General features: G+C 30.8%; 56 protein-coding genes (1 of these 56 running past the window's edge). 41 read left to right on the top strand and 15 right to left on the bottom strand.

Features of this window, described 5'->3' with window-relative positions; all coding sequences use genetic code 11:
- Nucleotides 1-42 precede the first annotated feature (42 nt).
- The 29 genes from rfbA to V6624_RS01520 all read left to right on the top strand — a co-directional run bounded on the left by rfbA (nt 43) and on the right by V6624_RS01520 (nt 33,289).
- On the top strand, nt 43-927 hold the full coding sequence (gene rfbA / locus V6624_RS01660) for a glucose-1-phosphate thymidylyltransferase RfbA (RefSeq protein WP_111285085.1): 885 nt from the start codon (nt 43-45) through the stop codon (nt 925-927).
- Between the two features lie 84 nt (nt 928-1,011).
- Nucleotides 1,012-2,979 carry a polysaccharide biosynthesis protein gene (locus tag V6624_RS01655; protein ID WP_111285086.1) on the top strand — a complete coding sequence of 656 codons (1,968 nt, stop codon included), beginning with the start codon at nt 1,012-1,014 and terminating at the stop codon, nt 2,977-2,979.
- Nucleotides 2,980-3,110: 131 nt separating this feature from the next.
- Nucleotides 3,111-3,974 (top strand): ABC transporter permease, encoded by an 864-nt coding sequence (locus V6624_RS01650; RefSeq protein WP_111285087.1) that lies wholly within the window; start codon nt 3,111-3,113, stop codon nt 3,972-3,974.
- On the top strand, nt 3,975-5,273 hold the full coding sequence (locus V6624_RS01645) for an ABC transporter ATP-binding protein (RefSeq protein WP_162614932.1): 1,299 nt from the start codon (nt 3,975-3,977) through the stop codon (nt 5,271-5,273).
- Entirely contained in the window at nt 5,260-6,531 is a 1,272-nt protein-coding gene (locus V6624_RS01640) for a hypothetical protein (RefSeq protein ID WP_111285088.1), read from the top strand. Before V6624_RS01645 ends, V6624_RS01640 begins: the two co-directional genes overlap by 14 nt.
- On the top strand, nt 6,494-7,486 hold the full coding sequence (locus V6624_RS01635) for a glycosyltransferase family 2 protein (protein ID WP_111285089.1): 993 nt from the start codon (nt 6,494-6,496) through the stop codon (nt 7,484-7,486). Before V6624_RS01640 ends, V6624_RS01635 begins: the two co-directional genes overlap by 38 nt.
- Nucleotides 7,483-8,430, top strand: a complete 948-nt coding sequence (locus V6624_RS01630; protein ID WP_111285090.1) for a glycosyltransferase family 2 protein — start codon at nt 7,483-7,485, stop codon at nt 8,428-8,430. Before V6624_RS01635 ends, V6624_RS01630 begins: the two co-directional genes overlap by 4 nt.
- A 7-nt stretch (nt 8,431-8,437) precedes the next feature.
- Nucleotides 8,438-9,214, top strand: a complete 777-nt coding sequence (locus V6624_RS01625) for a glycosyltransferase (RefSeq protein ID WP_111285091.1) — start codon at nt 8,438-8,440, stop codon at nt 9,212-9,214.
- Nucleotides 9,211-9,984 (top strand): glycosyltransferase family 2 protein, encoded by a 774-nt coding sequence (locus V6624_RS01620; RefSeq protein WP_111285092.1) that lies wholly within the window; start codon nt 9,211-9,213, stop codon nt 9,982-9,984. The genes V6624_RS01625 and V6624_RS01620 overlap by 4 nt, the downstream gene beginning before the upstream one ends.
- A 67-nt stretch (nt 9,985-10,051) precedes the next feature.
- Nucleotides 10,052-11,125, top strand: a complete 1,074-nt coding sequence (locus V6624_RS01615) for a glycosyltransferase family 2 protein (protein ID WP_111285093.1) — start codon at nt 10,052-10,054, stop codon at nt 11,123-11,125.
- Complete coding sequence (locus tag V6624_RS01610) at nt 11,125-12,255, top strand: glycosyltransferase (RefSeq protein ID WP_338840686.1); 1,131 nt, start codon at nt 11,125-11,127, stop codon at nt 12,253-12,255. Before V6624_RS01615 ends, V6624_RS01610 begins: the two co-directional genes overlap by 1 nt.
- A gap of 41 nt (nt 12,256-12,296) precedes the next feature.
- Nucleotides 12,297-13,772 carry a hypothetical protein gene (locus V6624_RS01605; protein ID WP_338840684.1) on the top strand — a complete coding sequence of 492 codons (1,476 nt, stop codon included), beginning with the start codon at nt 12,297-12,299 and terminating at the stop codon, nt 13,770-13,772.
- Nucleotides 13,773-13,838: 66 nt separating this feature from the next.
- Nucleotides 13,839-15,005, top strand: a complete 1,167-nt coding sequence (locus V6624_RS01600) for an acylneuraminate cytidylyltransferase (protein ID WP_111285096.1) — start codon at nt 13,839-13,841, stop codon at nt 15,003-15,005.
- Nucleotides 14,992-15,867: an N-acetylneuraminate synthase family protein gene (locus tag V6624_RS01595; RefSeq protein ID WP_111285097.1), complete on the top strand. Its 876-nt coding sequence runs from the start codon at nt 14,992-14,994 to the stop codon at nt 15,865-15,867. The genes V6624_RS01600 and V6624_RS01595 overlap by 14 nt, the downstream gene beginning before the upstream one ends.
- Before the next feature lie 5 nt (nt 15,868-15,872).
- Nucleotides 15,873-16,691: a polysaccharide pyruvyl transferase family protein gene (locus V6624_RS01590; RefSeq protein WP_111285098.1), complete on the top strand. Its 819-nt coding sequence runs from the start codon at nt 15,873-15,875 to the stop codon at nt 16,689-16,691.
- 38 nt (nt 16,692-16,729) lie between these two features.
- The gene (locus V6624_RS01585; RefSeq protein WP_111285099.1) at nt 16,730-18,127 is read left to right on the top strand and encodes a UDP-glycosyltransferase; all 1,398 of its coding nucleotides are present in this window, start codon (nt 16,730-16,732) and stop codon (nt 18,125-18,127) included.
- A 6-nt stretch (nt 18,128-18,133) separates the two neighbouring features.
- Nucleotides 18,134-19,567 carry an MBOAT family O-acyltransferase gene (locus V6624_RS01580; protein WP_111285100.1) on the top strand — a complete coding sequence of 478 codons (1,434 nt, stop codon included), beginning with the start codon at nt 18,134-18,136 and terminating at the stop codon, nt 19,565-19,567.
- Complete coding sequence (locus V6624_RS01575) at nt 19,567-20,448, top strand: hypothetical protein (RefSeq protein ID WP_111285101.1); 882 nt, start codon at nt 19,567-19,569, stop codon at nt 20,446-20,448. Before V6624_RS01580 ends, V6624_RS01575 begins: the two co-directional genes overlap by 1 nt.
- A complete protein-coding gene (locus tag V6624_RS01570) occupies nt 20,445-21,545 on the top strand; it encodes an acyltransferase family protein (RefSeq protein WP_111285102.1) in 1,101 nt (366 codons plus the stop codon). The genes V6624_RS01575 and V6624_RS01570 overlap by 4 nt, the downstream gene beginning before the upstream one ends.
- A gap of 33 nt (nt 21,546-21,578) precedes the next feature.
- Nucleotides 21,579-22,733 carry a glycosyltransferase family 4 protein gene (locus V6624_RS01565; protein WP_111285103.1) on the top strand — a complete coding sequence of 385 codons (1,155 nt, stop codon included), beginning with the start codon at nt 21,579-21,581 and terminating at the stop codon, nt 22,731-22,733.
- Nucleotides 22,734-22,831: 98 nt separating this feature from the next.
- Nucleotides 22,832-24,262, top strand: a complete 1,431-nt coding sequence (locus V6624_RS01560) for a glycosyltransferase family 2 protein (RefSeq protein ID WP_239455611.1) — start codon at nt 22,832-22,834, stop codon at nt 24,260-24,262.
- 51 nt (nt 24,263-24,313) lie between these two features.
- Nucleotides 24,314-25,261 carry a hypothetical protein gene (locus V6624_RS01555; RefSeq protein ID WP_111285105.1) on the top strand — a complete coding sequence of 316 codons (948 nt, stop codon included), beginning with the start codon at nt 24,314-24,316 and terminating at the stop codon, nt 25,259-25,261.
- 45 nt (nt 25,262-25,306) lie between these two features.
- Complete coding sequence (locus tag V6624_RS01550) at nt 25,307-26,293, top strand: exostosin domain-containing protein (protein WP_162614933.1); 987 nt, start codon at nt 25,307-25,309, stop codon at nt 26,291-26,293.
- Nucleotides 26,290-27,285: a glycosyltransferase family 2 protein gene (locus tag V6624_RS01545; RefSeq protein ID WP_111285108.1), complete on the top strand. Its 996-nt coding sequence runs from the start codon at nt 26,290-26,292 to the stop codon at nt 27,283-27,285. Before V6624_RS01550 ends, V6624_RS01545 begins: the two co-directional genes overlap by 4 nt.
- 1 nt (nt 27,286) lies before the next feature.
- Entirely contained in the window at nt 27,287-28,267 is a 981-nt protein-coding gene (locus V6624_RS01540; protein ID WP_111285110.1) for a hypothetical protein, read from the top strand.
- 1 nt (nt 28,268) lies between these two features.
- Nucleotides 28,269-29,387 carry a glycosyltransferase gene (locus V6624_RS01535; RefSeq protein ID WP_111285112.1) on the top strand — a complete coding sequence of 373 codons (1,119 nt, stop codon included), beginning with the start codon at nt 28,269-28,271 and terminating at the stop codon, nt 29,385-29,387.
- On the top strand, nt 29,384-30,472 hold the full coding sequence (locus V6624_RS01530; protein ID WP_338840677.1) for a glycosyltransferase family 4 protein: 1,089 nt from the start codon (nt 29,384-29,386) through the stop codon (nt 30,470-30,472). Before V6624_RS01535 ends, V6624_RS01530 begins: the two co-directional genes overlap by 4 nt.
- Before the next feature lie 14 nt (nt 30,473-30,486).
- Nucleotides 30,487-31,827, top strand: a complete 1,341-nt coding sequence (locus tag V6624_RS01525) for an O-antigen ligase family protein (protein ID WP_338840676.1) — start codon at nt 30,487-30,489, stop codon at nt 31,825-31,827.
- Nucleotides 31,828-31,894: 67 nt separating this feature from the next.
- Nucleotides 31,895-33,289 carry a sugar transferase gene (locus V6624_RS01520; protein ID WP_338840673.1) on the top strand — a complete coding sequence of 465 codons (1,395 nt, stop codon included), beginning with the start codon at nt 31,895-31,897 and terminating at the stop codon, nt 33,287-33,289.
- A 4-nt stretch (nt 33,290-33,293) separates the two neighbouring features.
- On the opposite strand, the gene V6624_RS01515 is transcribed toward V6624_RS01520, so the two are convergent.
- Nucleotides 33,294-34,430: a DUF4105 domain-containing protein gene (locus V6624_RS01515; RefSeq protein WP_338840672.1), complete on the bottom strand. Its 1,137-nt coding sequence runs from the start codon at nt 34,428-34,430 to the stop codon at nt 33,294-33,296.
- Between the two features lie 33 nt (nt 34,431-34,463).
- Nucleotides 34,464-35,447, bottom strand: a complete 984-nt coding sequence (locus tag V6624_RS01510; protein WP_338841900.1) for a PorV/PorQ family protein — start codon at nt 35,445-35,447, stop codon at nt 34,464-34,466.
- 274 nt (nt 35,448-35,721) lie between these two features.
- Here V6624_RS01510 and V6624_RS01505 point away from each other — a divergent pair, with 274 nt between their 5' ends.
- Both V6624_RS01505 and V6624_RS01500 read left to right on the top strand, forming a co-directional pair.
- Entirely contained in the window at nt 35,722-36,432 is a 711-nt protein-coding gene (locus V6624_RS01505; RefSeq protein WP_111285123.1) for a CDP-alcohol phosphatidyltransferase family protein, read from the top strand.
- Nucleotides 36,433-36,441: 9 nt separating this feature from the next.
- Nucleotides 36,442-37,296 carry a glycoside hydrolase family 25 protein gene (locus V6624_RS01500; RefSeq protein ID WP_111285125.1) on the top strand — a complete coding sequence of 285 codons (855 nt, stop codon included), beginning with the start codon at nt 36,442-36,444 and terminating at the stop codon, nt 37,294-37,296.
- A 68-nt stretch (nt 37,297-37,364) separates the two neighbouring features.
- On the opposite strand, the gene lptB is transcribed toward V6624_RS01500, so the two are convergent.
- The 4 genes from lptB to V6624_RS01480 all read right to left on the bottom strand — a co-directional run bounded on the left by lptB (nt 37,365) and on the right by V6624_RS01480 (nt 40,319).
- Nucleotides 37,365-38,105, bottom strand: a complete 741-nt coding sequence (lptB, locus tag V6624_RS01495) for an LPS export ABC transporter ATP-binding protein (RefSeq protein WP_111285127.1) — start codon at nt 38,103-38,105, stop codon at nt 37,365-37,367.
- A gap of 90 nt (nt 38,106-38,195) precedes the next feature.
- Nucleotides 38,196-38,546, bottom strand: coding sequence for a carboxymuconolactone decarboxylase family protein (locus V6624_RS01490; protein ID WP_111285129.1), 351 nt, complete (start codon nt 38,544-38,546; stop codon nt 38,196-38,198).
- Nucleotides 38,539-39,354, bottom strand: a complete 816-nt coding sequence (gene tatC / locus V6624_RS01485; protein ID WP_111285131.1) for a twin-arginine translocase subunit TatC — start codon at nt 39,352-39,354, stop codon at nt 38,539-38,541. The genes V6624_RS01490 and tatC overlap by 8 nt, the downstream gene beginning before the upstream one ends.
- Nucleotides 39,354-40,319: a KpsF/GutQ family sugar-phosphate isomerase gene (locus V6624_RS01480; RefSeq protein ID WP_162614934.1), complete on the bottom strand. Its 966-nt coding sequence runs from the start codon at nt 40,317-40,319 to the stop codon at nt 39,354-39,356. Before V6624_RS01480 ends, tatC begins: the two co-directional genes overlap by 1 nt.
- Before the next feature lie 86 nt (nt 40,320-40,405).
- On the opposite strand from V6624_RS01480, the gene V6624_RS01475 reads away from it, so the two are divergent.
- Nucleotides 40,406-42,601 carry a RecQ family ATP-dependent DNA helicase gene (locus V6624_RS01475; RefSeq protein ID WP_111285133.1) on the top strand — a complete coding sequence of 732 codons (2,196 nt, stop codon included), beginning with the start codon at nt 40,406-40,408 and terminating at the stop codon, nt 42,599-42,601.
- Between the two features lie 93 nt (nt 42,602-42,694).
- On the opposite strand, the gene V6624_RS01470 is transcribed toward V6624_RS01475, so the two are convergent.
- On the bottom strand, nt 42,695-42,931 hold the full coding sequence (locus V6624_RS01470) for a hypothetical protein (RefSeq protein WP_111285135.1): 237 nt from the start codon (nt 42,929-42,931) through the stop codon (nt 42,695-42,697).
- Nucleotides 42,932-43,209: 278 nt separating this feature from the next.
- Here V6624_RS01470 and V6624_RS01465 point away from each other — a divergent pair, with 278 nt between their 5' ends.
- The 4 genes from V6624_RS01465 to V6624_RS01450 all read left to right on the top strand — a co-directional run bounded on the left by V6624_RS01465 (nt 43,210) and on the right by V6624_RS01450 (nt 47,452).
- Nucleotides 43,210-44,769 carry an NAD(P)/FAD-dependent oxidoreductase gene (locus V6624_RS01465; RefSeq protein WP_111285137.1) on the top strand — a complete coding sequence of 520 codons (1,560 nt, stop codon included), beginning with the start codon at nt 43,210-43,212 and terminating at the stop codon, nt 44,767-44,769.
- Between the two features lie 65 nt (nt 44,770-44,834).
- Entirely contained in the window at nt 44,835-45,533 is a 699-nt protein-coding gene (locus V6624_RS01460) for an SMI1/KNR4 family protein (protein ID WP_111285139.1), read from the top strand.
- A gap of 109 nt (nt 45,534-45,642) precedes the next feature.
- Nucleotides 45,643-46,344 carry an SMI1/KNR4 family protein gene (locus V6624_RS01455; RefSeq protein ID WP_111285141.1) on the top strand — a complete coding sequence of 234 codons (702 nt, stop codon included), beginning with the start codon at nt 45,643-45,645 and terminating at the stop codon, nt 46,342-46,344.
- A 22-nt stretch (nt 46,345-46,366) separates the two neighbouring features.
- Nucleotides 46,367-47,452: a DUF6630 family protein gene (locus tag V6624_RS01450; protein ID WP_111285143.1), complete on the top strand. Its 1,086-nt coding sequence runs from the start codon at nt 46,367-46,369 to the stop codon at nt 47,450-47,452.
- A 133-nt stretch (nt 47,453-47,585) separates the two neighbouring features.
- Here the strand turns inward: V6624_RS01450 and V6624_RS01445 are convergent, their stop codons facing one another.
- From V6624_RS01445 to V6624_RS01435, 3 genes are all read right to left on the bottom strand, one after another.
- Nucleotides 47,586-48,545: a quinone oxidoreductase gene (locus V6624_RS01445; protein ID WP_338840667.1), complete on the bottom strand. Its 960-nt coding sequence runs from the start codon at nt 48,543-48,545 to the stop codon at nt 47,586-47,588.
- 143 nt (nt 48,546-48,688) lie between these two features.
- Nucleotides 48,689-49,072, bottom strand: coding sequence for a cupin domain-containing protein (locus V6624_RS01440; protein ID WP_338840666.1), 384 nt, complete (start codon nt 49,070-49,072; stop codon nt 48,689-48,691).
- Nucleotides 49,073-49,597: 525 nt separating this feature from the next.
- On the bottom strand, nt 49,598-51,001 hold the full coding sequence (locus V6624_RS01435) for an aminopeptidase P N-terminal domain-containing protein (protein WP_338840664.1): 1,404 nt from the start codon (nt 50,999-51,001) through the stop codon (nt 49,598-49,600).
- Nucleotides 51,002-51,252: 251 nt separating this feature from the next.
- Here V6624_RS01435 and V6624_RS01430 point away from each other — a divergent pair, with 251 nt between their 5' ends.
- Nucleotides 51,253-51,690, top strand: coding sequence for an META domain-containing protein (locus V6624_RS01430; protein WP_338840663.1), 438 nt, complete (start codon nt 51,253-51,255; stop codon nt 51,688-51,690).
- A 71-nt stretch (nt 51,691-51,761) separates the two neighbouring features.
- Here the strand turns inward: V6624_RS01430 and V6624_RS01425 are convergent, their stop codons facing one another.
- From V6624_RS01425 to msrB, 5 genes are all read right to left on the bottom strand, one after another.
- Nucleotides 51,762-52,994, bottom strand: a complete 1,233-nt coding sequence (locus V6624_RS01425; RefSeq protein WP_338840662.1) for an RNA polymerase sigma factor — start codon at nt 52,992-52,994, stop codon at nt 51,762-51,764.
- Between the two features lie 61 nt (nt 52,995-53,055).
- Nucleotides 53,056-53,391, bottom strand: coding sequence for a YciI family protein (locus V6624_RS01420; RefSeq protein WP_338840661.1), 336 nt, complete (start codon nt 53,389-53,391; stop codon nt 53,056-53,058).
- An 80-nt stretch (nt 53,392-53,471) separates the two neighbouring features.
- Nucleotides 53,472-53,924 carry a carboxymuconolactone decarboxylase family protein gene (locus V6624_RS01415; RefSeq protein ID WP_111285156.1) on the bottom strand — a complete coding sequence of 151 codons (453 nt, stop codon included), beginning with the start codon at nt 53,922-53,924 and terminating at the stop codon, nt 53,472-53,474.
- A 169-nt stretch (nt 53,925-54,093) separates the two neighbouring features.
- A complete protein-coding gene (gene msrA / locus V6624_RS01410) occupies nt 54,094-54,702 on the bottom strand; it encodes a peptide-methionine (S)-S-oxide reductase MsrA (RefSeq protein ID WP_338840660.1) in 609 nt (202 codons plus the stop codon).
- 7 nt (nt 54,703-54,709) lie between these two features.
- Nucleotides 54,710-55,261 carry a peptide-methionine (R)-S-oxide reductase MsrB gene (gene msrB / locus V6624_RS01405; protein WP_338840659.1) on the bottom strand — a complete coding sequence of 184 codons (552 nt, stop codon included), beginning with the start codon at nt 55,259-55,261 and terminating at the stop codon, nt 54,710-54,712.
- A 333-nt stretch (nt 55,262-55,594) separates the two neighbouring features.
- On the opposite strand from msrB, the gene idi reads away from it, so the two are divergent.
- The 4 genes in view from idi to V6624_RS01385 are tightly spaced (at most 56 nt apart) and all read left to right on the top strand, a layout consistent with a single transcriptional unit that may run on beyond the window.
- Complete coding sequence (gene idi / locus V6624_RS01400; RefSeq protein WP_111285160.1) at nt 55,595-56,122, top strand: isopentenyl-diphosphate Delta-isomerase; 528 nt, start codon at nt 55,595-55,597, stop codon at nt 56,120-56,122.
- Between the two features lie 23 nt (nt 56,123-56,145).
- Nucleotides 56,146-56,556 (top strand): 6-carboxytetrahydropterin synthase, encoded by a 411-nt coding sequence (locus V6624_RS01395; protein ID WP_111285162.1) that lies wholly within the window; start codon nt 56,146-56,148, stop codon nt 56,554-56,556.
- Nucleotides 56,557-56,559: 3 nt separating this feature from the next.
- Nucleotides 56,560-57,018 (top strand): peroxiredoxin, encoded by a 459-nt coding sequence (locus V6624_RS01390; RefSeq protein WP_111285164.1) that lies wholly within the window; start codon nt 56,560-56,562, stop codon nt 57,016-57,018.
- A 56-nt stretch (nt 57,019-57,074) separates the two neighbouring features.
- Nucleotides 57,075-57,671, top strand: the 5' portion of a protein-coding gene (locus V6624_RS01385) for a type I phosphomannose isomerase catalytic subunit (protein ID WP_338840657.1). Its footprint extends 372 nt past the window's final position; 597 of the gene's 969 nt are visible here — the first part of the coding sequence; it begins with the start codon at nt 57,075-57,077; its stop codon lies off the right edge, out of view.

Here is a 57,671-nt window from a genome sequence, read left to right as displayed (position 1 = left end):
CATTCTGTCTAGACTCTGTGTTTTTGAAAATAAAAATAAATTATGAAAGGAATTATATTAGCTGGAGGTTCTGGTACTAGATTACACCCCCTAACGTTAGCAGTCAGTAAACAGCTAATGCCCGTTTATGATAAGCCAATGATTTATTATCCTCTTTCAACTTTAATGATGGCAGGGATCAATGAAATTTTAATAATTTCAACACCACATGATTTACCTCATTTTAGAAGACTTTTGGGAGATGGCAGTACAATTGGTTGTAAATTTAGTTATGCAGAACAAGCTAATCCGAATGGATTAGCTCAGGCATTTGTAATTGGCGAAGAGTTTATTGGAAAAGATAAAGTAGCTCTGGTTCTTGGGGATAATATTTTCTTCGGAACAAATATGCAGCAACTTTTGAAAAATAATTCTAATCCAGATGGAGGTGTTGTTTTTGCCTATCACGTTGCAGATCCAGAAAGATATGGAGTAGTTGAATTTGACGAAAACAAAAATGCAATTTCAATAGAAGAAAAACCTTTGGAGCCAAAATCTAATTATGCTGTTCCGGGTTTATATTTCTATGATAATTCAGTAGTAGAGATTGCTAAAAATATTAAACCAAGTGCTCGTGGCGAATATGAGATAACAGATGTAAATAAAGTCTATCTGGAAAAAGGACAGTTAAAAGTTGGAATATTAAGTAGAGGAACAGCTTGGCTAGACACAGGAACATTTAATAGCTTGATGCAGGCAGGACAATTTGTTCAAGTTATTGAAGAAAGACAAGGTCTAAAAGTAGGATGTATTGAAGAAATTGCTTGGCGACAAGGCTTTATTAATGATGAACAACTTGAGAAATTAGCGCAACCACTATTAAAATCAGGATATGGAACGTATTTAATCGAATTTCTAAGACAAAAGGAAAAAAGTGTTAAAATTTAATTTGTATCTTTAACTAATTATTTAAAACCTTTAATTTGTATTTTTGTACAAAGTTCGAATTACAGGTACTTAAAAAAAGCTCAATTGAATACAGACAAGCTAAATAATATAACCTCTTTGTTATATAACACTTTCTCGCCAAGAAATCTTCGGGCAAATATTAATAATCTAAGTTATTTGCCTAGATGGATTATTGTTGCGATAGATGTAATGGTTCTGGTTTTTTCTTTTTCTCTTACCTATTTGCTTTTTGAAGGTACGGCAATTGGATATATTATTACTTCTCATGATTTTTATTTCGTTGGAAGTTTAATTATTGTTAATGTGTTTTTTTTCTGGCTTTTCAGAACTTATTCAGGAATTATTAGACACTCTTCTTATATAGATGCAATAAAATTATTGTTTTCTCAAATGTCTGTTCTTGTATTTTTCTTATTCATAAATTTAGTATTTGAATTATACTCGGGACATAAAGCTTTTTTAAATACAGCACTTTTTATCAATCTAGTTTTGTCTTTTTGCGGACTATTTTTATACCGTGTTGTAGTAAAGCAAACATTTGAAATGTATTTTTCGGAAAAGTCTACAAGTAAATTAATTCGAACTGTAATTTATGGAACAGATGCTAATGCAATTTCTGTAGCTAATGCGTTAAAATTCGAAAGCCCTTCTCGTTTTAAAATAGTTGGTTTTGTAGATAAGAATAACCAGAATGCTTCTAAGCGTATGCTAGATCTTCCGATTCTTATTTTAAGAAAAAAACTTCCTGCCTTAATGCGTTCTGTAGCAGCAGAAGGTGTAATTATCGCAGATAAGAGCTTAAGCAAAGACGAACAGCTTATTATAGTTGATCAATGTTTGGAATTTAACTACAGAGTATATACAGTTCCACTTATTTCGGATTGGGAAAATCAAAAGGAAATTTCTCAAAAAGTAAAGAATATTCAAATTGAGGATTTATTAGAAAGAAAACCTATAGTTCTTGATAGTAGATCTATTTCAAAACAATTAAAAGATAAGACAATACTAATTACCGGAGCTGCTGGTTCAATCGGTAGTGAAATTGTAAGACAGGTTTTAAACTTTAATCCAAAAAATGTAATTGTTTTGGATCATGCCGAAACACCGTTACACAATTTGTGCTTGGAGACTCAGGCTATGGATTTTAGCACTAAAATCGTAGCCGTAATTGCAGATGTAAGAAGTAAAAAAGCATTAGAGAAGGTTTTTAAAAATTATAATCCGCATGTCGTTTTTCACGCTGCTGCATATAAGCATGTACCTTTAATGGAAGAAAACCCGTCGCAGGCTATTCAAACGAATATTAAAGGAACAAAAAACCTAGCAGATTTAGCTTGTAAATATCGTGTAAAGAAATTTGTAATGGTTTCTACTGATAAAGCGGTTAATCCTAGCAACGTAATGGGAGCCAGTAAACGTATTGCAGAAAAGTATGTACAATCTCTGTTCTTAAAAAATCAAAGAGAAAAAGTAGAAGGCGGCACAAAATTCATTACGACTCGTTTTGGAAATGTTTTAGGTTCAAACGGTTCAGTTGTTCCTTTGTTTACTAAGCAGATTGCAGAAGGAGGGCCGGTAACCATAACGCATCAAGATATTATTCGTTATTTTATGACAATTCCAGAAGCATGCCAACTTGTATTAGAAGCAGGAGCAATGGGGAATGGAGGAGAAATTTATATTTTTGATATGGGAAAACCAGTGAGAATTATTGACTTGGCAAAGAAAATGATTAAGTTAGCTGGTTTTATACCTGACAAAGAAATAAAAATTAAAATTGTAGGTTTAAGACCTGGTGAGAAGCTTTACGAAGAATTATTAAATGATACGGCTAAGACATTGCCAACATATCATAATAAAATCATGATTGCTCAGGAAATTCAAGATGAGTATGAGACTCTACATAATGATGTTGATGAACTCATTGGAATTGCCGATTTTTATGAAAATGATGATATCGTTGCAAAGATGAAAAAAATTGTCCCAGAATTTAAGAGTATGAATTCTACTTTCGAAATTTTAGATAAATAATTAGAGATAAAAATATAAATCAAATATAGGCAAAAGGTGTTTTTTAAAACGCCTTTTGGCATTTTTAAACAAAATTTAAATGTTAAAAATCTTGTTAAAATTTAAAAATCAAGGTTTTTATATTCTTTCCAATGGATTCTAAAAATACAAACGATTGGCTGTTTGAGATAACACCAAAAAATAAATTTTTTACGCTTAATTTCAAGGAAATTTGGCATTATCGAGATTTATTAATGCTTTTTGTAAAAAGAGATATTATTACAGTTTACAAGCAAACTGTTTTAGGGCCTCTTTGGTACTTAATACAGCCTTTATTTACTTCTATTACTTTTACCATTATATTCAATAACGTTGCTGGTATTAAAACAGGATCGATTCCGCCATTTCTATTTAATCTAGCAGGAATTATGGTATGGAATTATTTTACATCCTGTTTAAATGGAACTTCAGATACTTTTAAGTCTAATGCGGCAATATTTGGTAAAGTTTATTTTCCAAGAATTATAACTCCACTATCAATAGTAATTTCAAATTTGATCAAATTTGGAATCCAGTTTTTCATATTTGTTGTTTTTTACATTTTCTTTTACTGGCAGGGAGCAGATTTAAGCTTGAATGGATCTTTACTATTCTTTCCTATATTAATTGCTTTTATGGGAATTTTGGGACTTGGTTTAGGAATGATGATTTCATCAATGGTTACGAAATATAGGGATTTAAATAATTTAGTTGGTTTTGGAATACAATTACTTATGTACATCTCTGCGGTAATGTATCCAATGGATTTAATTAAAGAGAAATTGCCTAAACTAGGATGGGTAGTAGAATATAATCCGTTAGCTTATGTTATTGAAACTTCTCGTTATATGCTTTTGAATATAGGCAGTATATCAATTTTAGGATTAGGATATACAATGACACTTACAATAGCTGTTTTTTTTGTTGGATTATTGGTTTTTAATAGAACAGAAAAAAGCTTTATAGATACCGTATAAATGAAAGAAATCATATTAAAAGCCGAAAATATTTCTAAACAATATCGTTTAGGTCAAGTTGGAACAGGAACTTTAAGTCATGATATAAACAGATGGTGGCATAAAATTCTGGGAAAAGAAAATCCATATTTGAAAATAGGAGATGTAAATGATCGCTCGACCAAAGGAACTTCAGATTATGTTTGGGCATTACAAGATATTAATTTTGAAGTTGAAAGAGGTGAAGTCTTAGGAATAATTGGTAAAAATGGAGCTGGAAAGTCAACACTTTTAAAAATTCTTTCAAAAGTAACAGCTCCTACAACTGGAAGTATTAAATCTCGTGGCCGCATTGCTTCTCTATTAGAGGTTGGAACTGGTTTTAATGGAGAAATGACTGGACGAGAAAATATTTTCCTTAATGGTGCCATTTTAGGAATGACCAAAAAAGAAATTACTTCAAAACTAGATGAAATTATTGAATTTTCAGGATGCGAACGTTATATAGACACGCCGGTTAAAAGATATAGTTCAGGAATGACAGTTCGTTTGGCATTTGCTGTCGCTGCTTTTTTGGAACCTGAAATTTTAGTTGTAGATGAGGTTTTGGCTGTCGGAGATGCAGAGTTTCAGAAAAAAGCTATCGGCAAAATGCAGGATATTTCACGTAGCGGAGGACGTACAGTTTTGTTTGTCAGTCATAATATGGCAGCGGTTAAACAATTATGTACTCGTGGAATCGTATTAGAATACGGGAAAGTAGTTTTTAATGATACAAGTCATAATGCAGTTGACTTCTATTTGTCTCAAAATTCAGAAAAAAGCGAACAATTATTAGAAGAAAGAACTGATAGAAGGGGGTCTGGTAAAATTAAAATTAAAGACCTTTACTTTGTTGACAATAAAAAGAATGAAGTAAGCCAAGTTATATCAGGAGAGGCATTAAATATTTGTTTAGAAATTGATAAATTGATAGATATTGATTTTAATAAATTGCGTGTTGGTATAAATTTTATAGACCAAAATGAAAATATTTGTTTATCATTCTTAAGTGATGAAATGAATACAAATTTTTCATTTTTAGAAAAGTCAAATATTTTTATGTTAGAAATTCCAAATTTATATTTGCGAGCCGAAACATATAATATTAGAGTTCTTTTAGCTGAAATTGATTTTGATGAAAATAATTTTTTAGATGTTATAGAGAATGTAAAATCTTTAGAAGTTCTACAAGGTTATATTTGGGAGAATGGTAAATTTAATCGTAAAGGCAATTATGCAATATTGCCAGGTAATTTTTTGCCATATGGAAAAGAATAAAAAAAAGATACTGGTTCTTGGTATTGGGCAGTCTAATTTCTTAAATCAACTTTATGGTGAAATTTTAAAGATTAATAATGACTTCAGTTTTCATATTGATACTTATACACATTTGCCAAATGATAAGTATAATGAAAGTAATAATGTTTTTAAAGAAAATTTAGATTTTGAGCAGCACTATAAAAGCATTTCAAAATGGAGGAGAGCATTGATTTTTTTAAAATCATTTAAAAAAAAATTCTATAAGGAAACTTTCCTATTTGAATTAAATCAAAAAAAGGCAATCCGAAAAGCATTAAAAGTGTGCATGAAATATGCGTTGAAAGAGTATGTTTACGAAAATTATATTCAAACAAAAAAATTTGACGTGCTTCATTTTCATTTTTGCTCATTTTATAATTTAGAATATCTTCACTTTGTTGAAAAAGAAACTAAAGTGATATGTAGTTTCTGGGGCTCAGATTTATTTAGAATGGGGAATGTATATAATGACTACTATGTTGGAAGAGCTTTAAACAAAGCCACTTTAATAACAGTGCAATCACCTGAAATGGCTTTAGTAATTAAAGCTAAGTATGGTATGCATCTAAGCGATAAAATTAAAGATGTAAGATTTACTATTAGTACTGAAATTTACAATGCAATTAATCTAAATAGAAGCAATAGACAATTATTAGCAAAGTTTAAAGAAAAGTATAAAATAAAGGATTATTTGGTTGCATTGGGGCATAATGCTTTTAAAGAGAATAATCACTTGAAGATGATTCAGGTTTTAAATAGCTTACCTGATGAATATAAAAATAAGATAAGCTTTGTTTTGCATTTGGGCTACGGAGGAGAACTGCAATATCTTAAAGAATTGAAAATTGCAATTCAGCAATATAATAGTTTAGATATTATAATTATTAATGATTTCCTTATACCTGAAGAAATTTCTAAATTGCGTTTAATTACAAATGTTATGATTCAGGCACCTGAAAGCGATGCATTGAGTGGAGCAATGACTGAAGTGCTATATGCTGGGAATAATGTAATAGCTGGTGGTTGGTTACCATATGGAATATTAAGACGAAACAATATTCATTTTGAGGAAATTGACAAATTTGAGGAATTACCTCTAAAACTTAAAAAATTAATAGATAATTTAGAATCTAATTTAAATACAGGAATAACTAATATGCAAAGTATTGAAGCTTTTTTATTTCCTGAAAGAACATCTAATGATTGGATTAATTTATTTAGTTTTATTTGTGAATAATCCCTTAGTTTCCATAATTATACCAACATATAATCGAGCGCATCTTATAGAAGAGACACTCGATTCAATCTTAATACAAACATATCAAAATTGGGAGTGTATTATTGTTGATGATGGATCAACCGATAATACAGTTGAAGTCATTAATAAATTTATAAAAAAAGATAGTCGTTTTCAGTTACACCATCGTCCATTAGATAGAAAACCAGGCGGGAATGCTTCAAGAAATTATGGATTTGAATTAAGTAAAGGAGAGTTTATTAACTGGTTTGACGATGATGATGTAATGATGGATGCTTTTCTTAGTGAAAAGCTCGAATTGTTTTCTGAAGAGATTGATTTAGTTATTTGTTCAGGTACTTATACCGATCAAAATTTGACAGCATTGAAAAATATCGATTTGGAAATAAAATCTTATTTATTTAAAGATTATGTTTTATGGAAACTGCAAATACTTACTCCATCAATTCTTTTTAGGAAAAGTTTTTTAAAGAATAAAGAATTATTCAATGTTAATATTGCAAGAGGCCAAGAAGCTGAACTTTTTTCGAGATTATTTTACAATTTGAGCCCAAATAAATATATAATTTTGAATAAATCATTGTTCTTATATCGTCAGCATGAAAAGACGAAAACTTTTACAAACTTTAAGTACATAAAATTATTTGAGGAATCTAAAACGATAATTGCAATTGAAAATTTAAAGAAAAGTATTCAATTAAATGATTTAGAGTTAGTCGGTCAATATTATTTCAATATTGTAAATTCATTTTATAGAGGATTAGAACAAAAACATTTTAAAAACTGTTTTTTTATTACTCGAAAAGCTAGTTCTCAATTCTATTTGATAAATAAAAAAATAGGAATTGAATTTTTTTTAAGTGCATGCTTTTTTATGTTAATTAACAGAGGAAGTTATAAAGCTGAAAAATATTTCAAAAAATTCTATTCATGATTAATCCTGTTATTTCGATAATAATTCCAACCTACAATAGAGCTCATTTAATTAATGAAACACTCGAAAGTATATTAATACAAACTTATAAAAACTGGGAATGTATAATTGTAGATGATGGATCTACAGATAATACTGCCGAAATTGTGTCTCAATATATTGAAAAAGATGAGAGATTTCAATATCATCAAAGGCCTCAAGAAAAAATAAAAGGACCAAATTCTTGTAGAAATTACGGTTTTGAGAAAAGCAAAGGTTTATGGATAAATTGGTTTGATAGTGATGATTCTTATAATGAAACAGCTTTAGAAACTTTTGTTGAGAACTTAGAACCAGAGATAAATGTTGCTGTTGGTAAATTAGTGAAAATTGATTCTGTAACTAAAGAAATTATTGGGTACAATAGAATTTTTTCTGAAAATTTAATTGAAAAATATTTTACCGGATTTCTTAGTTTTTATGTTTGCGGACCTCTGTGGAGTAGAGATTTTTTAAATAATCAAGAAGAATTGTTCGACGAAAATATTCGATATCTAGATGATTGGGATTTTAACTTGCGAATGCTTTATCAAAAACCGAAAATTAAATTTATTGATAAAATCTTGTTTAAATATAATATCAATTTGAATTCATTGTCCAATCAGATTTATAGTCTTAATTCGGTAGAAATTAATTCAGAGATAACAGCACGAGAAAAACAATTGAAAATAATTAAGAAAAATAAATCATTAGATTATTTAGCTTGCTTAAAATATGTTAGAGAAAGATATAAGATTATTTTAAGAGATATTCTGACTTCTAATGAGAAACATATTGATAAAAAGAAATTATTCTTTATGATATTGAAAAAGGATATGCAAACTAAAAACCCTTTATTTTATAAAATAATTTTAGGTTACTTTTCTTTTCTAATCTTTAAAAAGGGATATTTTTTCTTCAAATAATTAATAGATGATACCTAAAATTATACATTACTGTTGGTTTGGAGGAGCTGATCATTCAGATATTCAAAAAATGTGTATAGATTCGTGGAGGAAACATTTACCAGATTATGAAATTATTTTATGGAATGAAAGTAATTCTGATATGGCACATCCTTTTGTTAAGTTTGCTTATGAAAGTAAAAAGTATGCATTTGTAGCAGATTATGTTAGACTAAAAGCAGTGCGTGATTATGGAGGAATTTATTTAGATACAGATATGTTTGTTTTAAAAACATTTGACGATCTATTAAATGACTCTTTTTTTATAGGCGCAGAAGATAAAAAATTAATAAGTGCAGGAATTTTTGGTGGCGAAAAAGATTCAGAATACATAAAAGAGTGCTTAAAGTATTATGAAAATCTTAATCCTCAGAATTGGCAATTAAAATTGGCTATACCAAGAGTTTTGACTAGATCATTTGAAACTTATAGCGGTAAAAAACTTCATGTTTTTGATAATATAATATGCGAAAGGGATGTAAAGGTTTACACGCCAGATTTTTTTTATCCACTACCTTTTGATGTAAACAAACCTTTCCAAAAAGATTTTTTGAAATACGCAACCTCAAATACTATTGCAATTCATTTGTGGGAAGGATCTTGGATCGATTTTGATTTTTTTCAATTAATTAGGCGAAGAGATTATTTTCTTGCAATAAAAAAAATAGATTTAAAAAAAAGACCGACTTATAATTTTTTTAAAAAAACATTAAAAACATTAATCTACTCTTGCAAAACTAAATGATTTCCATTGTCATAAGAAACAAAAATGAAGCTCAAGCCTTAGAATCTATTTTAAGTATTTTAAGGAAAGTATATATTGAAGATATTGATGAAATTATTGTTGTAGACAATAATTCAACTGATAGAAGTGTTCAAGTTGCTGAAAAGTATAATTGTAAGATTGTAACTATTGAAAATTTCACATACGGAAAAGCAATTAATTTAGGGATAGAAAATGCGAGAAACAACTTGATTTTATTGTTAAGTTCCCATGCTGTCCCTGTAGGCAATTCTTTTTTTAAAAACTCAGTAATAGAGTTTAATGAAAATCCAAACTTGGCAGGTATGCGATATATTAATTCTTATTCAAACTATATTCGGGCAAACAATAATAATTTTTTTGTAAATGATGGATTAACTTTCGGACTTATGGCAGGTTGTGCAATGGTAAATAAAGAAGTTTGGAGTAAATTCAAGTTTGATGAAAAACTTGTATTTAGTGAGGATAAAGAATGGTCAGATCGCGTTATGAAATCCGGTTTTTTAATTAAAGATTTTAATGAAACTTTCTTTTATCATATTAAACGTGACGAAAAAGGTAGTTTAAATCGATGGAAAAATGAAACAACAGCCTATTATCAAATACATAAATTAAAGTACCCTTCTTATGTTAAAATTATCGGTTCATTTATAAAAAATATCTTTAACATCTTAATAAAAGAAAGTTTTAAAAAGATTTCCCGTGAAATTAAATTACTTATTTTAAAAATAAAAGTGAAAAGATCTTTATAAACCAAAAGATTATTCTGAAAAATAAAGTTTCTGATATGAAGTTAGATCAAGTTTTAAAAAACTATAAATGATATCGATAGTTCTAACCAATCGTAATCGGGATCTAAGTATTGTGAAAAAATGCTTGGATTCTTTAGCGCAACAATCGCGAAATGATTTCGAATTGTTTTTTATGGATTATGGCTCTAATAGAGAATACCTTTTAAATTTAGAACAATTAATTTTAAAATATCCTAAAATACAATTTGTTTCTTGCCCAGTTTCATATCAATTATGGAACAAAGCTAGAGCGATCAATATCGCTTTAAAGAAATGTAAAACAGAATTTTTCTTTGTCGCTGATATTGATATGATTTTTCATAATGACTTTGTGAAAAGACTTTATCAGCTTAAAAATGAAAACGTTATAACTTATTTTCAAGTTGGCTTTTTAAGCCAAGAAGAAACTAAACAGAATAAGGATTTTGACAATTCTAATATTGAATTTGTTTCAGGAATTGAAGCGACTGGAATGACATTGTATCCAACTAGTTTACTAAAGGAAATTAATGGTTACGATGAATTTTATCATGGTTGGGGAGCCGAAGATACTGATACGCATATTCGACTACGTAATTTGGGTATTGAGGTGGTTTTCTTTAACAAAGAGACTCTTTTGAAGCATCAATGGCATCCCAAATATTATAGAACCAACCAAAGCAAAGATCCTTATCATTTTAATTTAGAAAAAATTAACCACTCTTATATTCATTTTACTGATGAAATAAAAGTAATAAAAGCAAATATAAATAATGAGTGGGGAGTTATGCCAGTAGAAGATTTCTATTTAAAATTGTCAAATGCACCAGATTATACCATTGAAATTGATTCTGAAAAAATAAAGCTCAATGCGCTATTGTCTCAGTTTCCTAATTTTACTCATAAAGTGATTTGGATAAAAATTAAAGATGTATCATTTAAAAGTAAAATAGTGGAATTGACAAAGAAGACTTTGAGAAAAAAATATAAGACTTTTTGGACAATGAAAGCAATTAATGATATGATTTTGTTGGAGATCATTAAAGACTATAAAAATAATCCTTACGAATACATTTTTGATCAAAATCAGAATACAATAAACTTAAAAATTTACTTTCCATAATGAAAATTTTAATGGTTTCCATTCCATCTCTGCATTTTTTTAGATGGGTAAATCAACTTCAAGATTCGGGTCATGAAGTATATTGGTTTGACATAACAGGAATGGGAGGAAAAAATAAAAAATTAAGTTGGATTGATCAAAAGTCAAATTGGAAAGTTAGATGGGATTTTCCTGGGAGGATACAGCTAAAAAGTAAGTTTCCATTAATTTACAGGCAGATTCAAAGAATAAATGAAAAAGAAACGGCAAAAAAATTTGAAGAATATTTATTACAAATACAACCAGATGTAGTACATAGTTTTGCTTTATATTTATCGTGTGCGCCTATTATTTCGATAATGGAAAAATACAATAGTCAAAAATGGATATATTCTTCTTGGGGCAGTGATTTGTTTTATTTTCAAAATGAACCTAATTATTTAAAAGACATTAAAAGAATATTGCCGAGAGTTAATTTTCTTTTTACAGATTGTTATAGGGATTTTCAAATCGCACAAAGACACGGTTTTAATGGTAAGCTTTTAGGGGTGTTCCCTGGACCAGGTGGAATTGATCTCGAAGAGATAGAGAAATTTAAAATGCCTAAATATGAAAGAAATACAATTCTCATTAAGGGTTTTCAAGGAAGATCGGGAAGAGTCATTCCAGTACTTAAAGCATTAGAAAAGTTAGAAAATAAACTTAAGAATTTTAAAATAATCGTTTTTGGATCAGATATTGAAACATTTGATTATTTGAATAAATCTCCCTTGAAAAAATGGAATAACTTTAAAGCGATTGGTAAAATAAATCACGAAGAGGTTTTTAAATTAATGGGGGAATCCTTATTATATATTGGTAACAGTAATTCTGATGGAATGCCAAACACATTATTGGAAGCAATTTCTATGGAGGTTTATCCTATTCAATCAAATCCAGGAAAGGCAACTCAAGAAATCATACAAAATGAAATGCAAGGTCTTTTAATAGAAAATTGCGAAGATATTGATGAGATCAAAACAAAAGTAGAAGATGGAATTTTATTTGTATCAAAAAACAATTATAACCCTAAAGAACTTTTGAAAGGATTAGAATATCATTACGTAAAAAATAAGGTTTTGGAGCAATATAATAGCATTATATTTCCTTAAAAATGAGCAAATTTTTTTGCATTTAAATATTTCGAACTATAATGAATGAAAATATTAAATCTCAAGAAGAGATTAAAAAAATAATTATTGACATTGAACAGAAATGGCCTGTCGATAGATGGATAGTAAATGGAATACACATTTGGCCACTTGTTCGGATTAAAATTTATACACACTATTTAAGTAAATTGCTTTCTGTTGCAAATGGAAATAATTCTAATAATGTTGCATCAGCTAAAAAAAATGCATGGACAGAAAAAATTAAAAAGAGTTATAGTATAATTTCGTTTCTTTATTTTTTAATGTTTTTTTTCTTGCGATTAAAAAAGAAAAAAATTGTTTTTTTTGGTGCTCACTTTCACCGTGTTCTTCAAAACGGAGTATATTTTAATCGTTTTTATGACTCAATGATAGAAGCGCATAATTTGAAAGAAGATGTGTATGTAATAGAATATAGAAAAGTAAATCCTTTAAATTTTAATCAGCAGGCAATTATTGATCTAGAAAAATACCTAGGAGCGTACAGATTGATTATAAAAATGCTTAACAAATTTAAAAGCAAAGAAAATGTTTATGCTCTAGAAGGGTATAAAGAGTTTTATGATTATTTAGATTTGAAAATGCTTGGAATTGAACTTGAGAGTTTAATAAACTGGAGTTTGAAGATTAATTCTTTAAAAAGATTTTTTAATATTTTGTTTAAAAAGATCGAACCTCAAAAAATTGTGTTTTTAGGTTATTATGGTTTGGATGATTTAACAGCTGCAGTTGTTTCTGCAAACGAGATGCAAATTAAAACTGTAGATTTACAGCATGGCACCCAAATAAATAACATGGCTTTTAATTCGTGGACAAAGTTTCCTGAAAGTGGATTTAATACCGTTGTAAAAGAATTCTGGACTTGGGATGAAGAATCAAAAAAAGCTATAGACTTATGGGCAAGTAAAACTAGCAATACTACAGCAAAAACAATAGGCCAGCCTTACGTCTCTTATTGGTTGAATAAAAGAAAAGAAGACTTTTCGAAACCAAATAAAATTCTTTATACATTACATCTTTCTAAAATTGAGGAAATGTTAGGTTCAGATTTAATTTTTGTAATAAAAAATATAAATTATCAATGGATACTTAGATTGCATCCTCGAAATTCTATTGCTAAAGAAGATTTAGAAAATTTCCTTGAAATTAACAAAATAAAAGACAAAGTAATTATTCAAAGCCCTATTGAAATGCCTTTGCCTAAAGTGTTAAGTGAATCGGTTCTTCATGTAACAAATTATTCAGGCGCATTAATTGAAGCTAGAATGATGAATATACCATCGGTAATTATTAATAAACTTGGATTAGAGATTTATGAGCAATATATAGATAATGAGCTTGTTCATTTTATAGATAATGAATCTTTAGATTTTTGTACCTCTTTTCAAACTTTAATCAGAAAAATAGAAACGAGAAAATCAGTAGATGGTACATATAAAGTGTTTAATCCTTTGCTCAATGATTTTAATATTATTTAAAAATCTTATCCTATTAGACAATCGCATAAATTTTAATCGCTTAATTTTGAACATTAAATATTCTATATGAAAAAAACCGCCATAATTCCACTTCGTAAGAACTCAAAAGGAATTCCAGGAAAGAATAAAAAAAAGATGCTCGGACGCCCACTTTTTTCATGGGTTCTGACTGAAGCAATTTTTTCTGAGCTTGATGAGGTATACGTTTTTACAGACGATCAGGAAATTATAGATTATATTAAAAGAGAATATTTTTGGACTTCAAAAGTAAAGACACTTTTAAGAAATGATGAAAATGCTTCTGATACTGCATCAACAGAAAGTGCTATGCTTGAATTTGCAGAGCTTGTAAAGAATGATTTTGACTTGTTATGTTTATTGCAAGCAACTTCTCCAATGACAAAAGCTCAGGATATTAATGCAGCGCTAAATGAAGTTCTTGTTAATAAAAAAGAATCAGCATTAACGGTCGTAAATACACATCGCTTTATCTGGAACGCAGATGGAACTCCAAGTAATTATGATGTTTTTAAAAGACCGAGACGCCAAGATTTTGAAGGATTGCTTATTGAAAACGGAGCAGTATATGTTACTACAAAAGAAGCTTTTTTAAACTCAAAAAACAGAGTAAGCGGTTCAATTGGTTTAGTAAAAATGCCAGAGGAATCTTTGGTAGAAATAGATAGTTTGTCAGATTGGGATATTCTGGAAAAACTGTTAGGAGATCGTCAGAAGAAAAAGAAAGTGCATCAACGTATAGATTATTTAGTTTTAGATGTAGATGGCGTTTTCACCGATGGATGTGTTTATTATGATGAGGATGGAGAAATGGCTAAAAAATTTGATATGCGTGACGGGATGGGATTGGAAATTTTAAGGCAAAATAACGTTGAAGTGATCGTAATGACCTCAGAAAATTCTGAATTAGTTGCGCAGAGAATGAAGAAATTGCAGATTAAACACACTTTTTTAGGAGTAAAAGATAAATTTTCCTTTTTAACACATTTTCTTTCAGAGAGAAATAGTAGTTTTGGCGCCGTTTCGTATGTGGGCGATGACGTAAATGATTTAGCTAATATTTGCAGTGTTGGTTGGTCATTTACTCCTGCAGATGCGACAGATATTGTTAAGGCAAATACAGATTATGTTTTAACTCATAAATCAGGAGCCGGAGCAATACGAGAAACTTGTGAAATTTTATTAAAGTACAATAAACGTTATGAAGGAATTTAAAAAACCTTACGTGATTGCCGAAATTGGATGCAATCATAAAGGTGAAATGGAAATAGCAAAAGAATTAATTAAGATTGCAAAAATCTTCGGAAACGCAGATGCAGTAAAATTCCAAAAACGTAATAATAAAGAGCTTCTTACAGAAGAGCAATATAATGCGCCACACCCAAATTTTTCTAATTCATATGGAGAGACTTATGGTGCGCACAGAGAGTTTTTAGAATTCAATGTTGAACAGCATAAAGAACTAAAAGCGTATTGCGATGAAATCGGAATTACTTATTCAACATCTGTTTGGGATACGACTTCAGCAAAAGAGATTGCGTCCTTAAATCCAGATTTTATTAAAATTCCTTCTGCTTGTAATAATAACTTCGAAATGCTAGAATGGCTTAGCGAAAATTATTCAGGAGAAATTCATATTTCGACAGGAATGACAACTAAAGATGAAACAGATACTCTGGTTGATTTTTTCACTAAAAAAGGGAGAAACCAAGATTTAGTTTTATATAACTGTACATCTGGTTATCCAGTTCCTTTTGAAGATGTTTGTCTTTTGGATATTAATATTTTAAGACAAAAATACGGTCACTTGGTAAAACACATCGGTTTTTCAGGACATCACTTAGGAATTGCTGTAGATATGGCTGCTTATACTTTAGGAGCTAATATTATTGAAAGGCATTACACTATTGACAGAACTTGGAAAGGTACCGATCATGCGGCTTCTTTAGAGCCTATGGGTTTACGTAAACTTACAAGAGATTTAAATGCAGTTTATCAAGCTTTAACTTTTAAATCTGCTGATATTTTGCCAATCGAACAAGTTCAAAGAGATAAACTAAAAAATAAAAAGGTTTAAATTATATGTTTTTCTCAAACACAATTAGACTTTTTTGGTGGAATGAAAAGATCATTCAAGGAAAAAATAACGAAAATTATGGGGATCTTCTCGGGAAATATCTTGTAGAGAAAATATCTTCGAAAAAAGTGGTTTTTGCTTGGCCAAAAAAGTTTTCCATTTTAGATTGGTTTGCTCCAATTTATGTCACTGCGGGAAGTATTTTAGCAAATGTAAATTATAAATGTATTGTTTGGGGGAGTGGAATAATTGACCAAAAAAGTAAAGTAAATAATGCAGTTTTTCTTGCCGTTCGCGGGCCACAGACTAGAAAATATCTTTTAGATCTTTCTTTTGAAGTTCCAGAAGTTTATGGAGACCCTGCATTATTATTACCAAGGTATTTTAATCCAAAAATTGATAAAAAATACAAGTATGGTTTTGTACCTCATTATAATGATTTCAAGCTAGTTCAAGATTGGTTTAAAGATAATCCAGAAGTACTTTTAATTGATATGATGACCAATGATATTGAAACAAAAACGGTAGAGTTTCTTCAATGCGAAAAAATTATTTCATCTTCACTTCACGGAGTTATTATTGCTCATACGTATAATATTCCAGCAGTTTGGCAGAAGTTTTCAGATAAGGTATTTGGGGATGATGTAAAGTATCAAGATTATTTTGAATCTGTTGAAATGCCATTTTTTAAACCAGAAATTAGGCTTGAAAAATACTCTAGTTCAGAACTAGAAAACCTTTTTGGAGAACTTCCAAATCTTCCAGAAAGAAAGATTATAGATCAATTATGCGACGGATTATTGAATGTCTGTCCCTTCAAATAAAAGCTTATTAGCTAGAATATTTTAGACTTTTGTTTTCAATGAAAAAAAACATATTTATCTTTTTACCTGACGGAGTTGGACTTCGAAATTTTGCCTTAACCTCTTTTAAAGAAATTGGAAAAAAAAATAATTTTGATATTACATATTGGAATAATACGCCATTTTCTATTACTGAGAAATTAGGTTTTAAAGAATTAAAGATTCAGGAAAAATCAGTGCATCCATTAACTATAGTTTATAGTCGTGCGCGTAAAAGAATGGAGCTAAATTTTTTTGATAAGAAGTTTAATGAAGAAGTTTACAACACTTATAATTTTCCGCAATCTTATAAAGGGATAAATAATGCTGTAAAAAGTATAATGGTTGATGTTCTAACGACTTTTGGTTCTAACGATAAAGGTATAAAGTTTGTCCGTGAGCAGATAAAAAAAGGAGAACGTACAACAAGTAAATACAAGGAAAGCAAAAAACAGTTGGAAGAACACAAACCTGATTTCGTTTTCTGCACCAATCAGCGCCCAACTCAAGCGATTGCTTCTATTTTGGCTGCACAGGATTTAGGAATTCCAACAGGGACTTTTATTTTTTCGTGGGATAATCTTCCGAAAGCAACAACCTTAGTAGAAACAGATTACTATTTTGTGTGGAGTGACCACATGAAAAAAGAGGTTTTAATGTACTGTCCGTATGTAAAAGAGGAACAGATTTTTGTTACTGGAACCCCTCAATTTGAAAGCCATTTTGATAAAACTCTTTTACAATCAAAAGAAGAGTTTTTTGCAACACATAATCTAGATCTTAACACAAAATACATTTGTTATTCTGGAGATGATATCGTGACTTCTCCTTTAGATCAATATTATTTAGAAGATTTAGCATTATCGGTAAGAGAGTTAAACCAAAACGGATATTCTTTAGGAATCATTTATAGAAAATGCCCTGTAGATTTTACTGATCGTTACGATGAGGTTTTAAATAAATACAAGGATGTAATTGTGAACATAGATCCATTATGGAGTCCTGTTGGGCAAAGCTGGAATGAAATTATGCCAACAAAAGAAGATTTTGCATTACAGACAAATATTTGTGAATACACAGAATTTGTAGGTAACATTGCTTCTTCTATGGTCTTTGACTTTTCTGCTCATGATAAATCTTGTCTGTTTTTTGATTACGAACAACCACAATTAAAAAAAGGAATTCGTGATATTGGACAAAATTATAAATACATCCATTTTAGATCGAAACCTTCTGAAGAGGCCGCTTTGTGGGTAAGAAACAAAAAGGATTTAACAGCTATTGTTAAAGACATTATTGACGGAAAAACTTCAAGTGTAAAAGAGAGTAAAAAATGGTTCGAGATTATTGTTGGGCCAAATCCTACTAAAGCATCTGAAAAAATCTGGGAAAGTATAAATAGTCTTTTAAAGAAATAATTATTTATGTTTTTTAACTCTTTGGCATTTGCCATCTTTTTGCCAATTGTTTTTTTTCTGTATTGGTTTGTTTTTAATAAAACCAAGAGCACACAAAATGCTTTATTAATTCTAGCAAGTTATTATTTCTATTCTTGTTGGGATTGGAGATTTTTATTTCTGTTAGTTTTCTCAACATTTCTAGATTATTTTACAGGAATTCAAATCGAAAAAAGTAACTCCGAAAAAGGAAGAAAGTTTTGGTTCTGGCTTAGTATTTCAGTCAACTTAGGCTTTTTAGGAATTTTTAAATACTATAATTTCTTTGCATCTTCATTTGCAGAAATGTTCACTTCTTTTGGATTCAAAGTAAGCCCATTTTTGCTAAATGTGATTCTTCCAGTTGGGATTTCATTCTATACTTTCCATGGATTATCTTATGTAATTGATATTTATTATAAAAGAATAAAAGCCGAATATAACTTTATTGATTATTCTCTGTTTGTGAGCTATTTTCCACTTTTAGTTGCAGGACCAATAGAAAGAGCGACACATTTACTGCCAGAACTAAAAGAAAAACGCGAATTTAATCTTGAAAAAGCAAAAGAGGGAGTTTATCAAATTGTTTGGGGATTGGTAAAAAAAGTAGTGATTGCAGATACTTGTGCAGTATATGCTAATGCTATTTTTGATCATTACCCTTCAATGAATTCTTTTTCATTAATTATGGGGGCAATTTATTTTGCTTTTCAGATTTATGGCGATTTTTCAGGTTATTCAGATATTGCGCTTGGAGTATCTAAATTATTTGGTTTAGATTTATTACGAAATTTCAATTACCCATATTTTTCAAGAGATATAGCCGAGTTTTGGCGTCGCTGGCATATTTCGCTTTCATCTTGGTTTAGAGATTATTTATATATTCCTCTCGGTGGAAGCAAAGGAGGACTTTGGATAAAAATCCGAAATACCTTCATCATTTTTATCGTTAGTGGGTTTTGGCATGGTGCCAACTGGACATACATTGTTTGGGGATTCATAAATGCTGTTTATTTTCTTCCGTTATTACTTTCAAATAGTAATAGAAATAATATGGATTCCATAATTCTAAAATGGAATCTAGATTCTGTAAAAGTATTATTTAGTATTCTAACCACATTTTTATTGACCTGTATTGCTTGGGTGTTTTTTAGAGCAAGAACTATTACAGATGCTATTTTATATTTAAAAAGAATATTTACTAATGGCGAGTTTAGCCCTCAGTATTTAGATAATGAACGATATAATTATGAATTATTATTGATGATTAGTCTGTTTGTTTTAGTAGAATGGAATAATAAAACTAAAGTAGAACCAATTTCAGGAAAAAAAAGTTGGTTGAAAATGGCACTGGCAATTATGGCAATTATTGCTTTCGGAACTTATTCTGATTATAAAGAATTTATTTATTTCCAGTTTTAATGAAGAAGTTTTTATTATACATATTAGGAGTTTTTCTTTTAACAGTTTTGATAGCGGTTCTCTTGGACGGATTGTATACTTATTCTTTTATACAGTCCAAAAACCGTGGAAAAATAGAAACTGTTTTCAATTCTACAGCAAAGAAGTATGATGTGGTTATTTTAGGTTCTTCAAGAGCTAATAACCATTTTGTTTCTCAAATGTTTGAAGATAAAGGATTAAAAACGTTTAATTACGGAATGAGTGGCGGACATTTATTTGAAGCATCTTTAATGTTGAAATTGATGATAGAAAGAAAATATGAAATCAAAAATATAATTCTCGAAGCAGATTTAAATCTTTCAAATGACCAAGAATCCGAAGGAGTTGCAACAAAATTTCTGCCGTATATTCATTGCTCAAAAGTTATAAAAGATCATTTTTCGACAGAAGAAAACTTTAACGAATTGTATTATATTCCTTTTTATAGATATGTAAAGTTTGATTCTAAAATTGGTTTTAGAGAAATTTACAAAATAGCAGTAAATGAAAAAACAAATGCTTTGGATAACTTAGGATATTATCCATTGGAAAAACACAAAAATGGCAATATGAAAAACAATATTGTCAATCTAAATCCTTTGCCACGCAATAAATATTATGAAGAGATAAAAAATATTTGTAAAAAGAACAACATCAATTTTATTGCTGTTATGACTCCAATGTGTGAAAATGTAGTTGGAATGAATTATTTTGACAAAGTAAAAAAAGCATATCCAGAAATTCACAATTATGAAAATACAGTTATAGAAAATAAATATTTTTCGTCTTGCGGACATATGACAGATGAAGGAGCTAAAAGGTTTACAGCAAAAATTTTAAGTGATTTTTTCAGTTTATGAATGTAATTAAGTTAGAAAAGTTAGATTATATTGATGTTATTAGAGGAATAGCTATTTTAATGGTTGTAGTTACTCATACTGCTCAGCAAGGATTGGTTAAATTGCCTCATCTGTTATCTGTATCTCTGAGTTTTGGAGCAAGAGGTGTACAGCTTTTCTTTATTGCTAGTGCTTTTACTTTGTTTCGATCTTATAAGAAAAGAAATAAAATTGAAAAAAATCCAGTTAAAAACTTCTTCATCAGACGATTTTTTAGAATTGCTCCAATTTATTATTTAGGCATTATATATTATATATTTAGGATAATGTACAATCTTCCTTATTGGCAGGCAAGTCAACCTCATATTACTATTGGCAATGTGATTTCTAACTTTTTTTATTGTCATGGTTTAAGTCCTTATTGGATTAATAGTCTTGTTCCAGGTGGATGGTCCATAACAGTCGAAATGTTTTTTTATATTTTGTTTCCTTTCTTGTTTAAAAGAATAGAAAACATCAATTCTGTGTTTATATTTTTAAACTTTACTTTATTAGCCAAATTGGTTTTACAGGAGCTTTTCCAGCATGTAAGTTTTATTTCAGATTCCTATTTGTGGAGAGAATTCATTTTTTATTATTTTCCAAGTCAATTACCAATTTTCGCATTAGGTATAATTTTATATTTTCTAATTGAAAATCCTGATAACATAAAATTGGTTAAGATTAAAAATCTTGCCTTTTTTTTCATTTTGCTTCCTTTACAAATTGGATCAAAATTCGATTTTCTATATTTAAATCATATAATCTTCGGTATAATCTTCGTAGTTTTTGCTCTTCTTTTGAGTAAAGGAAAACTTAATTTTTTATCTAAATCATTTATACGATATATTGGTAAAATAAGTTTTAGTATTTACATAATACATTTTATAGTTATAGCATGGTTAGCTAAGTTTCATTTAATTGATTTCTGCAATAACGGCTTAATTAATTTACTCTTACGATTTATATTAATCTTGTTTTTTTCAGTTCTTATTTCAACTTTAACTTATCGTTTAATTGAAATCCCGTTTCAGAATTTGGCTAAAAGAATTATTCTAAAGACAGAAAATGATAATTAAAATAAAAAACTGTTTTTTCAAAAACAATTAAATATGCATATAGCTTTTTTAACGCCTGAATTTCCTCATCCTCAAGTTGCTTATGCAGCTGGAATAGGAACTAGTATAAAAAATCTTACTACAGCATTAGGTAATGAAAATATTAAAGTTACCGTTTTTGTTTATGGTCAGAAAAAACAAGAGATTTTGGAAGAAAATGGGGTTACGATTCATTTAATTCAAAATAAAAATTATAAACTTTTTAGTTGGTTTTTTCATCGAAAATATATTCAGAATTATGTCAATTCAGTTATTAAAAAAGAGAAAGTTGAATTACTAGAAGCTCCTGACTGGACTGGAATTACTGCTTTTATGAATTTAGATGTGCCTCTAGTAATTCGTTTTCACGGAAGTGATACTTATTTTTGTCATTTGGAAAATAGAAAGCAGAAACGTAAAAATTTTTGGTTTGAAAAATTAGCCATAAATCAAGCAAAAGCTTTTATTTCACCAACGAAATTTACAGGAGAGATTTCAAAAAAACTTTTTAATATAAAAGAAAAAGAAATCATAACCATTCATAACGGTCTGGATCTTGATAATTTTGAAAACCAAACCCCTAAAGAATTCGAAAAAAATCTGATTCTATATATTGGAACTCTGATTAGAAAGAAAGGAGTTTTAGAACTACCTGAAATTTTTAGAAAAGTTCGGAATGATAGTCCTGAAGCGAAATTAGTTTTAATTGGTACAGATTCGTTCGATATAAAAACAGGTTCAAAATCAACATGGGAACTAATGAAAGATTTGTTCACTGAAGAAGACTTGAAGAATGTAAACTATTTGGGCAAAATTCCTTACAATGAAATTCAAACTTATATAAAGAAAGCAAATATATGTGTGTTTCCAACTTTTGCAGAAACCTTAGGAATGGTAACTATAGAATCAATGGCCATGAAAAAAGCGGTTGTAAACAGTAATATTGGTTGGGCACAAGAGATTATTGTAGATGAAGAAAGCGGTTATTTGGTTTATCCTTCAAATCATGATCTTTATTCAAATCGAATTATTCAGTTACTTAAAAACAATTCACTTTGTCAGGAAATTGGAGAAAAAGCTAGAATTAGGGTAGAATCTCAGTTTGATAGCAATAAACTGGTGAAAGAAAATGTAGAATTTTATAAAAAGATAATCAATAAGAAAATCTAATGGTAGTTGTTTGTCATCAAAATAATAAAGTCGTAAAAGTTTACAGGGATGGAAAAGTAATTCCATTTGAAAGATCTTTAAATATCGCTTCGACTTTAATGATATTAGCGAAAAAATTTCCAGTAGATAGATTAATTTGGATCCATATTACTATGGAATCCAACATAAATTGGGAGGCACTAGATTCAATTTTTCATCATGACAAAATCATGGCATCTTTCAATAAAGATAGTGAAGAATATTTTTCTGATGGTATTGGATATATTGATGAATCTATATTTTTAAATGTTAACAAAAATGTTAGTTATCCAACTTGGTTGACTAGTAGTGCCGTTGGAGGAATTAGTTCGAAAGTACTCTTGCAATTTGAAGATAAAATTAAGCTAAAAAAAGACTTTGATTATTTTTTGCATAGTTTAGCAAAAATGGGAGCCATAAAAGGATTATTTTGCTATTCGGAACCAAGGCTCGTTATAGATAAAACGATTTCAGTTCCAAGTGAAAAGGCAAATATTTATACCTTATTTCAGTTTGCAAAACAGCATTATCGTACACGCTGGATATTCATACTTTTTTTTAATCTCTTAATTTTTGAGAAACGATTTCCCTTAGCTGCTTTGTTGTATTCTTTACCATTTAAAAAACGAAATAAGGGAAATATTGATTTGTCTACAATACCTGTTCAATCAAAATTGATCGTTTTAGATTCGAAGACTATCGACGTTGTTATTCCAACAATTGGCAGAAAAACGTATTTATATGATGTTCTTAAAGATCTTTCTCAGCAGACTCATTTGCCTAATAATGTAATTATTGTAGAACAAAACCCAATTCAGGGGAGTATAAGTGAATTAGATTATCTAACTAAAGAAGAATGGCCGTTTGGTATAAAACATATATTTACTCATCAATCAGGAGCTTGTAATGCTCGAAATCTGGCTATGAGTCAAATTTCTAGTGAATGGGTATTTCTAAGTGATGATGACATAAGATGCGACAAAAATTTGATAAAAGATATTTTTTGTAAAATAGAGCAGTATGGAATTTCAGTAGTAACAACTTCTTGTTTGCAAAAACATGAAAAATTAGTTTATAAAGATATTCATCAAACCAGTATTTTTGGTTCGGGATATAGTTTTGTAAAATCAAGCTGTTTAATTAATGTCTCTTTTACAATGGCTTTAGAATTTGGCTATGGAGAAGATTTTGATTTCGGAATGCAATTACGACAAGAAGGATTTGATGTAATCTATTTCCCTGATCCAGCTATTCTACATTTAAAAGCTCCATTTGGAGGATTTAGAATTAAACTTCAGTTTCCTTGGGCAAATGAAAAATATCAGCCAAAACCATCTCCAACAATTATGTATACAAAACAGAAATATTTGAGTCCAAAACAAATTAAGGGTTATAAATTAAGACTGTTTATAAAATCAATCAAAAAAGAATCTCTTTTTAATTGGGTTGAATTTTATACTACATTTAAACAAAGATGGAATGTTAGTTTAGATTGGAGTAAAAAAATATAAGAATGCAAAGTTTTTTATTAAACAAAGGAATTTAAAGAAGTTAACAATTATATGAAGTTAATAAGAAAGCAAATTGCACGCTTTTACAAACATCTCGTTTTACTAAAATATTATTCTAAAAAAATAGATTTTTCTAGTAAACCAAAAAAAACAAAAATTATTATTTGTTTCGACGGTAATTTACCACATGGAGGACTTGTAGATCGATTAAAAGGAATAATATCTTTATATGAAATTTCCAAAATTTTGGATTTTGAGTTTAAAATTTTTTTCACGCACCCATTTGAATTAACAAACTTTTTAGAACCAAACTTAGTTGATTGGATTATAAAAGAAGAAGAACTTAAATATAATGTTTTCACTTCTAAGATTGTCTATTTAATTAATGATTTTACTGCACCTCTTCATATTTTTGAGAGATCAAAAGCAAAAACATTTTTTGTGTATTGCAACGTTGATTATTTAGCGGGATTATACCCTACTAAAAATGAAAGTGAGATAAAAGCTATTTGGAAAAATAATTATAGCAATTTATTTAAAACCTCAAACTATCTGCAGGAGAAGTTAAATGTTCTTAGTTCTGAATCTAGGATAGCATTTCATACTAGATTTACTACGCTTATGGGAGATTTTTCAGATTCAACAAAAAAGATTCTGAGTGAAAAGGAAAAATTTGATTTAACACAAAAAGTTATAAAAGCTATTAATAATAGGACAAGCCAATATCCTGACAAGGTAATATATGTGTTTTCTGATAGTGATTTTTTTTTAAATTATGTTAGAACTAATACTAGTTATAAGACTTTGGCCGGAGTACCAAAACATATAGAAAATAACAATTCTGATCTTGATTATCATTCTAAAACATTTCTTGATTTTTACTATTTAGCAGGTAGTGAGCTTGTATTTTTAGTGGCAATTGATCAAATGTATTACAGTAGTTTTTCAAAATATGCTGCTATAATTGGAGAGGGCGAATTTAAAAGCATAACGAATTAAAATATCTGCTAGAGTATGGTGAAGATATATACAGAACATCTTTTCTTGACAGAAGATAACAGAAAAATAATATTTCCATTATTATTTGATATGGTATACCTGCCAAATAATCACACAAGGTCAAATTTTATTTTTGCAGATTCTCTTTCTGAAGCTGACGTTGCCATTTTTCCTGTAGATATTGTTTCTTTTTTAAGAAAAGATAAGACTAATTTCTTCCATAATTGGATTGAAAAAGTTTCACAAAATAAAATGCCAATTTGGATTTATGCAGGTGGCGATTTTGGATTTGCCCTTAAAAATGAAAATGTTTTAACTTTTAGGTTGGGAGGTTTTAATTCAAAACTGGCTGCTAACACATGTATATTGCCATGTTTTATAAATGATCCATATGATAAAATTTTAAAAAATGATTTTTTTGTACTTCCAAAGAAAGAAAAACCAAATATTGGTTTTGTAGGAAATGCAAATGGATCGTATTTTAAATTTATTAAAGAATTATTACTTTATATCCAAAAGAACGTATCTAATTTAGGCTTAAAATACCCAGAAGATTATCATTCTTTTTATCCAGTAGGAAAAAAAAGGCATCAACTGCTTTATAAAATTCAAAAAGAAAAAAAAATCCAAAGCAATTTTATTTTTAGAGATAGATATAGAGCAAGAAATGAAAATAAAGAAAAAACAACAATTGAGTTTTTTAAAAATATTCAGGATAATTTATATACTTTTTGTCTGCGCGGAAATGGAAATTTTTCTGTTAGATTTTATGAAGCATTGATAATGGGAAGGATTCCAGTTTTAATCGATACAGATGTTAGATTGCCTCTATCTGATAAAATTAATTGGACAAAACATTGTTTAATAGTTTCTGAAGATTCTATTATTCAAGATTTGATTCTTTTTCATACGACTAAAACAGAGATGGAACTTAAGCAAATACAAGAAAATAATAGAAAACTAGTACTAGAAAAACTGAATAGAATAGATTATTTTATTCAGATTGCAAATGAAAAATTTAAAAATAAATGAAGTTCTCTTTAATTATCTGCACTTACATGCGTCCAAAATCATTATTGGAACTTTTACTTTCAATTAAACTTCAGAGTGTTTATCCAAACGAAATTTTGATTGTCGATGGATCATTGGACAAAGAAACAGCTAAAATTCTAAGTGAACATAATTTTAAGAATTTGGAATATTTTTCAGTTTCAGATGAGCATCGTGGGCTTACACGACAAAGAAATTTTGGTATCTCTAAAACTGCTCTTGATTCTGAAATTGTCTGTTTTTTAGATGATGATACAGTTTTAGAATCTAATTATTTTGCGGAAGTTATAAAAACATTTCAATCAAATCATGAAATTATTGGAGTAGGTGGAGTTGCAATTAACGAGAATAAATGGCAACCACAAGAAATCAATGTTTCATACAATAAAAGGAAATACTATTTGTTTGAAAAATATGCCTATAAAGAAGGATTACGAAATGTTGCTCGAAATTATCTGAGACTTAGCTCTAATCTAGGTCCAGGAAAAATGCCCAATTATTCGCATGGAAGAACTTGTGGATTTCCTTTGACGGGAAAAACATACGAAGTTGATTTATTGATAGGAATGTCAATGGCATTTCGGAAAAGTGTTTTGGATAAAATTAAATTTTCAAAATTTTTTGAGGGTTACGGTCTTTACGAAGACGCAGATTTTAGCTTGAGAGCTTTACAGTTTGGAAAAAACATGGTAAATACAAACGCACGATTATCACATTTTCATGCACCGTCTGGGCGACCAAATAAATATAAATATGGTAAAATGGTAGTAAGAAATGGATGGTATGTTTGGCGAGTAAAAAATCCTAATCCGATTTTGAATGATCGTTTGAAATGGAATGCTATCACATTTTTATTGATTTTGATACGATTTACAAATGCGATTAAAGGAAATGAAAAAAAAGACGCTTTTGGAGAAGCAATAGGACGAGTTGTTGGATGCTTTATTTTAATTTTTAATAAACCAAAAAAGTAAAATGAAAACAAAAATTTACATTTATGGACTTTGTAATATATTCTATGATGCATATTATATTCAAGGACTAAATGAAATTTATAAGAATTTTGAGTTTAATGTGTCAAAGTTTCCAGCATTTAGCCAAGGTACTTTTGCTATAATTATTGAAGAAGGAAATCAATCAAAAAAAATAATTATAGACTCAAGAGATTCTAGTGAAATTGGCACTGCAGAACTTGAATGGTGCGATGTTTACGGAAAAATAAATTATAACACTAAGGAACTGCCAGTTAATCATAATAAAAAAGTTGTTCCTATTGGTCCAAGTTTTGGGGTTAAAATCTGGAATTTAAGTGAAACATTGTATTTTTTAAGTCTCAATTTTTTTAAGTTTAGAAAGAACATTAAAAATAAAAAAGAGTTTGTAGCAAATTATTGGAGGCAATATAAAAGGCTGGACCTGAAAAAATATCAACATGTAAAATCTTCTTCGAATGAAATCTTTTTTATGAATTCAATTTGGAAAAAGGAAAATGAAACAAATGAGAATAGGGCTTTATTTATTGAAACATGTAAAAACAATTCGGATCTTAATTTTGAAGGAGGATTTGCTGCTAGAACTAATGGAGATAATTTAGGTTTTGATAAATTAGTATATTCAAAAAAAATTCCACTTAATATTTATATCGAAAAAATTAAAAACTCTGCATTTGTATTCAATACACCAGCTGTTCTTTCTTGCCATGGCTGGAAGTTAGGAGAATTTTTAGCTCTTGGGAAAGCAATTATCACAACTCATCATTATAATGAGTTACCTGCAGATTTAGAGAATGAAAAGCATGTTTTGTATATTGGAAATAAAGACGATTTGCAAAAAAATATTAAGAAATTGATAGACGATCCAAACTTTAAAAAAAGCTTAGAATTGGAAAGTCGAAATTATTTTGACAAATATTTAGCGCCTCAAAAAGTTATTTTAAGATTAGTAGAAAGAAACTAGAATGAATTTTTTAATAATAACACATGTCAATCATATTCATAAAGACAATCAATATTTTGGTTATGGACCATATATTGGAGAAATGAATATTTGGTTGAAATATGTTAATAAAGTAACAATTGTTGCTCCATTAAAAAATGGAAATATTTTGCCTATTGATCTATCTTATCAGTGCAATAATATAGATTTTAAAAATGTTCCAGATTTTAGTTTTACATCTCTAAAAAGCAGAATAGCATCAATTTTTAAATTACCTATTATTTTCTGGAATATATATCTGGCAATGAAAAAAGCAGATCATATTCATTTAAGATGTCCAGGGAATATGGGATTAGTCGCTTGTTTTGTTCAAATTCTATTTCCAAATAAAATAAAAACTGCTAAATATGCTGGTAATTGGGATCCAAATAGCAAACAACCCTGGACATATAGATTACAGAAGTATTTGCTAAAAAATACTTTCTTGACTAAAAATATGAAAGTTTTAGTTTACGGTGATTGGAAAAATCAATCAAAAAATATCAAATCCTTTTTTACAGCTACTTACTCTGATTCAGAAAAAGAGATAATCGATAAAAGCAACGCTAATTTTTACTTTAAGTTTCTTTTTGTTGGAAGTTTAGTGGATGGAAAAAGACCTTTGTATGCAATAAAATTGATTGAAGGATTAATTGAAAAAGGCTATAATGTTACATTAGATTTATATGGAGATGGTGTAGAAAGAAATTCTCTTGAAAACTATATTCGGACTAACAATTTAGATAAATATATTTTCTTAAAGGGAAATCAAAATAGAGAAACTTTAAAAAAGGCATATAAAGAAAGTCATTTCGTTGTATTGCCATCAAAAAGTGAAGGTTGGCCTAAAGCAATTGCCGAGGGAATGTTTTGGGAATGTTTCCCTATTGCGACTAAAGTTTCTTGCGTTCCTTCGATGTTGGATTTTGGGACTAGAGGAATTATGTTAGAAATGAACTTAGAGAAAGATTTAAATGAAATTGCGAAAATAATTGAAAATGAAGAAGCGTTTACGAATAAAAGTAAATTAGCTTCAATCTGGTCGCAAAAATATACAACTGACATTTTCGAAAAAGAAATTAAAGCATTGTTACAAGTATGAGAATCGTACAGATAATAGATTCCTTAGAAACTGGAGGAGCAGAAAGAATGGCCGTAAATTATGCCAATGCACTTTCGGAAAAAGTTGAATTTTCGGGCCTAATAACAACTCGTAAAGAAGGTTTGCTTTTAGATTATTTAGATGAAAAAGTGTCATATTTATTTTTGAAAAAAAAATCAAGTATTGATCCAAAAGCTCTTTCTAGACTGATTAGCTATCTAAAAAGAAATAAAGTAGAAATAATTCATACACATAGTTCTTCATTTTTTATTGCGGCTCTAGCCAAAACTTTTATTCCAAAGATTAAAATTATATGGCATGATCATTTCGGTATTTCTCAAGATTTAGATTCTAGAAAAAACTTAATATTGAAAATAGCGTCATTTTTATTTTTAGGAATTATTTCAGTAAACGATTATCTGAAAAAATGGGCTTTAGATTATTTACATTGCTCGAATGTCTCTTATTTCCCTAATTTTATACACGAATCGGTAGATTCTTCAAGTAATTTTAAACTAAAAGGAATTGATGGCAAAAGAATAATTTGCGTTGCCAATTTGCGCCCACAAAAGAATCATGAACTATTGATAAATGGAGCAGAAATACTTCATCAAAAATTCCCAGAATGGTCATTCCATTTAATTGGTAAAGATTTTCATGATGATTATAGTAAAAATCTTGTAGAAAAAGTAAAAGACCTTGAGCTTACTGAAACAGTATTTTTTTATGGAGAGATGAATAACACAGAAAATTTACTTAAACAATCTGAAATTGCTGTTTTGACCTCTCACTCAGAAGGACTTCCTTTGGCTGTTTTGGAATATGGATTGTCAAGCTTACCAGTTGTTGCAACAGATGTTGGAGAAGTAAAAAAAATTATACGATCTCAGCAAGAGGGCTTATTGATAGAATCAAATAATTTGGAACAATTTGTAAGATCTGTCGAAAATTTGATCGAACATGAAGAAACGCGAAAAATAATGGGTGAAAAGTTATTTTCTTTAGTTGAAGAGAATTTTAGTGAAAAATCAATTTTAAGCAGATACATCGCATGGCTGAAGTCTTTGACTACTTTTGCAAAATAAAGCTATTTATATAAATGAAAAATATAAAATTTACTTATACATCATTAATCATCCTGCATATTATAATAGCATTTGCCGTTTTTGTACTTCCTTTTTTGTCTAAAATTTATGCTTTTCTAATTCCAGTTATAGGTGCTTTTTTTGTTTTTAAAAATAAAAACAAAAACAATGAAGTATTGTATGTAAGTGCTTATCTAGTAGGAGCTGAGGTTTTTTTACGTATGACAGGTGGAAATTTCAACAATGAGTATGTGAAGTATTTAGTCGTCTTTTTTATGCTTTGCGGTATGGTTTTTAACAACTTTTCTAAAAGCGCATTCATATTCTCATTTTTTTTAATACTACTATTACCTGCTGTTTTAATTACCACAGAAACAGCCAGTTTTGATATTGATATTAGAAAAATTCTAGTTTTTAATTTATCTGGCCCTTTTTGTTTAGCTATATGCGCAACTTATATGATTAATAGAAAAGTTGTCTTTAATGAGCTTCAGAATATATTAAAGGCAATTGGCTTTCCTGTAATAGCAACTACCGTTTATTTGTTTTTATATACGCCAAGTATAAAAGAGGTTGTAACAGGAACTCAATCAAATTTTGCAACTTCGGGAGGGTTTGGTCCTAATCAAGTTTCTACAATACTGGGATTAGGCATATTTGTCTTTTTCACTCAATTGGTTCTGTTCTCAAAATCTAAAAAAGACATTTTTATTAATGGAAGTTTACTCATATTCATAAGTTATAGAGGTATTGTTACTTTTTCTCGAGGAGGGATTTTTACAGCAATAGCAATGATTATTTGTCTGTTTGCTGTTGTGTATTATTTTTCTAATGCTAAAGGGAAAAGCAAATTTGTTTTAGTTTTTTTCTTAACAGGATTAATATCTATTGGAATATGGACCTATACTTCCTTTCAAACCCATGGACTTATCGAAAAACGATATGCTAATAAAGATGCTCGTGGGAGGGAGAAAAAAGATCGTTTAGGAGGGAGAGAAGAAGTTATGAATGCAGAGATAAATTTGTTTTTAAATAATCCTGTTTTTGGAGTAGGAGCAGGAATGAGTAAATATGAAAGAGTCGAAGAATTAGGACAAGAAGTAGCATCGCATAGTGAAATTACAAGACTAATTGCAGAACATGGTGTATTTGGTATTTTTGCATTTTTAATTCTTTTTTTTACACCAATTATTAGTTATATAAACAACAAGCAACATTTATATTTTCTGTCTTTTTTTATGTTTTGGTTACTTACCATTAACCATGCAGCCATGAGAATTGCTGCACCAGCGTTTGTTTATGCATTATCACTTCTTTATGTTCAGGTTAAAATTCCTGAGGAAACAGAAAATTAATAGGTTAGTTTTATTTTTTTACGATACATTTGCCGTGCCCAATAATCATATTTAAAACCTATTAGCGATGTTTTCAAAAAGGAAAATGCATTTCGAGATTTCGGAAAGAAAGGTTCTACTTTGTCTTTTCGATGCTGCATTTATATTTACAGCTTTGTTTCTGTTGAGTTTACTTTTTGATTATCGATATTATTCTTTACACGAAAATAGGTTTCTTAAATCGTTCTTACTGATTGGTTATGTATATGTTTTCGGAGCAATTTTCGAAATGTATAATTTACAGACAGCCAGTAATCAGTTTCAGATTCTGAAAAGTGTAATTCTAACCTCACTTACCGCTGTAACGGTATATTTATTTACGCCGGTTTTATCGCCAGAACTTCCTAAACAAAGGGTCGTAATTGTAATTTTTTATTTTGCTGTTTTGAGTGCGTTGCTGTTATGGCGTTTTTTCTATGTTTACTTTTTGGCATCGCATCGTTTTTCTCAAAATGTGGTTTTGATTTGTGACCAAAGTGAGGTTGAAGATTTAGTTTTAGGACTGGAAAATGTCGATCCGCATTATAAAATTATTGGTTTTGTAAATTCCGATTCAGTTTCAGATGAGAATCTAGATTTTCATTATGTAAAAGAAATAAAAAAAGAAGATTTGGAACATTTTGTAACCACACACAATGTTTCGGAGATTATAATTGCATCACAAAAAACTGATGGTATCACAACCGATTTGTATCAGCAATTGCTTCACCTGTTAGAAAACGGAAATATTATCAGAGAATATACGCAAGTTTACGAAAGTAAAACACAACGAATTCCTGTACACTACATTGGGAGAGATTTTTATCGTTTCTTCCCATTTAGCAGAAGCAACAATAATAAATTATATTTATTACTGATTCGATTAATGGAACTTTTCTTTTCTTTTCTAGGACTTGTATTCTGCGCTATTTTTATTCCGATCATTGTTATTGGAAATCTTTTTGCCAATAAAGGAAGTCTTTTTTACACTCAAGAAAGAGTAGGTAAAAATGGAGTTGTTTTCAAAATTTATAAATTCAGAACCATGACTGAGAATTCGGAAACCAATGGAGCTGTTTTTGCAACTCACAATGATAAAAGAGTTACTCCGTTTGGTAAATTTATGCGAAAATCAAGAATTGATGAACTTCCTCAGTTTATTAATGTTTTAAAAGGCGATATGGCTGTAATTGGCCCAAGACCAGAAAGACCTTTCTTTGTTGAAGAAATTGCAAGTGTCATGCCTTTTTACGAAACGCGCCATGTAATTAAACCTGGACTTACAGGCTGGGCGCAGGTAAATTATTCGTACGGAGAATCGATCGACGAAAGTTTGATTAAACTTCAATACGATTTATATTATATCAAGCACAGAAGTGTATTTCTGGATCTTAGTATTACTTTCAAAACCATTACTACGGTTTTATTCTACCGAGGCCAATAATGATTTAGATTATAATCGGAATTGGTCTTTTATTGCGAATAGCTGTTCGTACCAATACAATTCCACTTGTAAAAATCAATGGCAAAGTGATAAAGAAATGTGCTTTGTTGATCAAAAACAAAAAGTAAATCACTAAAAGCACAAAATTGATTAGCGAAAATCTATAAGTCCATAATTTGTTTTTGAAAATTGAAAACAAAACTAAAACCAATAAAAGCGGACTAAACAATAGAACATTATAATTCATCGCCAGTTCTTGGTGAAAAGAATAAAATCCCATTGTAACAAAGAATATTCCCATTAGAGATAAAATCAAAAAGTAGATTTTATCAATAGTTTTATTTCTTGCTAATACTACAAAAAGTAAAACAACTAGATAAGTGTAGATATTATTCCACCAAGATTTTGGAGTTTCTTTAGTAAATTCTAGTAATGTTTTGCTTTTGGCAACCAAAGGTTTATTTTGGAAAGTAGTTTTCTCTAAACTATTTTTTAATTCAAAAGGAAGAAAAATTCTTGTTCCCATTTGATCAACTTTAGTTCCAAAAATAATACTTGTGCCTAATTGATCGTAGAAATGACCATCGAAGTATGGAAATAGAATAGAACGATAAGTTCTGTCAGTATCTTCTTTTTTAGTAATTACATTTTGTCCCAATGATTTATTGATGACATCCACAACCATCGACGTACAGTTTTTATCAATAAATTTATAAGTATACGATCTTTCTTCAGAAAATAGAGCTTTGTTCAAATTATCAAAAATAGTTTGTTTTAAAGCAGGAGAAATAAGAAGTTCTTGTTCGTAAACACTCCTTTTATCATCATTATAATCATTTAAAAAATCAGGAAAAGGATGCGCGACAATAAAATACTGTAAATCGCCTTTTGCAAATTTGGCAACGAAGTTTGGTGTTCTAAAATCGAAAGCACCATAATTGTAAACAATATCAACGTTGTTAGCAGGATCTGTAACACGAATTGCTGTATGTCCAAAATAAGAATAAGTTTCATTTCCAAGTCCGCAAGTAAGAACACTTATTTTAGCCTCTTTTGATAAAGGTATACTTTGGCTAAACCCAATAAAACTTACAAATAAGAAGAAAATAAAAAGTGTTTTTTTGAACATGACAGTTTTCATGATTTAATTTTTTAAAGATTTTTGGTTTATAATTTACCTAAAGATTCCTAAATCTACTTTCAAAGAAAATATGTTAGAATATAATGCTGTACTTTGATTTCCTAAATCCGTCAAAGCATAATCAATTTGAATGCCTTTGTATCTAAATCCTAAACCAATATTAGGCTGAAAATTCACTTTTTCGGTATTATCCAATTGCGTTACATTCTGAAAATTACCTGCGCCGGCTCTCACAAAAACTAAATCAGTATAACCAAATTCAAACCCTAGAGCTGGGTCTATACTTACTACTTTTGATGAAATAATATCATTGGTCTGTTCAAATCGCATATTCAAATTTGCTGAAGTTACAATACTGCATTCGTTATGAAAATCAAATCTTTTTGAAACTCCTAATTGTGCTTTTGGCAATGTTATTTCTGTGCTTTCTGGTAATTCATTATTTTCTCCCGGAATAGCATTTGCAATTTTTGCATATTCTTCTTCATCAATATTCCAGATATTGTAAGTCGTCGTAATATCGCGAAGCATTAATCCGAATTTCCAATCGTTTCTTTCAAACTGAAGTCCGATGTCAAATCCAAATCCCCAAGAATTGGCGAATTTTCCAATTATTCTTCGAATTACTTTTGCATTTACACCATATTGAAATCCGTCAACAGGAAGTTTTCTCGCATAAGAAAAAGTAAAACCATAATCAGCTGTAGAAAAAAGGCTGATTCTGTTATAGTCGATATTTCCTTGATTGTCGATTAATTGGGTTGTATCCATAATATCATCGACTCCAAAACGAATCATCGAAATTCCCCAAGCACTTTGATCATCAATAGGACTTGCATAACCTATGTAGTCATATTGCGCAATATTCGCGAAATAACTGGCGTGCATTAAAGCAATTTCATGATCTTCAAGGTGTGTTAATCCTGCAGGATTCCAGTAAACAGCATTAACGTCTTTTGTTGAAGCGACCACTGTACTTGACATTCCTAATGCAGCTGCATCGACACCAATATTCATAAACTCGTTCGAATATTTTCGAACGGTCTGGCCGTATTGCGAAGTGAAACTCCAAAATAATATAAATGCGAAAAGCTTCTTCAACTGATTATTTTTTGCAGACAGAGGTCTGTGTTAATTTTTATCAAAAATATAATAATTTACTCATCTAATAAGTTCATTTCCCTAAATATTCCGAAAGTAGAGCTTAGAAATAAAAAACTCTTGAAAAAACTCGTTTCGCATTGACTTATTATGCTAAATTTGTTCTCTACCATTATCAAAATTTCAAACTATGAACATCAAAAAACATATTCCAAATCTTATTACATTAATAAATCTTTTCTGCGGTTGCGTTGCAATTGTTTTTGTTTCTGAAGGCGATTATTTAATGGCTTTTTATATGGTTTGTCTAGGAATCTTTTTTGATTTCTTTGATGGTTTTTTTGCCAGATTATTTAAAGTTTCAAGTCCGCTTGGATTGCAATTAGATTCTCTTGCAGATATGGTAACCAGTGGTGTAACTCCAGGATACGTAATGTACAGCATGTTTACTAACAGCGCACACGAATTAGGAACACATCCTGCAATTCCGTTTTTAGGATTTATTATCACTCTAGGTTCTTGCTATCGTTTGGCTAATTTTAATATTGATACTCGCCAGACAGATTCTTTTATCGGGTTGCCGACTCCAGCGAATGCATTGTTTATTTTAAGCCTTCCTTTGGTAATTTCATTTTCAGATTCTCTTATGATTTTGGAGATTTTAACCAATCAATGGGTTCTATTAGTGATAACATTATGTAGTGCTTATATTTTAAATGCTGAAATTCCGTTGTTTGCTTTAAAAATTAAAAAATTCAGTTTGAAAGAAAATGCGCTTCAAATTGTGTTTTTGATTATTTCTGTATTAATGATTGTTTTGCTTCATTACATTGCAATTCCATTAATTATTGCTTTCTATGTATTGTTGTCAATTGTAAATAATCTGTTTTTGAAAAAATAGTTCTATTTAATGGCAAGAAAAACAACTTACCGTAAAACATATTCAAGAAAACCAGCTGGAAGATCTTTTCTAAGCAGACTTTTTCGGTCTATTCTTTTGATTTTTTTTGCACTTTTATTCATTGGGATAATATATCATTATCGCAAAGGCTTGGCTTATTATTTAGGATTTAAATCGGAAAAAGTTTTAGACGAAGATGAGGTTGACAAACACCTTTCTGATGTTCGAAACATTCGTGTTCTTGAAAATCATAAAGGAAAGGTAATCGGAATCGATGTTTCTGAATTTCAAGGCAAAGTCGATTGGGATGAAGTTGAAATTTTGGACGAAAAATATCCTGTTCAATTCGTTTTTATTCGCGCTACAGCTGGAAATGATCGTGTTGATAGACAATTCAAAAAAAATTGGGAAGGAGCAAAGGAGAACAAAATCATGCGCGGTGCTTATCACTATTATCGCCCGAATGAAAATTCTATCGAACAAGCGGACCTTTTTATCAAAACAGTAAAATTGCAGAAAGGAGATCTTCCGCCAGTTTTAGATATCGAAAAATTGCCTAAAAATCAGCCTTTAGATAGTTTGAAAAAAGGTTTGAAGCGTTGGCTGAATAAAGTTGAGAAACATTATCAAGTTCGCCCTATAATTTATTCTGGAGAAAGATATTATTCTGATTTTTTAAAAGAAGAATTTAGCGAATATCTTTTCTGGATTGCCAATTATAATTTCTACAGAGAAAAAATTGAAGATGATTGGCTGTTTTGGCAGTTTACAGAAAAAGCTTCTCTGCCAGGAATTAAACATCGTGTTGATGTCAATATTTACAATGGCGATTTAGAACAATTGCAGTTTATTACCGTTGAATGATTTACAGTCATAGTCTCAGTTTACAGTATTTGCGAGACTGTAAACTGAGACTGCGACTGAATACTTTTTTAAAATTCCAGTTTCTTTTTACGAAGCTCGAAGTTTTGTCCAAGGTAAACACGACGAACCATTTCGTCTTCTACTAATTCTTCTGGAACTCCTGCTTTAAGAATTCCTCCTTCAAACATTAAGTATGTTTTATCAGTAATAGCAAGCGTTTCTTGAACGTTGTGATCGGTAATTAAGATTCCGATGTTTTTGTTTTTTAATTGTGCTACAATTCGCTGAATATCTTCAACCGCAACAGGGTCAACTCCAGCAAAAGGCTCATCCAATAAAATAAATTTTGGATCGGTTGCCAAAGCACGTGCAATTTCGGTACGACGACGCTCACCTCCAGAAAGTAAATCGCCTCGGTTGGTGCGAATATGCTCTAAACTGAATTCTTCAATTAAACTTTCCATTTTGGCAATTTGTGCTTCTTTAGAAAGGTCTGTTAATTGTAAAACACTCAATATATTGTCTTCAATACTTAATTTTCTAAAAACAGAAGCTTCTTGTGCCAAATAACCAATTCCTTGCTGTGCACGTTTGTACATCGGATAATCGGTAATGTTTAAATTGTCAAGATAAATATTTCCTTGATTTGGTTTTACCAATCCCACAATCATGTAAAAAGAGGTTGTTTTTCCAGCTCCATTTGGTCCCAAAAGACCTACGATTTCTCCTTGATTTACTTCAACAGAAATTCCTTTTACAACACTACGTCCTTTATAAGTTTTGATTAAATTATCGGCTCTTAATTTCATTTTTTAAGTTTAATCGTTTAATCGATAAATCGTTTATTCGTTGCAAATTAACAAATAAACGATTCAACAGTTAAACGTATTAACAATTATTTATTTTCCTGCTTCTTCAAGAGCTTCCCAGAATTCGTAAGCTCTTCTTAAATGAGGAATAACAATTGTTCCTCCAACAAGAGTTGCGATTCCCATAGCCTCCATCATTTCTTCTTTAGAAACCCCTTCTTTATAACTTGTTTCTAAATGGTATTTTACACAGTCGTCGCATCTTAAAACAGTAGATGCAACTAAGCCTAAAAGTTCTTTTGTTTTTACATCAAGAGCGCCTTCTGCGTAAGCATTGGTGTCAAGATTAAAAATTCGCTTAACAATTTTGTTGTTGTCAGCAAGCAGTTTTTCGTTCATTTTAGAACGATAGTCGTTAAATTCTTGAATTATATCAGGCATTTTCTTTTAATTTATTTTTATAAACAATTTTCGAAATAAGGATGCTGACTTCATAGATAATTAACATCGGAATTGCAACAATAGTCTGACTTACAACGTCTGGCGGAGTTACAATTGCGGCGATAATTAAAATAATTACTACAGCATATTTCCAGTATTTTCTCAAGAATTCAGGAGTTACTAATCCTAATTTCGTTAAGAAATAAATAGCGATTGGCAATTCAAAAAAGATTGCACTTCCTAAAATACTCGTTTTAACCATTCCCATATAAGACTCGAGTGTGAATTGGTTTTTTACAATATCACTCACAGAGAAAGTAGCCACGAAATTTACAGACATGGGAATTACTACAAAATACCCAAACAATACTCCTAAGAAGAAAAGTAAAGATGAAACGAAAATGAATAGTTTCGCATTTTTTCTCTCTTTCTCATAAAGAGCTGGACTGATAAATTTCCAGATTTCCCATAAAATATAAGGGAAACTCAAAATAAATCCGGCCAAAAGACACATCCATACAAAGATGTTTACCTGACCTTCCATTTCGGTATTCTGAATAATGAAATTCAGTTCTGTAATACAAATGCTGTCTGCGAATCCCAAAGAATGTGATAGGTCGCAAAACCAAACATAAGTAAAAAATGTTGGTCTAATTGGACCTAAAATAATTTGATCAAATAAATAATCACTAATAAAATAAGTAACAAATGCCATGATGCATGTTGCAAGTGTACTTCTAACTAATAACCATCTTAATTCTTCAAGATGATCCAAAAATGACATTTCGCCAAGATTTTTTTTTGCCATTATACGATTCCTTCTTTTAAAATGTCATGTAAATGTAAAACGCCTTTGTATGTTCCTTCGTCAGAAACAATTAACTGAGTAATCGAGTAATCTTCTAATATATTCAGTGCATCAACAGCCATTGTCTCAGACGAAACCATTTTTGGGTTTATCGTCATGATATCCCTAGCTGTTAAATCTGCTATCGAATCCCGATCGTTTAACATTCGTCTAATATCTCCATCGGTAATAATTCCGATTATTTTATCATTTTCAACAACAGCTGTAACACCAAGTCTTTTTTCAGAGATTTCAAAAATCACTTTTTTGACAGATGTATCAGGAGCTACGGTTGGTTTTAGTGAGTTTTCGATCATATCTTTTACACGAAGCAATAGTTTTTTTCCTAATGCGCCGCCTGGATGATAAACTGCAAAATCTTCTGGTTTAAAATCACGCATTTCCATCAAACAGACTGCTAAAGCATCACCAATAACAAGTTGCGCTGTAGTGCTGTTTGTAGGAGCTAAGTTAATTGGACAAGCTTCCACATCAACTGTAGCATTCAAAATATAATCTGAGCCTTTTGCTAAAAATGAAGTTACATTTCCTGTGATCGCAATTAAGGTGTTTCCAAATCGCTTTAATAATGGAACCAAGACTTTAATTTCCGGACTATTTCCGCTTTTCGAAATACAGATAATGATGTCATCATTTTGTATCATTCCAAGATCGCCATGAATTGCTTCTGCAGCATGCAAAAACATAGAAGGAGTTCCTGTAGAGTTAAAAGTAGCGACCATTTTTTGAGCAATGATGGCACTTTTTCCGATTCCCGTAACGATTAAACGACCTTTGGTTTCATAGATACGCTGGACTGCTTCGTAGAAATTTTCGTCCAGAAAATCAATTAATTTTGTAATTGCTTCACTTTCAGAGAGTATTGTTTTTTTGGCAATTGCCAATATATTTTCTTTTGTGATCAAATCAGAATATTTAAAATTTGTATGTATAAAAGAAAGTTGTATCTTTATGTGTTGCAAATTTATACAAAATACCATTAATATAGAGAATGAATTCAAACGAAATTGAAATACATAAAGAATTAAAGAAGTATTTCGGCTTTAGCCAATTTAAAGGCTTGCAGGAGCAAGTTATTACGAGTATTTTAGGTCAAACAAATACTTTCGTAATTATGCCTACGGGCGGTGGAAAGTCTCTTTGTTATCAATTACCCGCTTTAATTCAGGAAGGAACAGCAATTGTTGTTTCTCCTCTGATTGCTTTGATGAAAAACCAAGTTGATGCAATTCGAAGTCTTTCGTCTGAAAATGGAATTGCTCACGTATTAAATTCCTCACTTACCAAAACAGAAATTGCACAGGTTAAAAAAGATATTACTTCTGGATTGACTAAACTTTTGTATGTTGCTCCAGAATCTTTAACAAAAGAAGAATATGTTGCTTTCTTGCAAAGTGTGCCAATTTCTTTTGTCGCTATCGACGAAGCGCACTGTATCTCAGAGTGGGGACATGATTTTAGACCAGAATACAGAAATCTAAGACACATTATTAAGCAATTAGGTAAAGTGCCAATTATTGGTCTTACTGCAACTGCAACCCCAAAAGTTCAGGAAGATATCCTGAAAAACCTTGATATGTCTGATGCTAATACTTTTAAAGCATCATTCAACAGACCGAACTTGTACTATGAAGTTCGTACAAAAACAAAAAATATCGAGTCGGATATTATTCGATTTATCAAACAACATAAAGGCAAATCTGGAATTATTTACTGCTTAAGCCGTAAAAAAGTAGAATCTATTGCCGAAGTTTTACAAGTAAACGGAATCAGCGCTGTTCCTTACCATGCAGGTTTAGACGCAAAAACACGTGCAAAACATCAGGATATGTTCTTGATGGAAGATGTAGATGTGGTTGTGGCGACTATCGCATTCGGAATGGGAATTGATAAACCAGACGTTCGTTTTGTAATTCACCACGATATTCCAAAATCGCTTGAAAGCTATTACCAAGAAACCGGGCGTGCTGGACGTGACGGTGGAGAAGGACATTGCTTGGCTTATTACTCTTATAAAGATGTAGAAAAGCTGGAGAAATTTATGTCTGGAAAACCAGTTGCCGAACAGGAAATTGGTTTTGCCCTTTTACAGGAAGTTGTGGCTTACGCCGAAACCTCAATGTCGCGCAGAAAATTCCTTCTTCACTATTTCGGAGAAGAATTTGACAGCGAAACAGGCGAAGGTGCCGATATGGATGACAACGTTCGTAATCCAAAACATAAAGTAGAAGCGAAAGAACAAGTAGTTAAATTGCTTGAAATTGTTCGTGATACCAAACATATTTACAAATCAAAAGAAATTGTCTTTACTTTAATTGGCCGAATCAATGCGGTAATTAAAGCGCATAAAACAGATGCTCAGCCTTATTTTGGTTCTGGTTCAGACCATGATGAGAAGTATTGGATGGCATTATTAAGACAAGTTTTAGTTACAGGGTATTTGTCTAAAGACATTGAAACATACGGCGTTATAAAAATTACACAAGAAGGTTTAGATTTTATTAAAAGCCCAGTTTCATTTATGATGTCTGAAGACCATGAATATACTGAAGCCGATGACGAAACTATTGTAACTGGTGGAAAATCATCAGGAACTGCAGATGAAGTTCTAACTGGAATGCTTCGTGAACTTCGTAAAAAAGTGGCTAAGAAACTTGGAGTTCCACCATTTGTAGTTTTCCAAGATCCTTCGATTGAAGATATGGCACTTAAATATCCTATTTCTATCACCGAATTATACAATATTCATGGTGTAGGAGAAGGAAAAGCCAAAAAATATGGAAGCGAATTCGTTGCTTTAATCAGCCGTTATGTTGATGATAACGATATTATTCGTCCAGACGATTTAGTAGTAAAATCTACCGGAGTAAATTCTGCCAACAAATTATATATCATTCAGAATATTGATAGAAAACTTCCATTAAGTGATATAGCTTCTGCGAAAGGTTTAACGATGGATGCTTTGATCAAAGAAATGGAACAAATTGTTTATTCTGGAACTAAGCTGAATATCAAATATTGGTTAGATGATATTTTAGATGATGATCAGCAAGAAGAAATTCACGATTACTTCATGGAATCAGAATCAGATAAAATAGAAGACGCTCTTAAAGAATTTGATGGCGACTACGATATTGACGAATTACGTTTGATGCGTATTAAGTTTATCAGCGAAGTAGCGAATTAAATAAAGTTTACAGTTGCAGTTTACAGTCTCAGTAAACTGCGACTTAAAATTAGTCTCAGTACAAAACTGTAAACTGTGACTGAAAACTGAAAACTACTCGTAGAGTTCCCCTCGATGCGGTTTCAAAGCATCTCTTACTTGAATCATATTTTCGTCGGTTACAACCATAAAAGCTATGGCGTACATTTCGTCGATGATTTTAAATCCCGTAATATTTAGTGGCAATTTTTCGATTGCGATATATTCTTTTAAATGAATTTCGTGGTGCTCGGCAGTTTTTGCAGAAGCTGGTCCACGGAAATCCCAAATTAGTTTTATTTTTCTTGACATTTTTTTATAAGGTGCAAAGGTTGTTAGGAACAAAGATACAAAGTCTTTCTTAAAGGTTCTATGTAGAGACGCACAGCAGTGCGTCTACGCAAGGTGTGCCTGTAATATGTTAGACGCACTGCAGTGCGTCTCTACGATATTCTTTGTGCTGAAAATTTGCTTTGATTTGTACTAAATCTGCGTGCAAATTTTAGAGTAAATATAAAATCTCATTTCAAAATAGTACTTTTGCATGTTCTTTTCATAGAAAGAAAAGCTAATAGAATAAAAACACAAAAATGCCTAAAGAACTTTTACTTCAAGTAACACCAGAAATTGCTGCAAACGAATCATTGCTAAAAGACCATTTGTCTAAGCAAATCAAAGTTTCTGCTCAAGAAATTCAGCACGTTTCAATTTTAAAACGCTCAATTGATGCACGTCAGAAAGCGATTAAAATTAATTTGAAAGTTCTTATTTATTTAAAAGGCGAACCTTTTCAGGAAACCAAAATCGAGCTTCCTATATATAAGGACGTTTCGAATGCGCAAGAAGTTATAGTGGTTGGAGCAGGTCCAGCAGGACTTTTTGCGGCATTGCAATTAATTGAATTAGGTTTAAAACCAATAGTTTTAGAACGTGGAAAAGACGTTCGAGGCCGTCGTCGTGACTTGAAAGCGATAAACCGTGAACATATCGTTAATGAAGATTCTAATTATTGTTTTGGTGAAGGCGGAGCAGGAACATATTCTGACGGAAAGTTATATACGCGTTCTAAAAAACGAGGTGATGTAACTAGAATTTTAGAACTTCTGGTAGCTTTTGGAGCTTCAGAAGATATTTTGGTTGAAGCGCATCCGCATATTGGAACTAATAAATTGCCTAAAATTATTGAAGACATTAGAAATAAAATTAGGGAATTTGGCGGTCAGGTTTTATTTGAAACTCGTGTAGACGATATTTTAGTAAAGAACAATGAAGTTGAAGGAATCGTAACTCAAAACGGAGATAAAATTCACGCCAACAAATTGATTTTGGCAACTGGACATTCGGCACGTGATATTTTTGAATTATTAGACAAAAAGAAAATTTTAATAGAAGCAAAACCTTTTGCTTTAGGAGTTCGTGCAGAGCATGCTCAGGAATTAATAGACAGTATTCAATACAGCTGTGATTTCCGCGGAGAACATTTGCCACCAGCTCCATATTCTATTGTAAAACAAGTTAACGGGCGCGGAATGTATTCATTCTGTATGTGTCCCGGAGGTGTAATTGCGCCATGTGCAACAAGTCCGGGTGAAGTGGTTACAAATGGTTGGTCGCCATCTAAACGTGATCAGTCAACAGCAAATTCTGGAATTGTGGTTGAATTGAAATTGGAAGATTTTAAACCTTTTGCAAAATTTGGAGCTTTGGCAGGAATGGAATTTCAAAAAAGCATCGAACAAAAAGCTTGGCATTTGGCAGGAGAAACTCAAAAAGTTCCAGCACAGCGAATGATCGATTTTACGAAAAGCAAAGTTTCAGCAGATATTCCAAAAACTTCTTATGTTCCGGGAACGACTTCAGTTGAATTGGGACAGGTTTTTCCAGGATTTTTAACTCAAATTATGCGCCAAGGTTTTCAGGATTTTGGAAAATCAATGCGTGGTTATTTAACCAATGAAGCCATTTTACATGCACCAGAAAGTAGAACTTCGTCACCAGTTAGAATTCCGAGAGATGCTATGACTTTAGAGCATTTACAAATCAAAGGTTTATATCCTTGCGGAGAAGGTGCAGGTTACGCAGGAGGAATTATTTCTGCTGCTATCGATGGCGAAAAATGTGCGTTGATGATTGCCGAAGCATTGAAATAACTCAATTATTTTTTGTAGTAAAATTATTATATTTGTGAAGTTTTTTAACTTTTAAATATGATAAAATGACACCGCAAGAAATTGAGAAGAAATATGGATTTGAGTATCCTTCTTTGTATAAGCAGTTATATGTAGACGGAATGCTAGATTGGGGAGAATTTAGTCCTAATTGGTATTTTGAGATTTATCCAAAATTAAAAGATAATCCGCCTCTACTTTTGCATTCTTATGATTTTGAGCTAATGAATTTAAAATCAGTTTCTCAAGAAATCGAAGAACTTATGGATCCTGATAATTATAGAAACATAAATGAGGAATTTAGATTCATACCGTTTGCACACAATGCAGCTGGAGATCATTATTGCTTCTTTTTGAATAAAGAGAATAAAGGCGAATTGCCTGTAGTTTTTCTTTATCATGATGATAATGAAGCAGAGTATATGGCTAAAAACCTTCAGGATTTTATTTTTAGAATGATTTTGCAAGATATGTCTCAGCAAGATACTTTTAATAAGGTTAATGATGAAGAATTCAGAAATAATCTTGTGAATGTACTTAAATCTCACGCAAAATATTTAACAGATAAAGAACAAGATATTTTGCAAAATATATTAATACGTGAAATTATAGATTATGAAATTTCATTTTCTTATGGCAATGAAGACGCAAGAGGGTTATTGACCGATATAGAAATGAATAAAATAATTAATGAAGTTATTCCTTTTGATAAAATGGATACTAGTTTTGAGTATTCTACAGATTAAAAAACATCTTTATCATCGCTGAATCCTTGAAATAATTGGCTTCGCACTTTTCATGTAGGAAAAGATTGTTATCTTAGTATTCTGATTTTAATAGAATATTCCCCCAAAGATGACAATACAAGAAATCGAAAAAAAATACGGATTTGAATTTCCGCTCTTATACAAACAGTTAGACGCAGACGGCATGTTGGATGTCGGAGAATATGGTCCAAATTGGTATACAGAGGTTTATCCTACTTTAAAAGAGAATCCGCCTTTGCTTTTACATTCGTATGATTTTGAATCATTGAATTTAAAATCTGTTGCCGAAGAAATCGAAGAACTTCGAGATCCAGAAGATTATCGCAATATATTTCCGGAATTTAAATTTATTCCGTTTGCTAAAAGCGGCGGCGGCGATCATTATTGCTTTTTCTTAAACGAAGAAAATAATGGTGATGTGCCAATTGTCTTCGTTTGGCATGACATGAATGAAGTGAATTATCTGGCAAAAAATCTTCAGGATTTTATCTTCAAAGTTTTATTGATTGATATGTCTAAACAAGACATTTACAACGAATTGAGCGACGAAGAATTTAGAGAAGATATCGAAGCTGTTTTCAAATCGCATAAAAAATATTTAACCGATCGTCAGAATTCGATTTTAGAAGAAATTTTAAAACGAGATATTATTGATTATGAAATAAATGTTTCGCCAAAAATTGTAGAATCGGCGAGAGGATTATTAACAGATCATGAATTGGAATCGATTGTTAACGAAGTAATTCCTTTCGATAAAATGAATCAGAGTTTTAAATATTCTAACGATTAGTTTTTAATACTAAATATTATAAATGAGCTTTTTCTCCAATTTATTTAATAGAAATAACGATCCAAAATCCATCATTTCTTTTGATGTTATAGATCCAATTTACTCGTATTTATTTAATCAGCAATCTAGTCTTGAATTTAAAGTAAAAGGAATTCAAGAAAATGTGATTGTGAATTTATTTTACTTTCCAGGTTCATTGGATCATGAGGAAGGAAATGCAGAAATAAAAAAAGCAGGCTTTAATAATCCGTATGAAGTTTTAAATGAGCTTTATAAAAAAATGAATATCACAACTCTTACTGATGAAACAATCCAGGAAGGTTTGGAATATGATTTTATACATATTCAATTTTATTCGGAACCAACGCTAGAAGAGAAAAAGTTCTTTAAACGTTCTATAAAAAACTTTCTACTATTTTTTTGCTGTACCAATAGTTTAGAAATTAACGATTTCAAGATGCTGTATTCAGGAAAACACTTTTTTGATTACACTAAAGGATTACTGGAAAGCGAGTTAATTGATGTAAATAATCCCAAGAATGAAAGTGAGGAAATAGGAATTAGGGACTTTAAACTGGTTTTGCAAGGAATCTGTGAGTATTTAAATATCGAAATTCCGAAAACAGTCGAGCTTCCTTCAACTGAAAATTTGGTAGAAAGCGAAGAAGTAACAGAAGAAACTTTCCAAGAATTTATAAAATTAGTTTCGAGAGAAAATATTAAAGAAAAAGAATTAAAAAAGGAAGCTAAAAAACTCTTTAAAAACTTCAAGAAACCAGCAGAAGATTATTATGATATGGTAGAAGATCATTTTGCCTTTTTTGAAAGTATTGATGCTTGGAACAGCGACTGGAAATTTGATCCTGAAGACGCAGAATATTTTATTTCTGATTTAATTGGCGAAGATTTCACTTTCGATTATCCCGAAGAAACATATAGTCATGATTTGTTTCCATACATTCAATCGGCTTTAGAAAAACAAAATTTGGAGTTGATGAGCTATAATACAAATGGAGACAATTATTTGTTTTTTATAGCAAATAAAGAAGATGTCGGCCGAATTTTAGAATTATCAGAATTGACAAAAATTGAAGTAGATCAGCTTTAGTTGATTTAATCTCAAAGTTTGTCATCCTGACGAAGGAAGGATCACACAAGAAACTCCACACAGAATGTCGCCAATCTTTGTCGAATTATTAGTGTGATCCTTCCTTCGTCAGGATGACAAAAAAGACGATTCGTTACGGAATCAATATAATTTTCCCAGTACTTTTTCTGCTTTCCAGATAATCGTGCGCCAATTTTCCTTCAGATAATTTAAAAGAAGTCGGTTCAGAAAGTTTGATTTTTCCATCAATAATCCAGCTGAATAATTGATTGGCTCTTTTTATTCTTTCTTCTTTAGAATTTAAATAACTCCACAAATCGCCTCCCGTTAAGGTTTTAGAAGTGTCCATTAGCATTCTCGGATTTACTGGTTCAGGATCTCCGCCAGCCATTCCGAAGAAAACTACTTGTCCGCATTCTTTGGTGACTTTAAAACTATCTGTCAATGTGCTTCCAATGCTGTCGTAAACTACATCAACGCCTTTTGGAACAACTTTGAAAATTTCAGATTTCCAATCTTCATTATATAAAAAGACATGATCAGCGCCTTGTTCGTAAGCCGCTTTTGCTTTTTCTGCAGATGAAGTTAGACCAATAACTTGAGCGCCCAAAAGTTTACTGATCTGCGTTAAAATCTGCCCAACGCCGCCCGCAACAGCGTGAATTAATACAGTTTCGTCTTTTGCTGTTTTATGACTGTCGGTAGCTAGATAATGTGCTGTTAAACCTTGTAACAAGACTGAAGCTGCGGTTTCAAACGAAATTTCTTTTGGCAACGGAAGAACATGATTGATATTTACAGCAACTAATTCTGCATTGGCAAAAGGAACATCGGCGAAAGCCACGCGATCTCCAATTTTATATTCTGGATGATTATTGGCATCAACAACAATTCCAGCCCCTTCGTAACCCGCAATAAAAGGTGGATTTCCTTTTAAATGATAATTTCCTTTTCGTCTGTAAACATCGGCAAAATTTAACCCAATGGCTTTCATTTCGACTAAAATCTCATCGTTTTTTAATTGTGGATTAGGAATTTCTATATATTCTAAAACATCTGAATTCCCAAAAGAAGAGAAGGTAAGTGCTTTCATTTTTATTTTTTTGAGTTTACAAAGAACGGAAAATATATTGGCTCCATTTTAAAGGATAATCTTAAAAATAAAAAAAAAGTAACAACTTGAATTCAGGTTGTTACTTTGAGTTAAATTAAAAAGGTTGAGATACCTGTAATGGTTTATTTTTTAGCTTTAGGTTTTATTTCTGTTACAATCAAATTCACAGTTGTATCTCCTAAATTTTTTGCCATATGTGTGACTGCAGGTATATACATGGCATCCCCGGCTTTAATATCCATAATAATGGGAGCTTTGCCTTTATCGGTTATTTCAATTTTTCCATCAGTCAATGCATAGATGGTGTGGTCAGGATGATGATGCCATGGAATTGTTTCTCCAGGAGTAATCTCAACTTGCATTATTCTTACTCTTTCATTCTCAAGAAGTACTTTTTTATATGTGTTAGGTGCTACTTTTAAAGGGTCTTGCGCATAGATATTCACACTTAATATCAAAAGTAATAGTATGAGCAGAGACATTAAATTCTTTTTAATTGTTTTCATTTCATTTCTTTTTTATTGGTTAAATTTTTCCAGAATTGTTTATTGTGTATTCTTTTTGAGAGCTTTATCATAGTTGCGTTTTATGAAAAAGACAAAGTTCTCTTGCAATGCATTTTTTTAAATTAATGCGAAGAGGCAGATTTTTCCTAATTCGAAAAATTACGGTTAGGATATTTAGCTAGAAAAATTGGATTTCATTTTGCAGATGTGAGATCCTTGGATTTAGGTATTGCAGATCCCCATGTCACCTGTTTGAATCCGTCGTTTTTTTTCGGCTCACCTTCACTGGTTTGGGAAATTGAAGTGCGATAAATAGCGTCTATTTTGGGACTACTAATTTACGAAAAAAAGAGATGTGGAATATTTTAAAATTAAATTATTAGTCTTGTTCTTGCTTGTAGCGCATTTGTTTTTGGTTTAATCCGAATATTTATGAAATTATATGGTAAAACCATTAGTAAATAAAAAGTATTTACTAATGGTTTTATAATTGTTTTTAGGTTGCTTTTAAAAACTTTTCAGGGTTTATATTTTCGGGAATTTCATTTCATTAAATGTGCTTTTTTGTTTAGCCAAAACCTCGATATCTTGCCATTTTCGTGGAGATTCTGCAGAAAGATTTTCGTATGAATTTTTAGTAATCAAAATATCATCTTCGATGCGAACACCAATATTCCACCATTTTTTATCGCATTTGCTATTTGCAGGAATATAAATTCCAGGCTCAACCGTAAAAATCATATTTTCTTTCAGTTTACCTGAATAATTTCCTTTGTCATGAACATCTAAACCAAGAAAATGTGAACAGCTGTGCGGATAATAGATTCTGGCATCTTTTGGATCTGTAATAATTCCTAATTTAATAAGGCCGTTTGCAATAACTTCTCTGGCTTTTTTGTTTAAATCCTGAAATGGAGTGCCTTCTTTACAGATTTTAAAAACTTCTTCTTGAGCTTCATAAACCAATTCGTAAATCGCTTTTTGTTCTGGGCTGAATTTTCCGTTTGCAGGAATTGTTCTGGTAACGTCTGCAGAATAACCGTGATATTCAGAGCCAACATCCATCAATAGTAATTGATTATCAATTTTTGTTGCATTATTATCTCCGTAATGTAAAATGCATCCATTTGCTCCAGCCCCTACAATTGGCGGGTAACCTTCGCCTTCTGCACCATAATGTCTGTGAATGTAAGCGTGAATTCCGTCGGCTTCATTTTCACTCATATTTGGACCAACTGCTTTCATTACTTCGTTATGGGCAATACAAGAAAGTTTTACTGATTTTCTCATCAAATCAATTTCTTCTGGAGTTTTTATTTCTCTTAAAGAATTGGTTATTGTATTAAAAAGTTCAGTTGCAGCTTCGTTTTCAGTAGTTATTGAAGCTTTAGATTTGAAAGTTTCTATTAACCCAAAAAGATCAAAACCAGATTTATTGTTTTTAATATCTGTCGGGATTTTATCGTAAACTATTTTGTCAAATTTTTTAAAATCAATAGCAAAATCCTTGAAATCTTTTCCGTTAAAAACAGTAGCAAGACCTAATTTAGATTTTGCGCCTTCAACGCCTAAACGTCTTCCGGTCCATGTTTCCTGTGTTGCATTTCTTTCTCTCACAAAAAGAATTTCACTATATTTTTCAGTTCCTTGAGGTTCTTTAAAAATTAATAAAACCGCATCGGGTTCTTTATATCCTGTTAAATAATAGAAATCAGGATTTTGATGAAAATTGTAATTAATGTCTTTTGAAAAAACTCTTTCGGGATATGAAAAAACAACCGCTACAGAATTTGCGGGCATTAAAGCACGAAAAGCTTCACGTCTTTCTTGGTGAAATTCTTTTGAAAGGAAGTCTGTTGGAAGATTTTCTTGCGAATGAATAGTTGAAAAAGTCAATGCAAAGACAAACAATAATAGAAATTGCTTCATTTTTTTGGTTTTTTGTTGATGGTTTCTGGTTTTTTGATTGATGCAAATTACGAAAAAAATGCATCCTCTTATTCGAATTTAAATATTTGATTTGTAAGATTTTGAATAAAATGGTGTAACTTAGAGATAGAAAAATACTACTTGTAATATAATGAAACTTGTAACTAGGCACGAATATTGAGAACGGAATGTTTATAGCATAATTTTAATCTTCAAAAAACAAATTACATTAATCTTAAAATTACATTTTTATGAAAAAATACACACTTGCAGTCGTTTCAGTTTTAACCTTATTGTTTGCTTCATGTAAGACATCAAAAGATACTGCAAGCGCAGGTAATCTTTTTGATACGACTTGGGAATTAGAATATATTTCGGGACCAAGAATTGCTTTTGAAGGTCTATATCCTAACAAAAAACCACAGCTTACTTTTGACCAAAAAGAAACAAGGGTTTATGGCAATAATGGATGCAATGGTTATAGCGCTCCGTACACTCTTAACGGAAAATCTTTAACTTTTGGAGAAGCTGGTCCAACAACAATGATGTTTTGTGACGGTGGTGGGGAACAAGTCTTTTTAAAACAAATTAAACAAATTACAAGTTATTCTATTGATAAAGATGGAAAACTAAATTTAATTCAAGGAGATATTCCAGTAATGAGATTTAAAAAAGTAGCAAAACAATAAGTTAATGTTATTCAACTTTGACAAAGTTCTAAGTTATAGAATAAGGGAAATGATTTTTTCATTTCCCTTTTTTATTGAAGCAGTTCTATATTTCTGCTGATAACGTTTTTATCAGAAATTGTTTTGGCTAAGCTGAGTGCAGTTTCAAAATACTGAAGCGCTTTTGCAGAATCTACACCAGAATATAGGTTTCCGAGTAAAGAATAATAAAAATGATTATCGGTTAAGTTTAATTTTTCGGCTTCGCGAATGGCTTCTTCCTTGCCTTTCACTTTTGCTAAAGCGTATGTTCTGTTCAGCGCAACAATTGTTGAGTATTCTAGGATAATCAGATTGTTATACAATTCGAGAATATTTAGCCATTTTTCAGGACTATCTTGTTTAATAGTATGCCAATAAGCAATTCCTGCTTCTAAATGGTATTTTGAAAGTGTGCTTCCGGTAGATGATTTACTCAGAAAATAAGTTCCGCGATCTATTAATTCCTGATTCCAAAGCGATTGATCTTGGTCTTCGTATAAAATAATTTCTCCATTATCTCCAGTTCGAGCATCAAATCTTGATGAATGAAAACACATTAAAGCCATTAGAGCATTTGTTTCTGGGAGATTGGTGTTTTCGTTTTGAATTAATAAATAGGTAAGACGCATAGCCTCGGTACAAAGATCTTTTCTCAAAGTAGTATTTTGTGAAACAGAATAATAACCTTCAGAATACAAAAGATAAATAGTCTTCAAAACAGTTTGTATTCGGTCTTTAACTTCAGATTGATTCGGATTTTGGATTTTTATATTTTCTTCTTTCAGTTTTTCTTTTGCGCGATTTATTCTTTTATAAATGACTTCTTTATTAGATAAAAAAGCATCGGAGATTTCGCTGATTCCAAAACCGCATAATAAATTAAGAGCCAATGCAATTTGAGCTTCTTCAGAATTACACGGATTGCAAACCGTGAAAATCATCGCCAACTGACTGTCGGCAATATTTTGATCTGATAAATCAAGATCGATTTCTGGATTATTTAATGGAGTATTGTGTTTTATTTCGGAAACGATTTTAGTTTCAAAAACGGTATTGCGTTTCAAGTAATTTTTGGTTTTATTTTTAGCAACAGTATAAAGCCATGCTGTTGGATTTTCTGGAGTTCCTTTTATCGCCCAAGTTTCAGAAGCCGTTAGAAAAGTGTCGCTTACAATATCTTCGGCAATTTCGATATGATGAATTCCGAATAAACTGCATAATACCGAAACAATTTTCTGATATTCAGTTCTAAATAAATGAGGTATAAGTTCTTGATTCTCCATAGTGTAAAACAAAATGCCTAAGTAAAAATACAAAGGCATTTTTGATATTAGTTATTTCAAATTAAACGGCCATTCTAATTTCGACATTTCCTCCAAAATGTAAAACAGGACAACCTTGCGCTATTTCGGCAGCTTCATTATAATCTTTGGCTTTAATAATAATTAATCCGCCAATCGATTCTTTAATTTCAACAAATGGACCGTCTGTAACCCCTTTAGAGTTGACCAATTTTCCTTGTCCGTCCCAACGCTGTAAAGGCCTTGCCAGTTTATCCTGCGCCGCAAGACTTCCGAACCAGTTTTGCCACTGCTGAAAATGTTGTTGCAATTCTTCTGGAGAAGGTTGCGTTTCTTTTGTTATAAAATCCCTTCTGAAAATCAATAAAAATTCATTCATTTCTTTATGTTTTATAATGATCAATTTATTTTAAGAAATATAAAGTTAATCGTTTTTAGAGAATAAAAACAGTATTCAGATTATCCAAACTGACCAACTCTATAAGATCCTGGCGTATTAGCAAAAGTAATATTAAGACGATTCCAGGCATTGATTGCGGCAACGGCAAGTGTAAGATCGATTAATTCGTCTTCTGTAAATTCAGTTTTTGCAATGTCATAAATTTCGTCTGGAACATCGCAGGCATTTACCGCTTCCGCGAAAGCAAGAGCAACTCTTTCTCTTTTTGTAAAATAAGGAGTTTCTTTCCAAGCGCTTAATCCAAATAAACGCTGAGTAGTTTCGCCATGAGCTATAGCTTCTTTTGAATGCATGTCTAAACAATATGCGCAATTGTTAATTTGAGATATTCTGAAATCCACTAATTCCATAAGAGATCTCTCGATTGTTGATTTTTTTAAATAACCGCTAATTCCAAATAATGTACTAACTGCTTTTTGACCTTTTTCGAATAAATTAATTCTAGCTTCCATGATGTATATTTTTTAATGTTTATACCTCAATAACAATCGAACTTTCAGAATTGGACAAAAAAATAAAAAAAAGTAAAAATATTTTTAAAGAAGAGGAAAACTTCAATGTTCACAAGAGGTTTCGAAATAAAAAAACCGTCCATTTTTGGTGGACGGTTTTAGGATAATCTTATTTCTTTTTCAGTTTGTCTTTAAAAACCTTTTCAAATTTTTCCAGTTTTGGCTGAATTACCATTTTACAATACGGCTGATTTTTATTGTTTGAATAATAATTCTGATGGTAATCTTCGGCTTTATAAAAAACTTTAAAAGGTTCCACTTTCGTTACGATTGGGTTTTTATAGATTTTTGCTTTATTTAATTCTGAAATGATGCTTTCGGCTGCTTTTTTCTGTTCAGCATTTTTATAAAAAATCACCGAACGATATTGTGTTCCAACATCTGCGCCTTGTCGGTTTAAAGTTGTTGGATCATGAACAGTAAAAAAGACTTTGAAGATTTCATTTATATCCGTCACGTTTTTATCATACGTAATCTGAACCACTTCGGCATGACCTGTTTCTCCTGTACAAACTTCTTCGTAAGTTGGATTGGCAACATTTCCTCCTGAAAAACCTGAGACTACAGATTTTACACCATCTAAATTTTCATAAACGGCTTCAACACACCAATAACAACCTCCGCCAAGCGTAATGGTTTCTAGATTTGAAGCTTTTTTATTTTGCGAAATGCCATTCAGCGAAAGCGCAAATAAACCTATTAAAAGTATATTTTTCATAATCAAATTATTTGTTATCTGGAATAAAGTCAAGAGCAATTGAGTTCATGCAATAGCGTTTTCCAGTAGGAGCGGGACCATCATCAAATAAATGACCTAAATGTCCGCCACAGCGTCCGCATAAAGTTTCAATTCTTTCCATTCCCAGAGTATTGTCTTCCCTAAAAACAATGCTTTTTTTGTTTTCCTGTTCAAAGAAGCTAGGCCATCCGCAAGTGCTTGAAAATTTTGCAGTCGATCTAAAAAGTCTGTTTCCGCAAGAAGCGCAGTAATACGTTCCTTTTTCGTCAGTATTCCAATATTTTCCTGTAAAAGGCCTTTCTGTATCAGCTTCGCGCATTACGGCGTAAACATCTTCTGGTAAAACCTTTTTCCATTCTGCGTTACTGATATTTAGTTTTGTAGTATCGGTGTTAGAATAATAAGGATTTCCAGATTTATTGATGACATTTTCCATAGAAGTTGGTTTAGTTTCCTTTTTATTGTTTTGTCCGCAGGCTTGCAAAATGAATAGCGGCAATAAAAAGCAAAGGCTGATAAATTGAGTTTTTGATTTCATAAACAATAGTGAAGGTTTAATAGATTTAAAATCAGTATTTTTTTAGGGCTTAACATTTTGTATTTCAAAGATACGATGAGATTAAGCCTTAAAAAGCCGAGTTTGAAATAATTCAGATTTTTTTAAGTGTGTTTTAACTTTTTATTAGTTACGTAAAAGGAGACAATCTAGTTTTTATGTCTTAATTTTAACAGCTTTTAATTTTTAAGGTAAGATTTAGTTTGTTGTAAACCAGAGAAATAAAGTTTAGTTAAGATTTGAGTTTTTTACAATCACAATTAAGGATTTTTAAGCCATTTCTTTTTTCGTATTTTTGTTTGCTTAAGAAGACTTATGACAGAAGAAAACGTAATATTAGTTAATCAAAATGATGAGCAAATTGGCTTAATGCCAAAATTAGAAGCACATGAAAAAGCGCTTTTGCACCGTGCATTTTCGGTTTTTGTTTTAAATGAACAAAATGAGATCATGTTACAGCAGCGCGCACATCAAAAATATCATTCTCCTTTACTTTGGACGAATACGTGTTGTAGTCACCAACGTGAAGGCGAAACCAATATCGAAGCGGGGAGCAGAAGATTGTTTGAAGAAATGGGATTTAAAACAGACTTGAAAGAGCTGTTTCATTTTATTTATAAAGCACCTTTTGATAATGGATTGACAGAGCATGAGTTGGATCACGTAATGATTGGATATTATAATGATAATCCAAACATTAATACAGAAGAAGTAGAAGATTGGAAATGGATGAAGATTGAAGATGTGAAAACTGATATTCAGAAACAGCCCGAAATTTATACCGTTTGGTTTAAAATAATTTTTGATGAATTTTATCATTATTTAGAAGATCATAAACTTTAATCCAAACTAACCAAAAACCTAGAATGAGAGTAACCATATCAAGAAAGGCACATTTTAATGCTGCGCATCGACTACATAGAAAAGATTGGTCATTTGAAAAGAACGATGCTGTTTTTGGAAAGTGCAATAATCCTAATTTCCATGGTCATAATTATGGTTTAACAGTAAGTGTTACAGGAAAGATTGACCCGGAAACTGGTTTTGTTTTAGATGTGAAAGTATTAGCGGATATTATACGCGAAGAAGTAGAAATTCCGTTTGATCACAAAAATCTGAATCTGGATGTTCCAGAATTTGCAGATTTGAATCCGACCGCAGAGAATATTGCTGTTGTGATATGGAATAAAATTAGACAACGAATTCACACTGACTTTGATTTAGAAGTAGTGCTGAACGAAACCGACCGCAATTTTGTAACTTATAAAGGAGAATAAAAAATGTCATTAAAAATAGGAGATATAGTTCCGAATTTTACTGCGAAAGACAACAATGGAGAACTTTTTGAAAGCCAAAGCGTTTTAGGAAGAAAGCCGCTGGTAATTTATTTTTATCCAAAAGATAATACGCCAGGCTGTACAACCGAAGCCTGCAGTTTTCGGGACCAATACGAAGATTTTAAAGATTTGGGAGCTGAGGTAATCGGTATTAGCAGTGATAGTGTAAAATCACATCATAAATTTGCAGCTAAACATCAATTGCCTTTTATTTTGCTCTCAGATCAAGATAAGAGATTAAGAAAGCTTTTTGGCGTTCGTAACAATTTGTTCGGACTTCTGCCAGGACGCGTTACATATATTATTGATAGAAATGGTTTGGTAATTTCGATATTTGACAGTGTAAATGCTGCAAAACATATACCGAAAGCCTTAGAAACTGTTCAAGAATTAGTATCATAGATTACAAAAATAGTATCAGAATAGAATTAATTAAACAAATATATTAGCCTAAAAACATGAGTCAAAATTTATACCCTTTGCAATTTGAACCGATTTTGAAAGAAAGAATCTGGGGAGGAGAAAAACTAAAAACAATTCTTAATAAACCAATCGTTTCTAAAATTACTGGCGAAAGCTGGGAATTATCTACTGTAGAAGGAGATGTAAGTGTGGTAGCAAATGGAGCTTTAAAAGGCAAATCTCTTATGGATTTGATTAATGAAACGCCAGATGCAGTTTTAGGAACTAAAGTTTATGAGCGTTTTGGAAAACAATTTCCATTACTTTTCAAATATCTTGATGCAAGAGAAGATCTTTCTATTCAGGTTCACCCAAACGATAAATTAGCAAAAGAACGTCATAATTCATTTGGAAAAACAGAAATGTGGTACGTAATGCAGGCAGATGCTGATGCTAGAATAATTGTGGGTTTTAAAGAAGATTCTAATAAAGAAGAATACTTAAAGCATTTGCACGATAATACTTTGGTTTCTATCTTAGACGATGTGAAAGCAAAATCTGGAGATGTTTTCTTTTTAGAAACAGGAACAGTTCACGCAATTGGAGCAGGATTAGTTGTTGCCGAAATTCAGCAAACTTCTGATATCACGTAT

This window comes from Flavobacterium ginsenosidimutans (genome assembly GCF_037478105.1).
Lineage (GTDB): Bacteria > Bacteroidota > Bacteroidia > Flavobacteriales > Flavobacteriaceae > Flavobacterium > Flavobacterium ginsenosidimutans.
Note: the sequence above shows the minus strand (reverse complement) of the source record. Positions and strands in the feature narration are given on the sequence as shown.

Bases quoted from the DNA above. Each gene is read 5' to 3' on its own strand.
- V6624_RS01430 (WP_338840663.1), top strand. From the start codon at position 51,253: ATGAAAAAATACACACTTGCAGTCGTTTCAGTTTTAACCTTATTGTTT.
- V6624_RS01510 (WP_338841900.1), bottom strand. From the start codon at position 35,447: ATGAATATTGGTGTCGATGCAGCTGCATTAGGAATGTCAAGTACAGTG.
- msrB (WP_338840659.1), bottom strand. From the start codon at position 55,261: ATGAAATCAAAAACTCAATTTATCAGCCTTTGCTTTTTATTGCCGCTA.
- V6624_RS01455 (WP_111285141.1), top strand. From the start codon at position 45,643: ATGACAATACAAGAAATCGAAAAAAAATACGGATTTGAATTTCCGCTC.
- V6624_RS01420 (WP_338840661.1), bottom strand. From the start codon at position 53,391: ATGAATGAATTTTTATTGATTTTCAGAAGGGATTTTATAACAAAAGAA.
- V6624_RS01610 (WP_338840686.1), top strand. From the start codon at position 11,125: ATGAAAATTTTAATGGTTTCCATTCCATCTCTGCATTTTTTTAGATGG.
- V6624_RS01625 (WP_111285091.1), top strand. From the start codon at position 8,438: ATGATACCTAAAATTATACATTACTGTTGGTTTGGAGGAGCTGATCAT.
- V6624_RS01490 (WP_111285129.1), bottom strand. From the start codon at position 38,546: ATGCCTGATATAATTCAAGAATTTAACGACTATCGTTCTAAAATGAAC.
- V6624_RS01500 (WP_111285125.1), top strand. From the start codon at position 36,442: ATGGCAAGAAAAACAACTTACCGTAAAACATATTCAAGAAAACCAGCT.
- V6624_RS01635 (WP_111285089.1), top strand. From the start codon at position 6,494: ATGATTGGATTAATTTATTTAGTTTTATTTGTGAATAATCCCTTAGTT.
- V6624_RS01565 (WP_111285103.1), top strand. From the start codon at position 21,579: ATGCATATAGCTTTTTTAACGCCTGAATTTCCTCATCCTCAAGTTGCT.
- lptB (WP_111285127.1), bottom strand. From the start codon at position 38,105: ATGAAATTAAGAGCCGATAATTTAATCAAAACTTATAAAGGACGTAGT.
- V6624_RS01445 (WP_338840667.1), bottom strand. From the start codon at position 48,545: ATGAAAGCACTTACCTTCTCTTCTTTTGGGAATTCAGATGTTTTAGAA.
- V6624_RS01395 (WP_111285162.1), top strand. From the start codon at position 56,146: ATGAGAGTAACCATATCAAGAAAGGCACATTTTAATGCTGCGCATCGA.
- V6624_RS01515 (WP_338840672.1), bottom strand. From the start codon at position 34,430: ATGAAAACTGTCATGTTCAAAAAAACACTTTTTATTTTCTTCTTATTT.
- V6624_RS01590 (WP_111285098.1), top strand. From the start codon at position 15,873: ATGTTTTTCTCAAACACAATTAGACTTTTTTGGTGGAATGAAAAGATC.
- V6624_RS01465 (WP_111285137.1), top strand. From the start codon at position 43,210: ATGCCTAAAGAACTTTTACTTCAAGTAACACCAGAAATTGCTGCAAAC.
- V6624_RS01555 (WP_111285105.1), top strand. From the start codon at position 24,314: ATGAAGTTAATAAGAAAGCAAATTGCACGCTTTTACAAACATCTCGTT.
- V6624_RS01525 (WP_338840676.1), top strand. From the start codon at position 30,487: ATGAAAAATATAAAATTTACTTATACATCATTAATCATCCTGCATATT.
- rfbA (WP_111285085.1), top strand. From the start codon at position 43: ATGAAAGGAATTATATTAGCTGGAGGTTCTGGTACTAGATTACACCCC.
- V6624_RS01600 (WP_111285096.1), top strand. From the start codon at position 13,839: ATGAAAAAAACCGCCATAATTCCACTTCGTAAGAACTCAAAAGGAATT.
- V6624_RS01450 (WP_111285143.1), top strand. From the start codon at position 46,367: ATGAGCTTTTTCTCCAATTTATTTAATAGAAATAACGATCCAAAATCC.
- V6624_RS01595 (WP_111285097.1), top strand. From the start codon at position 14,992: ATGAAGGAATTTAAAAAACCTTACGTGATTGCCGAAATTGGATGCAAT.
- V6624_RS01505 (WP_111285123.1), top strand. From the start codon at position 35,722: ATGAACATCAAAAAACATATTCCAAATCTTATTACATTAATAAATCTT.
- V6624_RS01575 (WP_111285101.1), top strand. From the start codon at position 19,567: ATGAAGAAGTTTTTATTATACATATTAGGAGTTTTTCTTTTAACAGTT.
- V6624_RS01540 (WP_111285110.1), top strand. From the start codon at position 27,287: ATGAAAACAAAAATTTACATTTATGGACTTTGTAATATATTCTATGAT.
- V6624_RS01560 (WP_239455611.1), top strand. From the start codon at position 22,832: ATGATATTAGCGAAAAAATTTCCAGTAGATAGATTAATTTGGATCCAT.
- V6624_RS01425 (WP_338840662.1), bottom strand. From the start codon at position 52,994: ATGGAGAATCAAGAACTTATACCTCATTTATTTAGAACTGAATATCAG.
- V6624_RS01630 (WP_111285090.1), top strand. From the start codon at position 7,483: ATGATTAATCCTGTTATTTCGATAATAATTCCAACCTACAATAGAGCT.
- V6624_RS01545 (WP_111285108.1), top strand. From the start codon at position 26,290: ATGAAGTTCTCTTTAATTATCTGCACTTACATGCGTCCAAAATCATTA.
- V6624_RS01435 (WP_338840664.1), bottom strand. From the start codon at position 51,001: ATGAAGCAATTTCTATTATTGTTTGTCTTTGCATTGACTTTTTCAACT.
- V6624_RS01440 (WP_338840666.1), bottom strand. From the start codon at position 49,072: ATGAAAACAATTAAAAAGAATTTAATGTCTCTGCTCATACTATTACTT.
- msrA (WP_338840660.1), bottom strand. From the start codon at position 54,702: ATGAAAAATATACTTTTAATAGGTTTATTTGCGCTTTCGCTGAATGGC.
- V6624_RS01615 (WP_111285093.1), top strand. From the start codon at position 10,052: ATGATATCGATAGTTCTAACCAATCGTAATCGGGATCTAAGTATTGTG.
- V6624_RS01570 (WP_111285102.1), top strand. From the start codon at position 20,445: ATGAATGTAATTAAGTTAGAAAAGTTAGATTATATTGATGTTATTAGA.
- V6624_RS01645 (WP_162614932.1), top strand. From the start codon at position 3,975: ATGAAAGAAATCATATTAAAAGCCGAAAATATTTCTAAACAATATCGT.
- V6624_RS01640 (WP_111285088.1), top strand. From the start codon at position 5,260: ATGGAAAAGAATAAAAAAAAGATACTGGTTCTTGGTATTGGGCAGTCT.
- V6624_RS01650 (WP_111285087.1), top strand. From the start codon at position 3,111: ATGGATTCTAAAAATACAAACGATTGGCTGTTTGAGATAACACCAAAA.
- idi (WP_111285160.1), top strand. From the start codon at position 55,595: ATGACAGAAGAAAACGTAATATTAGTTAATCAAAATGATGAGCAAATT.
- V6624_RS01475 (WP_111285133.1), top strand. From the start codon at position 40,406: ATGAATTCAAACGAAATTGAAATACATAAAGAATTAAAGAAGTATTTC.
- V6624_RS01620 (WP_111285092.1), top strand. From the start codon at position 9,211: ATGATTTCCATTGTCATAAGAAACAAAAATGAAGCTCAAGCCTTAGAA.
- tatC (WP_111285131.1), bottom strand. From the start codon at position 39,354: ATGGCAAAAAAAAATCTTGGCGAAATGTCATTTTTGGATCATCTTGAA.
- V6624_RS01470 (WP_111285135.1), bottom strand. From the start codon at position 42,931: ATGTCAAGAAAAATAAAACTAATTTGGGATTTCCGTGGACCAGCTTCT.
- V6624_RS01520 (WP_338840673.1), top strand. From the start codon at position 31,895: ATGTTTTCAAAAAGGAAAATGCATTTCGAGATTTCGGAAAGAAAGGTT.
- V6624_RS01390 (WP_111285164.1), top strand. From the start codon at position 56,560: ATGTCATTAAAAATAGGAGATATAGTTCCGAATTTTACTGCGAAAGAC.
- V6624_RS01415 (WP_111285156.1), bottom strand. From the start codon at position 53,924: ATGGAAGCTAGAATTAATTTATTCGAAAAAGGTCAAAAAGCAGTTAGT.
- V6624_RS01535 (WP_111285112.1), top strand. From the start codon at position 28,269: ATGAATTTTTTAATAATAACACATGTCAATCATATTCATAAAGACAAT.
- V6624_RS01460 (WP_111285139.1), top strand. From the start codon at position 44,835: ATGACACCGCAAGAAATTGAGAAGAAATATGGATTTGAGTATCCTTCT.
- V6624_RS01580 (WP_111285100.1), top strand. From the start codon at position 18,134: ATGTTTTTTAACTCTTTGGCATTTGCCATCTTTTTGCCAATTGTTTTT.
- V6624_RS01585 (WP_111285099.1), top strand. From the start codon at position 16,730: ATGAAAAAAAACATATTTATCTTTTTACCTGACGGAGTTGGACTTCGA.
- V6624_RS01605 (WP_338840684.1), top strand. From the start codon at position 12,297: ATGAATGAAAATATTAAATCTCAAGAAGAGATTAAAAAAATAATTATT.
- V6624_RS01530 (WP_338840677.1), top strand. From the start codon at position 29,384: ATGAGAATCGTACAGATAATAGATTCCTTAGAAACTGGAGGAGCAGAA.